Origin of the sequence: Marinobacter alexandrii, assembly GCF_005871205.1 — a bacterium.
In the GTDB taxonomy this organism is placed as follows: domain Bacteria; phylum Pseudomonadota; class Gammaproteobacteria; order Pseudomonadales; family Oleiphilaceae; genus Marinobacter; species Marinobacter alexandrii.
Genome location: NZ_SWKM01000011.1, coordinates 114,763 through 172,433 on the forward strand (window position 1 = coordinate 114,763; position 57,671 = coordinate 172,433).

The 57,671-nt window shown below is 59.3% G+C and carries 54 protein-coding genes (2 of these 54 only partly in view); 21 read left to right on the forward strand and 33 right to left on the reverse strand.

The genetic code is table 11. From position 1 onward, the window contains the following. Positions 1-235, reverse strand: the 5' portion of a protein-coding gene (locus FCS96_RS00740; RefSeq protein WP_138438341.1) for a ribonuclease R family protein. 1,754 nt of this gene lie to the left of the window's left edge; only the first 235 of its 1,989 coding nucleotides appear in the window; it begins with the start codon at positions 233-235; the stop codon falls past the left edge of the window. Positions 236-316: 81 nt separating this feature from the next. Beyond that, positions 317-991, reverse strand: coding sequence for a Fe2+-dependent dioxygenase (locus tag FCS96_RS00745; protein ID WP_138438342.1), 675 nt, complete (start codon positions 989-991; stop codon positions 317-319). A gap of 136 nt (positions 992-1,127) precedes the next feature. Here FCS96_RS00745 and FCS96_RS19995 point away from each other — a divergent pair, with 136 nt between their 5' ends. Then, entirely contained in the window at positions 1,128-2,168 is a 1,041-nt protein-coding gene (locus tag FCS96_RS19995) for a hypothetical protein (protein ID WP_171040634.1), read from the forward strand. A 90-nt stretch (positions 2,169-2,258) separates the two neighbouring features. Here FCS96_RS19995 and FCS96_RS00760 read toward each other — a convergent pair whose 3' ends face one another. From FCS96_RS00760 to folE, 8 genes are all read right to left on the reverse strand, one after another. Beyond that, a complete protein-coding gene (locus FCS96_RS00760; protein ID WP_138438344.1) occupies positions 2,259-2,711 on the reverse strand; it encodes a DUF411 domain-containing protein in 453 nt (150 codons plus the stop codon). Between the two features lie 141 nt (positions 2,712-2,852). Continuing rightward, entirely contained in the window at positions 2,853-5,459 is a 2,607-nt protein-coding gene (locus FCS96_RS00765; protein ID WP_138438345.1) for a heavy metal translocating P-type ATPase, read from the reverse strand. 6 nt (positions 5,460-5,465) lie between these two features. Beyond that, on the reverse strand, positions 5,466-5,912 hold the full coding sequence (locus FCS96_RS00770; RefSeq protein WP_138438346.1) for a MerR family transcriptional regulator: 447 nt from the start codon (positions 5,910-5,912) through the stop codon (positions 5,466-5,468). Positions 5,913-6,149: 237 nt separating this feature from the next. After that, positions 6,150-6,464: a hypothetical protein gene (locus FCS96_RS00775; RefSeq protein WP_138438347.1), complete on the reverse strand. Its 315-nt coding sequence runs from the start codon at positions 6,462-6,464 to the stop codon at positions 6,150-6,152. Positions 6,465-6,515: 51 nt separating this feature from the next. Continuing rightward, positions 6,516-8,795, reverse strand: a complete 2,280-nt coding sequence (locus tag FCS96_RS00780) for a bifunctional diguanylate cyclase/phosphodiesterase (protein ID WP_138439591.1) — start codon at positions 8,793-8,795, stop codon at positions 6,516-6,518. Positions 8,796-8,911: 116 nt separating this feature from the next. Next, positions 8,912-9,343, reverse strand: coding sequence for a CoA-binding protein (locus FCS96_RS00785; protein WP_138438348.1), 432 nt, complete (start codon positions 9,341-9,343; stop codon positions 8,912-8,914). 21 nt (positions 9,344-9,364) lie between these two features. Then, positions 9,365-9,739 carry a dihydroneopterin triphosphate 2'-epimerase gene (gene folX, locus FCS96_RS00790; protein WP_138438349.1) on the reverse strand — a complete coding sequence of 125 codons (375 nt, stop codon included), beginning with the start codon at positions 9,737-9,739 and terminating at the stop codon, positions 9,365-9,367. 24 nt (positions 9,740-9,763) lie between these two features. Next, positions 9,764-10,333, reverse strand: a complete 570-nt coding sequence (gene folE / locus FCS96_RS00795; RefSeq protein WP_138438350.1) for a GTP cyclohydrolase I FolE — start codon at positions 10,331-10,333, stop codon at positions 9,764-9,766. Between the two features lie 193 nt (positions 10,334-10,526). Between folE and FCS96_RS00800 the strand changes: the two genes are divergently transcribed. Next, positions 10,527-11,441, forward strand: a complete 915-nt coding sequence (locus FCS96_RS00800) for an alpha/beta fold hydrolase (protein ID WP_138438351.1) — start codon at positions 10,527-10,529, stop codon at positions 11,439-11,441. A 13-nt stretch (positions 11,442-11,454) separates the two neighbouring features. Here FCS96_RS00800 and FCS96_RS00805 read toward each other — a convergent pair whose 3' ends face one another. Then, positions 11,455-12,513, reverse strand: a complete 1,059-nt coding sequence (locus tag FCS96_RS00805) for a GGDEF domain-containing protein (protein WP_171040635.1) — start codon at positions 12,511-12,513, stop codon at positions 11,455-11,457. 181 nt (positions 12,514-12,694) lie between these two features. Between FCS96_RS00805 and FCS96_RS00810 the strand changes: the two genes are divergently transcribed. Continuing rightward, on the forward strand, positions 12,695-13,777 hold the full coding sequence (locus FCS96_RS00810; protein WP_138438352.1) for a patatin-like phospholipase family protein: 1,083 nt from the start codon (positions 12,695-12,697) through the stop codon (positions 13,775-13,777). A 3-nt stretch (positions 13,778-13,780) separates the two neighbouring features. Here the strand turns inward: FCS96_RS00810 and arsJ are convergent, their stop codons facing one another. Together arsJ and FCS96_RS00820 are read right to left on the reverse strand one after the other, a co-directional pair. Next, positions 13,781-14,974, reverse strand: coding sequence for an organoarsenical effux MFS transporter ArsJ (gene arsJ, locus FCS96_RS00815; RefSeq protein WP_138438353.1), 1,194 nt, complete (start codon positions 14,972-14,974; stop codon positions 13,781-13,783). A 1-nt stretch (position 14,975) separates the two neighbouring features. Continuing rightward, a complete protein-coding gene (locus tag FCS96_RS00820) occupies positions 14,976-15,980 on the reverse strand; it encodes an ArsJ-associated glyceraldehyde-3-phosphate dehydrogenase (protein WP_138438354.1) in 1,005 nt (334 codons plus the stop codon). Between the two features lie 275 nt (positions 15,981-16,255). On the opposite strand from FCS96_RS00820, the gene FCS96_RS00825 reads away from it, so the two are divergent. After that, on the forward strand, positions 16,256-16,504 hold the full coding sequence (locus FCS96_RS00825; RefSeq protein WP_138438355.1) for a CDGSH iron-sulfur domain-containing protein: 249 nt from the start codon (positions 16,256-16,258) through the stop codon (positions 16,502-16,504). A gap of 10 nt (positions 16,505-16,514) precedes the next feature. On the opposite strand, the gene FCS96_RS00830 is transcribed toward FCS96_RS00825, so the two are convergent. From FCS96_RS00830 to pilG, 12 genes are all read right to left on the reverse strand, one after another. Then, on the reverse strand, positions 16,515-17,519 hold the full coding sequence (locus tag FCS96_RS00830) for a PAS domain-containing protein (RefSeq protein ID WP_138438356.1): 1,005 nt from the start codon (positions 17,517-17,519) through the stop codon (positions 16,515-16,517). A gap of 90 nt (positions 17,520-17,609) precedes the next feature. Then, complete coding sequence (locus FCS96_RS00835; protein WP_407658072.1) at positions 17,610-18,401, reverse strand: metal ABC transporter permease; 792 nt, start codon at positions 18,399-18,401, stop codon at positions 17,610-17,612. Between the two features lie 7 nt (positions 18,402-18,408). Then, the gene (gene znuC / locus FCS96_RS00840) at positions 18,409-19,200 is read right to left on the reverse strand and encodes a zinc ABC transporter ATP-binding protein ZnuC (RefSeq protein WP_138438358.1); all 792 of its coding nucleotides are present in this window, start codon (positions 19,198-19,200) and stop codon (positions 18,409-18,411) included. Then, complete coding sequence (locus FCS96_RS00845; protein ID WP_138438359.1) at positions 19,193-19,711, reverse strand: Fur family transcriptional regulator; 519 nt, start codon at positions 19,709-19,711, stop codon at positions 19,193-19,195. Before FCS96_RS00845 ends, znuC begins: the two co-directional genes overlap by 8 nt. Before the next feature lie 67 nt (positions 19,712-19,778). Further along, positions 19,779-20,240, reverse strand: coding sequence for a chemotaxis protein CheW (locus FCS96_RS00850; RefSeq protein WP_138438360.1), 462 nt, complete (start codon positions 20,238-20,240; stop codon positions 19,779-19,781). A gap of 11 nt (positions 20,241-20,251) precedes the next feature. Continuing rightward, positions 20,252-21,304, reverse strand: coding sequence for a chemotaxis protein CheB (locus FCS96_RS00855; protein WP_138438361.1), 1,053 nt, complete (start codon positions 21,302-21,304; stop codon positions 20,252-20,254). Further along, positions 21,304-28,899: an Hpt domain-containing protein gene (locus FCS96_RS00860; RefSeq protein ID WP_138438362.1), complete on the reverse strand. Its 7,596-nt coding sequence runs from the start codon at positions 28,897-28,899 to the stop codon at positions 21,304-21,306. The genes FCS96_RS00855 and FCS96_RS00860 overlap by 1 nt, the downstream gene beginning before the upstream one ends. Positions 28,900-28,910: 11 nt before the next feature. Further along, positions 28,911-29,810 carry a CheR family methyltransferase gene (locus FCS96_RS00865; protein ID WP_138438363.1) on the reverse strand — a complete coding sequence of 300 codons (900 nt, stop codon included), beginning with the start codon at positions 29,808-29,810 and terminating at the stop codon, positions 28,911-28,913. Between the two features lie 27 nt (positions 29,811-29,837). Further along, positions 29,838-31,913 carry a methyl-accepting chemotaxis protein gene (locus FCS96_RS00870; RefSeq protein ID WP_171040636.1) on the reverse strand — a complete coding sequence of 692 codons (2,076 nt, stop codon included), beginning with the start codon at positions 31,911-31,913 and terminating at the stop codon, positions 29,838-29,840. A 91-nt stretch (positions 31,914-32,004) separates the two neighbouring features. Then, the gene (locus FCS96_RS00875; protein WP_138438364.1) at positions 32,005-32,550 is read right to left on the reverse strand and encodes a chemotaxis protein CheW; all 546 of its coding nucleotides are present in this window, start codon (positions 32,548-32,550) and stop codon (positions 32,005-32,007) included. A 20-nt stretch (positions 32,551-32,570) separates the two neighbouring features. Beyond that, positions 32,571-32,933: a twitching motility response regulator PilH gene (gene pilH, locus FCS96_RS00880; protein WP_138438365.1), complete on the reverse strand. Its 363-nt coding sequence runs from the start codon at positions 32,931-32,933 to the stop codon at positions 32,571-32,573. Positions 32,934-32,965: 32 nt separating this feature from the next. Next, a complete protein-coding gene (pilG, locus tag FCS96_RS00885; protein WP_041342172.1) occupies positions 32,966-33,358 on the reverse strand; it encodes a twitching motility response regulator PilG in 393 nt (130 codons plus the stop codon). Positions 33,359-33,652: 294 nt separating this feature from the next. On the opposite strand from pilG, the gene gshB reads away from it, so the two are divergent. The 8 genes from gshB to FCS96_RS00925 all read left to right on the forward strand — a co-directional run bounded on the left by gshB (position 33,653) and on the right by FCS96_RS00925 (position 40,669). After that, positions 33,653-34,615 carry a glutathione synthase gene (gene gshB / locus FCS96_RS00890; protein WP_138438366.1) on the forward strand — a complete coding sequence of 321 codons (963 nt, stop codon included), beginning with the start codon at positions 33,653-33,655 and terminating at the stop codon, positions 34,613-34,615. Between the two features lie 38 nt (positions 34,616-34,653). After that, positions 34,654-35,520, forward strand: a complete 867-nt coding sequence (locus FCS96_RS00895; RefSeq protein ID WP_138438367.1) for an energy transducer TonB — start codon at positions 34,654-34,656, stop codon at positions 35,518-35,520. Beyond that, complete coding sequence (locus tag FCS96_RS00900) at positions 35,517-36,083, forward strand: YqgE/AlgH family protein (protein ID WP_171040637.1); 567 nt, start codon at positions 35,517-35,519, stop codon at positions 36,081-36,083. Before FCS96_RS00895 ends, FCS96_RS00900 begins: the two co-directional genes overlap by 4 nt. Continuing rightward, a complete protein-coding gene (gene ruvX, locus FCS96_RS00905; protein WP_138438368.1) occupies positions 36,076-36,519 on the forward strand; it encodes a Holliday junction resolvase RuvX in 444 nt (147 codons plus the stop codon). Before FCS96_RS00900 ends, ruvX begins: the two co-directional genes overlap by 8 nt. Positions 36,520-36,551: 32 nt before the next feature. Beyond that, positions 36,552-37,061 carry a bifunctional pyr operon transcriptional regulator/uracil phosphoribosyltransferase PyrR gene (gene pyrR / locus FCS96_RS00910; protein ID WP_138438369.1) on the forward strand — a complete coding sequence of 170 codons (510 nt, stop codon included), beginning with the start codon at positions 36,552-36,554 and terminating at the stop codon, positions 37,059-37,061. Positions 37,062-37,120: 59 nt separating this feature from the next. Beyond that, positions 37,121-38,134, forward strand: a complete 1,014-nt coding sequence (locus FCS96_RS00915; RefSeq protein WP_138438370.1) for an aspartate carbamoyltransferase catalytic subunit — start codon at positions 37,121-37,123, stop codon at positions 38,132-38,134. Further along, entirely contained in the window at positions 38,131-39,438 is a 1,308-nt protein-coding gene (locus FCS96_RS00920) for a dihydroorotase (protein WP_138438371.1), read from the forward strand. Before FCS96_RS00915 ends, FCS96_RS00920 begins: the two co-directional genes overlap by 4 nt. Before the next feature lie 244 nt (positions 39,439-39,682). After that, entirely contained in the window at positions 39,683-40,669 is a 987-nt protein-coding gene (locus FCS96_RS00925) for a putative solute-binding protein (protein ID WP_138439597.1), read from the forward strand. A gap of 60 nt (positions 40,670-40,729) precedes the next feature. On the opposite strand, the gene FCS96_RS00930 is transcribed toward FCS96_RS00925, so the two are convergent. Further along, entirely contained in the window at positions 40,730-41,002 is a 273-nt protein-coding gene (locus tag FCS96_RS00930; RefSeq protein WP_138438372.1) for an HU family DNA-binding protein, read from the reverse strand. Between the two features lie 285 nt (positions 41,003-41,287). Here FCS96_RS00930 and FCS96_RS00935 point away from each other — a divergent pair, with 285 nt between their 5' ends. Continuing rightward, complete coding sequence (locus FCS96_RS00935; protein ID WP_228263993.1) at positions 41,288-42,352, forward strand: hypothetical protein; 1,065 nt, start codon at positions 41,288-41,290, stop codon at positions 42,350-42,352. A 7-nt stretch (positions 42,353-42,359) separates the two neighbouring features. Beyond that, positions 42,360-44,444, forward strand: coding sequence for a TRAP transporter large permease subunit (locus FCS96_RS00940; RefSeq protein WP_138438373.1), 2,085 nt, complete (start codon positions 42,360-42,362; stop codon positions 44,442-44,444). A gap of 62 nt (positions 44,445-44,506) precedes the next feature. On the opposite strand, the gene FCS96_RS00945 is transcribed toward FCS96_RS00940, so the two are convergent. From FCS96_RS00945 to mutM, 6 genes are all read right to left on the reverse strand, one after another. Continuing rightward, complete coding sequence (locus FCS96_RS00945) at positions 44,507-46,039, reverse strand: phosphoenolpyruvate carboxykinase (protein ID WP_138438374.1); 1,533 nt, start codon at positions 46,037-46,039, stop codon at positions 44,507-44,509. A 172-nt stretch (positions 46,040-46,211) separates the two neighbouring features. Beyond that, positions 46,212-47,066 carry an Hsp33 family molecular chaperone HslO gene (hslO, locus tag FCS96_RS00950; RefSeq protein ID WP_138438375.1) on the reverse strand — a complete coding sequence of 285 codons (855 nt, stop codon included), beginning with the start codon at positions 47,064-47,066 and terminating at the stop codon, positions 46,212-46,214. An 80-nt stretch (positions 47,067-47,146) separates the two neighbouring features. After that, positions 47,147-47,554 (reverse strand): ribosome-associated heat shock protein Hsp15, encoded by a 408-nt coding sequence (gene hslR / locus FCS96_RS00955; protein ID WP_138438376.1) that lies wholly within the window; start codon positions 47,552-47,554, stop codon positions 47,147-47,149. Positions 47,555-47,595: 41 nt separating this feature from the next. Beyond that, a complete protein-coding gene (yrfG, locus tag FCS96_RS00960; RefSeq protein WP_138438377.1) occupies positions 47,596-48,285 on the reverse strand; it encodes a GMP/IMP nucleotidase in 690 nt (229 codons plus the stop codon). An 86-nt stretch (positions 48,286-48,371) separates the two neighbouring features. Beyond that, on the reverse strand, positions 48,372-48,704 hold the full coding sequence (locus FCS96_RS00965; protein WP_138438378.1) for a hypothetical protein: 333 nt from the start codon (positions 48,702-48,704) through the stop codon (positions 48,372-48,374). 197 nt (positions 48,705-48,901) lie between these two features. Then, complete coding sequence (mutM, locus tag FCS96_RS00970; protein ID WP_138438379.1) at positions 48,902-49,714, reverse strand: bifunctional DNA-formamidopyrimidine glycosylase/DNA-(apurinic or apyrimidinic site) lyase; 813 nt, start codon at positions 49,712-49,714, stop codon at positions 48,902-48,904. A gap of 235 nt (positions 49,715-49,949) precedes the next feature. Between mutM and FCS96_RS00975 the strand changes: the two genes are divergently transcribed. Continuing rightward, positions 49,950-51,128 carry a DesA family fatty acid desaturase gene (locus FCS96_RS00975; RefSeq protein ID WP_138438380.1) on the forward strand — a complete coding sequence of 393 codons (1,179 nt, stop codon included), beginning with the start codon at positions 49,950-49,952 and terminating at the stop codon, positions 51,126-51,128. 58 nt (positions 51,129-51,186) lie between these two features. Here the strand turns inward: FCS96_RS00975 and rsmD are convergent, their stop codons facing one another. Further along, on the reverse strand, positions 51,187-51,834 hold the full coding sequence (gene rsmD / locus FCS96_RS00980; RefSeq protein ID WP_138438381.1) for a 16S rRNA (guanine(966)-N(2))-methyltransferase RsmD: 648 nt from the start codon (positions 51,832-51,834) through the stop codon (positions 51,187-51,189). Between the two features lie 159 nt (positions 51,835-51,993). Here rsmD and ftsY point away from each other — a divergent pair, with 159 nt between their 5' ends. From ftsY to hyi, 6 genes are all read left to right on the forward strand, one after another. Continuing rightward, complete coding sequence (gene ftsY / locus FCS96_RS00985) at positions 51,994-53,217, forward strand: signal recognition particle-docking protein FtsY (protein ID WP_138438382.1); 1,224 nt, start codon at positions 51,994-51,996, stop codon at positions 53,215-53,217. Positions 53,218-53,247: 30 nt separating this feature from the next. Continuing rightward, entirely contained in the window at positions 53,248-53,937 is a 690-nt protein-coding gene (ftsE, locus tag FCS96_RS00990) for a cell division ATP-binding protein FtsE (protein ID WP_138438383.1), read from the forward strand. Further along, a complete protein-coding gene (gene ftsX / locus FCS96_RS00995) occupies positions 53,927-54,931 on the forward strand; it encodes a permease-like cell division protein FtsX (protein WP_138438384.1) in 1,005 nt (334 codons plus the stop codon). The genes ftsE and ftsX overlap by 11 nt, the downstream gene beginning before the upstream one ends. A gap of 192 nt (positions 54,932-55,123) precedes the next feature. Beyond that, a complete protein-coding gene (gene rpoH / locus FCS96_RS01000; RefSeq protein ID WP_138438385.1) occupies positions 55,124-55,984 on the forward strand; it encodes an RNA polymerase sigma factor RpoH in 861 nt (286 codons plus the stop codon). Positions 55,985-56,105: 121 nt separating this feature from the next. Next, positions 56,106-57,017, forward strand: a complete 912-nt coding sequence (locus tag FCS96_RS01005; protein WP_138438386.1) for an NAD(P)-dependent oxidoreductase — start codon at positions 56,106-56,108, stop codon at positions 57,015-57,017. Between the two features lie 4 nt (positions 57,018-57,021). Continuing rightward, positions 57,022-57,671, forward strand: partial view of a hydroxypyruvate isomerase gene (gene hyi, locus FCS96_RS01010; protein WP_138438387.1) — the 5' portion only. 130 nt of this gene lie beyond the right edge of the window; only the first 650 of its 780 coding nucleotides appear in the window; its start codon is at positions 57,022-57,024; the stop codon falls past the right edge of the window.

Genomic DNA, 57,671 nt, shown 5'->3' on the forward strand with positions numbered 1-57,671 from the left:
CCACCGCGCCCTGGGTCTTGCCTTTCTCGACTTCCTGCTCGGTTACGTTGACGCGGTCGCCGGGCAGCACCTTCTGCATTTCTTCCGGGGGCAGAAAAACGTCCCGACCTTCATCCAGGGCAACGAACCCGAAGCGTCCATTGGTGGCTTTAACCGTGCCGGGGAAGACGATCTTGTTGTCGTGGATATCGGATTTCAGCTGGCGCAACTGGCTGATAGCGTCGGCATTGAGCATGAATGAACCTGGCTGTTAAAAAGAATGATGGGCGGAGTATAACGGTTATGGGTCCATGCGTCAGATAGCGGACTTCCCAAACTAGATCTCGGCCCAAAATCGCTGGAGATTGGCCAGGGACTTGGTGAGCAGATCAAATTCAGTGGTTTTGCCTTCGCGTTCAAACAGCTGGCGCCGCGCGGTGTCCAGATCGAACAGCACTTCACGCTGGGCCGGGTCGCGGATGGTGCTCTGAATCCAGCCGATGGCGACACGGCGCTGGCCCTCGCTGACCGGCTCAACCCGGTGCAGGGTGGAGGAGGGATAGACCACCGCCGAGCCTGCCGGCAGTTTGTATTGTTGTTCACCGGCCGTGGTGTCGGTTACCAGTTCGCCGCCCTCGTAGCTGTCCGGATCATCCAGGAACAGGGTAAAGGAAATGTCCGTGCGCAAGCGGCCGGGCCCCCGACCCATCACCGGGTCATCCACGTGGTTGCCGTAGGTCATGCCGTCGCGGTAACGGCTGAACATTGGTGGCGTCATCTTGGCGGGTCTGACTGCCATCTGGAACACCGGGTGTTCGGTCAGGGCTTTTTCCACCTCTGCTCGCAGGGCGCGGGCGGCGTCGTCGGCCATCTGCATCTGTTCGTTGTTCTTGACCAGGCGAGCATGCCAGCCGGCGGTCTTACGACCGTCATCGAAGCTGCCATTGTCGAGCGCGGCGCGAACGCGTTTGAGCTGATCAGCGTTCAGGATCTCGCCAATACACAGAATCATGGACGTACTCCAGTTAAGAATGCTAACAATTTGCAAATGAGACAAGGGATGATTCATCATGCATCACCATGAACGAGCCTTCAATAATACCGCCGTTGGCTAAGCGAAACGGCGGAGTTCAGACAGGAGCAAGTAAATGAAAAACCAGACTTTAAAACTGTGGACCGGGATCGGTATGGCCACGCTCATCGCGGGCTGTGGCACCTTGGGTGGTGAAGGCGGCGAAGGCGGCGAGCACCACGACGATCAGTTGCACGCTTCCGCCCACGGCGGCGAAGGCGGTGAAGGCGGTGAACACCATGGCGGTGAAGGCGGTGAAGGTGGCGAACACCATGGCGGTGAAGGTGGCGAACACCATGGTGGAGAAGGTGGAGAAGGTGGAGAAGGTGGTGAAGGTGGCGAAGGTGGAGAAGCCGGAGCTGCGTTTAGTTACTTTGCGGCCGGAGGCGAAGGTGGCGAAGGTGGTGAAGGTGGTGAAGGTGGTGAAGGTGGTGAAGGCGGAGAAGGCGGCGAGGCCGGCAGCTCTGTTTCGTCAGTCACCTCCGACGGTGCCTATGTGGCCATGCTGCAGATGATGCAGGGACACCTGCTGGCGGCCCGCGAGCTGATTAAATCCGGCGACGTGGCCGAAGGCCGTCCGCATCTTACTCACCCCTTTGTTGAGGTTTACCCGATGGCCGAGCCGGGCCTGGAACATCGCGGCCAGAACGCGCTGGGTGGACACCTGAAAGTACTGGCGGAAAAATCCGGTGGTATCCAGGACTGGAGTGACATCAATCAGCAGTTCCAGGCGGCCTGGATTGCCATTGAAAAAGCGGTGTCTAACGCCGATGAGCAAGGCCTGAGTAGCGCGACCGTATCCAAGGTAGTCCTGTCGCTGACCAAGCAGGCGGTGCTGGAGTATGACGAAGCACTGGATGAGGGTCAGTTCGTGGCCGTGCACGAATACCAGGACGGTCGCGGCTTTGTCCGTGCCGCCCGCGAATACCTGGACGGCCAGCAGGCGCTGTTGAAACGGGATAACAAAGAAGCGTGGCGTATGGCCAGCGAGGCTCTGGATGACCTGCAGAAAGCCTGGCCGACCGCCGTGCCGCCCGAGCAGCCGGTGGTGCCGGTGTCCAATCTCTATGCCGCGCAAGCGCGCCTGGAGCTTGCTCTGGCCCCCTACCTCTTCTGATCCGAGTTACAAGACCGGGGCCATTGTGGCCCCGGCTCTTTTACTGATATTCCAATCCTGTACTGCGCTTTCTAGGCTACTGTTTCCGGACTATTGATTGTGCTCGGAAAAGACCTTGGTCTGGCCCATCTCGTTGAACAGCAAAACCTTATAGTGATCCTTACGGTCACCCATTTCCATGCCAGGTGAGCCTACCGGCATACCCGGCACGGTTAACCCCCGGGCCTGCGGTGCTTCGGCGATCAAGCGTCTGACATCATCCGCGGGTACGTGGCCTTCGATTACGTAATCGCCAATAAACGCGGTATGACAGCTCGACAGTGACCGTGTAAGCCCTGCCTTTTGCTTGATCGGATTCAGGTCGTTGGTTTCGGTCACTTCCACGTCAAAGCCGTTACTCTCTAGGTGCTTGACCCAATCGGTGCAGCAGCCACAGGAGGGCGATTTGTAGACGTGAATACTCTGGGCAGCACCGGCGGCCAGCAGCGGCGTGCTGAATCCCAGTGCCGCTGTCAGGACAAGTCCAAGGGCTTGTGATTTCATGAGAATGTCCTTGTGCAATAGTGTGTTAGTGATGGTTGTGGTCGTGACTAGAGCTTTTCCCGGTTGAAGGAGAGAGCCAGAACCACCAGACAATTGCGGCCATGAGGACGATGCCACAAGCGTTGACTAGAAAGTTTTCCATCAGTTCCGCACCTCGTATGAATTCTGATCAAATTGCGCCGTTACCTGCTCTGGATGCTGGCTCGTTTTGAACAACCGCAACCGGTTCGCGTTGGAAACCACGGTGACCGACGACAGGGACATGGCGGCCCCGGCCAGGATCGGGCTCATCAGGATGCCCCACATTGGGTACAGCAGGCCGGCGGCGACAGGAATACCCAGGCTGTTGTAAACAAAGGCACCGAACAGGTTCTGGTGGATGTTTTTCACGGTCGCCCGGGAAATTTCAATGGCATCGGGTACCCCGTGCAAGGAGCCGCGCATCAGGGTGATGCCCGCGCTTTCAATGGCGACGTCGGTGCCGGTACCAATGGCAAAGCCGACATCGGCGGCGGCCAGGGCGGGGGCGTCGTTGATACCGTCACCCACCATGGCCACAGTATAGCCTTTGCCACGCATGGCACTGACTACTTCGGCCTTGTCCTCCGGGAGTACTTCCGCCCGGTAGTCGTCGATCCCGGCTTTGGCGGAGATGGCCTTGGCGGTGGCGTCGATATCTCCGGTCACCATCATCACTTTGATACCGGCGTCGTGCAGGCGTGCGATCGCGGCCGTGGAGTCGGCTTTGATGGCATCGGCGACACCGATAACTCCGATGACGTCGTCACCAAGAGCCACGAACAACGGTGTGCCCGCTTCCTCGGTTATGGCTCGGGCCACCTCATCCAGATCCGGGAACTCAACCCCTTCATTTTCCAGCCAGCGACGGTTGCCCAGACGCAGGGTCTGACCGTCGACAGTGCCCCGGACGCCTTTGCCATTCAGGGCTTCGAAGTCACGGACTTTCTCGATGGCAACGCTCTGTTCACTGGCCCGGGTGACAATCGCTTCCGCCAGCGGGTGCTCGGAATGTTGTTCCAGCCCGGCTGCCAGGCCCAGTAGCCGGCTATCATCGCCGCTCACCGAATACACCCGGGTTACGGTCGGGCGACCCTCGGTAATGGTGCCGGTCTTGTCCAGAATGACCAGATCGAGTTTGCCCGCGGTCTGCAGGGCATCGCCCTGACGAATCAGTGCACCGTACTCGGCGGCCTTGCCGACACCGACCATCACTGACATGGGTGTCGCAAGCCCCAGTGCACAGGGGCAGGCGATGATGAGTACGGTGGTAGCCGCTACCATCATATGCACCACCGCCGGCTCCGGCCCAACGTTGAACCACACCAGAGCGGCGACTACAGCAATCAGCATGACCGTGGGCACAAACACTGAGGAAATCCGGTCCGCCAGCCGGCCGATCGCCGGCTTGGAGCCCTGGGCTTTCTTTACCAGCTTGATGATCTGGGCCAGAGCGGTGTCACTGCCGACGCGGGTAGCTTCATAGATAATGGCACCGTGGGTGTTCAGGGTGCCGGCGGAGACACCGTCACCCTCGCCTTTGCTAACCGGCATGGGCTCACCGGTGAGCATGCTCTCATCGATCCGGGTGGCCCCCTCGGAGATCACCCCGTCTACTGGCAACTTTTCACCCGGACGAACACGGATGAAGTCGCCCTTGATCACCTCCTCCACTGGAAGGTCCCGCTCTTCCCCGTTGCGCAACACCCGGGCCGTTTTTGCCCTCAGATCCAATAGCCGTCGCACCGCTTCGGAAGTCTTGCCTTTGGCACGCAATTCCAGCGCCTGGCCCAGATTGATCAGGCCGATGATCATTGCCGAGGCCTCGAAATACACATGCCGCGCCATTTCTGGCAGTGCGTCCGGGACACTGGCAACCACAATGGAGTAGAGCCAGGCCGTGCCGGTGCCCAGAGCAATCAGGGTATCCATGTTGGCGTTATGGTGCAGGAACGCTTTCCAGGCACCGGTGTAGAAATGCCCGCCGGTGGTGGCCATGACCAGCAGGGTAAGCGCGCCGAGTCCAAGCCAGAGGCTCTGGTTGGCTTCGGTCACCATCATGGTGCCGAAGCCCATGCCCCAAACCATCAGGCCAACACCGAGCGTCAGACTCAGCGCCATCTTGATCAACAAGGTGCGGTAGAGCGTGCGATCTTCTTCCTGCCGGCGTTCGTCGGCTTCGTCTTCATTTTCGATGACCCGGGCGCCATAACCTGCGGTCTCCACGGCCCGTACCAGAGCCTGCGGGTCGGCTTTTCCCGAGGCGGTGGCGGTGTTATCGGCCAGGTTCATGTGTGCTCCGGTGACCCCCGGTACCGAATTCAGTGCCTTCTCAATGGTGCTTACGCAGGAGGCGCACGTGGCCCCGCTCACCGATAGGGCAACCTGATCATCGTTGTCAGTCGAAGGGGTAGCGCCGGCGCTGGAATCCTGGACCAGCGCAGTGTCGGCCGGCGGCGCTGATGCCTCCTGACCCGCACAGCAACTTGCCGGTTTTGGGTCGGCCGAGGATACCGGGTGCGCCGGGTACCCGGCCTCGGAGACCCGGAGCGCAGCCTCGTCACGGTCAATGTTATCCGGCAGCGCGACGGTCTGGTGCTCCAGATCCACCTCAATCAGGTTCTTATCGCCAGTGACCGGTTCCAGCGCCGCACGAATCCGGTTGGTGCAGCCCTGACAGGTGGCACCGGAAATGGACAATGCGGTCTGCAGTGTTTTTGTCTCAGCCACGGTTGCTTACTCCTTGTTTCCGTTCACGGCTGATGTGTTCACCGTGGGCGTGTCGTCCCAATGCTCAATCAGCCGGCAAATGGTGTGGCCGTCCGGCGTGCCGTCAGGCATGTGCTGCCAGGCTGTCAGGGCAGAGGTCATGCGCTTGCGCAGCGCCTGGAGTTCACTGATTTCCCGCTCAACTTCGGCCAGGCGCTGTTCAAAAACCTCGCGCACCATGGGGCAGGGCGAATGATGATCCTCGGCTTGATCCAGAATGGCCCGGATCTCTGGCAGCGAAAATCCAAGCTGCCTGGCCTTGCGTGCAAAACGCAGGCGCCGCAGGTCATCGGCGTCGAACTGCTGGTAGTTGTTGTCCGGATTCCGGCTTGGGTTTAACAGCCCTTCGCGGGTGTAGAACCGCACGGTATCCGGATTGACGGCAGCAGCGTTTGCTATGTCTTTGACTTTCATAGCTAAAACCCATCCAGAAGGTTGAGCAAGTGACTGGCTGTCTGCCCTTCCGAAACTGTGCGTAGCCATAGATGGCGGAGCTCAAGCGCCACAGGGATGTGCTTGAGCGGGTTTCGGAAGGGCAGACAGTCAGGCGCGGACAGTACCCAAGCGGGCACGTCATGCACGACAGTAAAGCGTATAGGAAACAATAAAACCTGTGAGCAACTCACAGGTCAATGGTTTTTTAGAAGGAGCTTACTGGCCTTTGGAACGCAGGAAGGTACCGCAGGTTTTACACTGGTCCGGCGCCATCAGCTTGGCTTGCCAACCGATCTTGTGGCCACAGGCAGGGCAGGTCAGCCGAAGTTGCAGCACGATGATGGGGGCAACGATCGCCGCAAGCAGCAGGCCGAGCGGGCCCCAGCTGGTGCCGCTGGACAGACCCAGCTGACTGCTGAACACCAGGATGATGATCAGGGCCAGAAAGGCGAGGATGAAATAATTGCGGTTCCAGCGCTCCCAGCGCCGGATATCACGATCCTGTTCTGGAGTCAGGTATTTCGACGTCATAACAACTTACCGGGGGAATGTGTCTCTAATGGTGGGGTTGGCGTGCCCTGATTACAATTCTGAAGTCACGGCAATACGCTTCAGCAGCGAGCCGTCGGCCATGGCGTGCTCAAGTTTTGCCGCAGGAATGGGCCGACTGATCAGATACCCTTGGGCAACATCGCAGTGATTGTTCTTCAGGAAAGTCAGCTGCGCCTCGGTTTCAACACCCTCGGCGACCACATCCATCCCCAGGTTATGGGCCAGATTGATCACTGCGCGAGTGATGACAGCGTCGTCATGACGATTGGTGACTTCATTGATGAACGACCGGTCAATCTTGAGCACGTCGACTGGGAAGTCCCGCAAATAACCGAGCGAAGAATAACCGACACCAAAATCATCAATCGCCAGATGCACGCCCAATTGTTGCAACCGGGACAGCTGATTGAGGTTGCGCTCTATGTTCTGGATGAACACCTCTTCCGTCAGTTCCACTTCCAGGCGGTCGGCAGGAACATTCTCGGACTCCAGGGCCTCGCGAATGTGGTTCACCAGCTCATCGTCGTCCAGTTCTCGCCCGGACAGGTTTACCGCAATCCGCAGGTGTTCGTAAGGCGTGCCTTGCCAGCGGGCGAGCTGGCGGCAGGCCGCCATCACCACCCAACGACCAATATCGGTAATGCGGCCGCTCTCCTCCGCCAAGGGAATAAAGTCGACCGGTGACAACAGGCCACGGCGTGGGTGCTGCCAGCGAATCAGCGCCTCAACACTGTTGATTTCACTCCGATCCAGATCCAGTTGTGGCTGGTAGAACAGAACAAATTCATCATTGCGAAGGGCCTGGCTCAAATCCTTGTCCAGTTCCAGGCGCATGACTTCCCGGTCCTGCATGCCCTCAGTGTAGAACTGATAGGTGTTGCGGCCCTGATCCTTGGCACGGTATAGGGCGATGTCCGCATTTCGCAACAGCGTATCGGCGTCGAGGCCACTGTGTGGATAGACTGCGATGCCCATGGTGGCGGTCACATTGAAGCCTTGCCCCTGGATTTCGTAGGGAGCCTCGAAGCATTGTTTGACCTGCCCCAGCAGGTGAATGACATCATCGACGCTATCTACCTGCTGCTGACACAGCATGAATTCATCTCCGCCGGAATAGGCCACCAGAATGCGCTCGTTGCTTAAACCGTTAAGCCGCTCCGAGACCTTGATAAGAAGCTCATCACCGAACTGGTGGCCCAGGGAATCATTGAGCATCTGAAATCTGTCCAGGTCCAGCAAGACCAAGGCAACCTGACGCATTTGCCGGTCGGCAATGCTCAGAGTGTGTGCCAGATCCTCCATAAAAAATCGTCGGTTAGCGAGCCCGGTGAGGGTGTCCGTTGATTCCAGGCGGGCCACATCCAGTTGGATCGTCTTTCGCTGATCGATTTCCCGCTCTAACTCTCTCCGGGTTTTCAGCAATGCCTGATTGCGCTTCAGGATCACTTGAACCAGTAAGGTGGTCAGGCTGGTCAGCAGCCCGAGCAAGGACAAGGAACCGAACGTCATGGCTGGCCAGTCACTACGCTGACTCTGGACCCAATCTTTTGTCGGGCGCAGAGTGAACGACCAGTTCAGCGTGGGCAGGTTCACCGGCTCGGTATGGGAAAAAACTTCACTGGTATCATCCGATGGCTTCAACTGGTAGGTTGGCGCGCCGTCGCTGAGAAGTTCGATACTGAATGATTCAAGAACACGGCTGCTGAGCATCTGCTGGGTCAGAACTCGCATTCGAAAGACACCGGCCACGAATCCATTGTTGGCTTTTCCGGTGTCAACAGGTGCGTAAATAACCAAGCCCTGGCCGCCCTGTTTCAGGTTGATGACGCCGGAGATATCGAAAGTGCCGGAGGCTCTGGATGATTCGAGGGCTCGTCTGCGTTCCTCGGAGAACGCAACGTTGAATCCGATGACATCCTGGTTGCCTGCAATGGGCTCAAGCCAACGAATGATGAAATCGCGATCAATCCACTCAATGGCTTGATAAACGCCAAAGTCTTCGAGGTAATGGCGCGCATCCTCACGCCATGCTGCCTGCGAAGTCTCGGGCGAGGCCGCCAAACGTTGAGCCATACGCTGTATGGCTTGGGCGTGGATGATGAACTCGCGCTCAAGGCCATTGGCCATGGCGTGGGCCTCGTTCATCAGGTTAGCGTTGATCTGCCGATCGTCCTGTTGTTCAAGACCGTGGCGCAGAACGGCCGCCAGCGTAAGAAATAGCAGAAGTATCAGCACCGGAAAGAAGGGACTCAACAGACCTCGCACGAGGATTCTGGTGGCTGATGCCGGTTTGCTCACACGATACTCCATCACTGAAACGTTCCGAACCCGGACATTGGCTCGGGGAACGATTATGGCAGAGCTGTGCAGTGTGTCACAGCCCGGAAAAGAAAGTGTGAACTGGTTCTCACTTATTGATGGTTAAATCAGGCCAATACCGGGGGCAGGCCCAGGCGGGGAATTTCCTGTTTGGGGCAGCGATCCATTACCGTGACCAGGCCGGCAACTTCGGCCCGGGCAACGCCGGCTTCGTTGATCACGCCAATCTGCAGCCAGAGCACGGGAATCCTGAGGGCAATGGCCTGATCAATGATGGCATCGGTGCGCTCCGGAGCCAGGAACACATCCACCATGTCGACCGGCTCCGGCAGAGACGGCAGATCGGCCACCACGGTTTCGCCCAGCAACTGGCGCCCGGCGATCCGGGGATTTACCGGAAGCACCCGGTAACCCTGTTGCTGCAGAAAGACCATGACCTCGTGGGACGGGCGGTTGGTCTTTTCGCTGGCGCCGACCAGGGCAATGGTCCGGACGTTTTCCAGAATGGCCCGGAGCTGGGCCGGTGAGCTGTGTGGCATGGCTGTTTGCTACCCGCGTTGTTAGCGATGGGCCTCGAGACAGACCGAGACGGATTCGGCGTAACGCAGCGCGTGGGGCTTATCAATTTCGACCTGTGCCCACTGCACCGCCGCGTGCTCCATGACAATGCTTAGCACCTCGTGAGTCAAGCGCTCAAGCAGGGCGAACCGATTGCCGTCCACATGGTGAATGACCTGCTTGGTGATCGTTCGGTAATTCAGGGCCGCTGAGATTTCGTTCTCGTTGATGGCGTCAGTCGCATCGTAGGTCAGACAGACATTGATCAGTACATCCTGCTGGTTGTTGATCTCCTCTTCCTTGATGCCGATGTAGGCTCGGAGCAGCAGGTCTTTAATACGGACCCGGGCCTGATGGTTGCCGGTTACGTCTGTCATAGCGCCTCCGTTATCCGGTTGGGATCAGCGGTTGTTACCAATGAGATTCAGGAACTCGGTACGAGTAGCCTGGGATTTCCGGAACTGGCCCAGCATCATCGAGGTCTTCATGCGCGAGTTCTGCTTCTCTACGCCACGCATCATCATGCACATGTGCTGAGCCTCAATGACCACGGCGACGCCCTTGGCATTGGTGACTTCCTCGATAGCTTCCGCGATCTGTCGCGTCAGGTTTTCCTGAATCTGCAGCCGCCTGGCATACATGTCGACAATACGAGCAAACTTGGACAGTCCAAGCACCCGCCCTTGGGGTAAATAAGCGATGTGGCACTTGCCGATGAATGGCAGCATATGGTGTTCACACATGCTGTACAGCTCAATGTCCTGGACCATTACCATCTCATCCATGGCGGATTCGAACACGGCGTTGTTGACCAGGTCGGACAGGCTCTGCTGATAACCCTGGGTGAGAAACTGCATGGCCTTGGCGGCGCGCATGGGGGTGTCTTGCAGACCTTCGCGGTCGGTGTCTTCACCGAGCCCATTGATGATGGCGCTATAGTGACCTGCGAGGTCGTCAAGGAGTTTGGTCATAGTTAAGTCCGATCTGCTGTGTCTTACGAGGGCCAAAGCTTAAGGTAATTTGTCTGTCATCTCTACGCTTTACGAGGCGAGTAAGGGAAAAGACCACTTTCAGTTCACTGCAATCAGAAACGGGACAGCGGCTATGGCAGCCAGCGCGTGATTGTTTTACAGTTTGGGGCTGGAAAATCGCCGGGGATAAAGGATGGAACAGGTGATCGCCAACGACCGTAAGGCCGTGCCCAGGCACGAAGAGGGCACCCTGGAAGGGTGGCAGCAGGGAGGCAAGTGGTTCAAGTACGAAGGCCATGCCATATTCAGCCGTATGGCCGGCCAGGGCGAACCCTTGGTACTGATACATGGCTTCCCCACCGCCAGTTGGGACTGGAGCCGGATCTGGCCCATGCTGACTCAGCAATACAATGTACTGACACTCGATATGCTCGGGTTTGGGTTCTCTGACAAGCCGATCAGCTACCCCTACAGCATTGAAGATCAGGCGGACCTTTTACAGGGCTGGATTGAGGGTTTGGGGCTCACATCGGTGCATCTGTTTGCCCACGACTATGGCTGCAGTGTGACGCAGGAACTGCTGGCCCGTGAGCAGGAGGGCGGGCTGCCGTTTTGTATTGCGAGTATCTGTTTCCTGAATGGAGCGCTTTTCCCGGAGGTCCACCAACCCCTGCTCATTCAGAAGCTCTTGCGCAGCCCGTTTGGCGGATTGATCAGCCGTGGCTTGACCCGCCGAACCTTTGAGCGCAATTTTCGCCGCTTGTTTGGTAGCCAAAATCCGCCTGATCAGGTCGATATGGAGGATTTCTGGCACCTGCTGACCTACAACAACGGCCGAGGCATTCTGCATCACCTGATTCAGTTCATGGAGGAGCGGCGCTGTCACCGCAATCGCTGGGTGGGGGCGCTGCAAAACGCCAGCCAGCCGATGCGCCTGATTTCCGGTGCCGCGGATCCGGTTTCGGGCGCCGCCATGGCGCGGCGTTACCGCGAACTGATCGCCAATCCCGATGTTGTCAGCCTGAGGAGCATCGGGCACTACCCCCATTTTGAATGCCCATGGGATGTCTTTGGGGCCTATCGGGAATTCCGCAAGCGGGTCGGCTGAGGACTAATCTCGGTCAGGTCGCCGCCGCGTCCGGAGGGGGTTCGGTAACGGATGGGACCGGCCGACGGGCGTTGACCACCTGGTTACGGCCATGAGCCTTGGCTTGGTACAGCGCCTGATCTGCACGGTTCAGCCACACCGACCAGGTTTCACCGTGGCTTACCTCTGCCACGCTAGCGCTGGCGGTGAGCTTGATATTGTTCAGGAATGGACGCGCGCTGATGCTGGCCAGGAGTTGGTGGGCAAGGGTGTCGGCGTCCCGCTGACGGGTCTCGGGCAGTACGATCATGAATTCCTCACCGCCGATTCGGAACAGCTGGTCGATTTCCCTAAGCCGTTTGCGGAGTCGCGTTGCCATTTCTCTCAGCACCTGGTCACCGGCTTGGTGCCCCCACTCGTCATTGATGGCCTTGAAAAAATCCAGATCCAGTAATATCAGGCTCGACACCCGTTCGTAACGCTCCCGCATCTGGATTTGCGTATTCAGGACGTCGGCCAACTGGGATCGGTTCAGGCAGCCGGTAAGGGGATCGGTGGTGGCAAGCCAGATCAGCTCCTGCTGCAGCTTGCCGACCAGCCACGCAAAGACCATCGCGAAGACGCAGGTCAGGCCAAGGGACACGACAATCCGCCAGAACTCGGTCTCCGGCAGGTACAGGAAGGAAATAACGGCCATCACGGAGATGAACACGATGTTGCTGGCGATGGCTTCGCGCAGGGGCAGCAGGAAGAACAGAGCGGTGGCGGCCGGATAGGCCCAGTACAGGCCGGAGTGGCCGTTGAGCACGGTGGAGTAGCCGGCGGCAACCACGGCCAGGAACGGAAAAAGGCGCCCGTTCAGAAAGTAACTATTGCGAAACTTTAGAAAGGCGATCACCAGAAGCGCGTTCAAACAGAACAGAATCAGAAGGGCGGACAGCAGATAATGCTTCTGCTGCCACTGCACCAGGATCAGCGGAGCGATTGCAACAAATGCCCAGAAGTGAAGGTGGTACATCAGTTGCCGTCGGAAGCCCAGAACGGCAAGGGTAGGGTTGCGGGCGATTTGGTCACCTGGGGAAAACAGATTCACAGCTTACTCCCGCTGCCTGGGAAACACCGACGGCTGCCAGTGTAGAACGATTCAAATAGTAGCATGCGCTTTCTGACAAAGAAGCACTAACTGTCGCCATTTGCGACATTTTGTCGGCCTGTGCTTGGCTGTGTTTGCGTTGCTTCGTTAAACTTCGCGCCTTGACGAGAGGGACTGCCACATGACCGCAATTCATACCCGGCCGCCAGCACTGACGATCCGCGCCGGCCGGCGCGCTATGCAGCGGCTGAAAGACAAGCCACTGGGCCCGGAAGATGTCCATGTTATTCCCGGTGCCGCTGGAGGCCCCAAAGCCCTCGGGCTTAGTGGCCTGGACAAGGCCATTTTCGGCGACTGGTTGCCGGCGGTGCCGCAGGAGCGTTCGCTGATCGGCTCGTCCATTGGCAGCTGGCGCTTTGCTGCGGTGGCTTCCTCCGACGATCCCAAGGCTCAGCTCACCAAGCTGGCGGAGCTGTATACCTGCCAGCGCTTCGCCAAGGGTGTCAGTGCGGCGGAAGTCAGTCGCAAGAGTGTGTTGTTCCTGGAAACGCTGCTGTCTGGCTGTGAGGACTACATCCTCAACCACCCCTGGTACCGGTTGAATGTGGTGGTGGTGCGCAGTCTGGGCATGCTCGAACACGATACCCGGGGCCGGCTCAGTCTGGGTCTGATGAATGCCATCAGTGCCAACATGGTCAGTCGCCGACACCTGGGCCGATTCATGGAACGGGGCATTCTGCACGACGCCCGGCTCAAGGCACCGGTCTCCAAGCTGATTGATTTCCCCAGCCACGAAGTCGCCCTGACCCGTGACAACCTATTGCCGGCGTTATTGGCGTCCGCCTCCATTCCCATGGTGATGTCCGGGGTCCGGAATATTCCGGGTGCGCCCGAGGGCGTGTACCGGGACGGCGGGCTGCTGGACTATCACCTGGACTTGCCCTACGAGCAGCCCGGGGTGATTCTGTACCCGCACTTCACCGACAAGGTGGTGCCAGGCTGGTTTGACAAGACCCTGCCCTGGCGTCGCGGCGATGCCACCCGGCTGCAGGACGTGGTATTGGTGGCGCCGTCGAAGGAATACCTGGAGACCCTCCCGGACCGCAAGCTGCCGGACCGGAAGGATTTCGAGACTTACGTGAACAATGATCAGGGCCGGGAACGGGCCTGGCGCAAGGCGATTGCCGAAAGCGACCGCCTGGGTGATGAGTTCATGGAACTGACCGAAACCGGCAAGCTGACCGAGGTGCTGCGCCCGCTCTGAGCCTCAGGCCGAGACCGGGCGCCGTTCCGGCAGTCCGGTTGCGATCAGCGCGGCCAGGGCGATCAGCCCGGAAGACAGCCACAGGCACGCTTCGAGACCGTAAACCTGGTAGACCCAGCCCGACAGCACCGTACCCAGCAGGCGGCCGGCGGCGTTGGACATGTAATAGAAGCCAACGTCCAGAGACACACCGTCGCCGCGGGCATAGCTGACGATCAGGTAGCTGTGCAGGGACGAATTGATGGCGAACAGCACACCGAACAGCAGCAGCCCGCCAACCACCGCCACCTGCGGTGATACCCCGGTGATCAGCCCCAGGGCAATGGCCGCCGGAACCACCGCCAGTAGCGCGGCCCAGAGCACCGCCGGCAGGCGCCCGGCCTGATCGCCCGTTATGCGTGGAGCCACAGTCTGCACGATACCGTAGCCAATGACCCAGCTGGCCATGAAGCCACCCACCTGCCAGAAATCCCAGCCGAACACCGTGTGCAGGTAAACCGGCAGGGCCACCACGAACCAGACGTCGCGGGCGCCGAACAGGAATAGCCGGGCACCGGAGAGCAGGTTGATCGGACGGCTCTTGGACAGGATGTCGGTGAACTTTGGCTTGGCCTTGCTCTTGCCAAGGTCCTGCTGCAACAGCACCAGGCTGGACAGCCAAATCAGCACCAGCACCGAGGCCATGGCAATGACCGCGCCCCGGAACCCGATCGTCATCAACAGCACGCCGCCCAGGAAGAAGCCCACGCCCTTGAGGGTGTTCTTGGAGCCGGTCAGCAGCGCCACCCAGCGATAGAGCTTGCCCTGTTCGGCATCCGAGACCAGCAGTTTGATACCACTCTTCGCCGACATCTTGTTCAGGTCCTTGGCAATGCCGGACAGTGCCTGGGCCGCCATGACCCAGGGTACTGTCAAGGCGGCGGCGGGCACGGCCAGCATCGCCAGCGCCACGATCTGCAGCAACAGGCCCACATTCATGGTGCGATTAAGGCCCATACGCGCGCCCAGGTAGCCACCGAGCAGATTGGTGACCACCCCAAAGAACTCGTAGAAAACAAAGAGCAGGGCAATTTCCAGCGGCGAATAGCCGAGCTGGTGGAAATGCAGCACCACCAGCATCCTCAGGGCGCCGTCGGTCAGGGTAAAGGTCCAGTAATTGCCGGTAATGACCAGGTATTGTCGGATGGCGGCGGTCATGTCAGGCAGCGCCCACCTTGCGCATCAGTTCCGCGGTCCGGTTGGCATAGCCCCATTCGTTGTCGTACCAGGCGTAGAGTTTGACCTGGGTGTCGTTGACCACCATGGTCGACAGCGCGTCAATGATCGAGGAGCGGGGGTCGGTCCGGTAGTCGATGGACACCAGCGGCCGTTCCTCGTAGCCCAGAATCCCGTTCAGTTCGCCTTCGGCGGCTTCTTTCAGAAACTGGTTCACGGTGTCCCGGTCTGTTGGCGTGTCGACTTCAAACACGCAGTCGGTCAGGGAGGCATTGGTGAGGGGGACACGGACCGCATGCCCGTCCAGCCGGCCCTTCAGCTCCGGAAAGATCTCAATGATGGCCGTGGCAGAGCCGGTGGTGGTTGGAATCAGCGAGCTGCCGCAGGCCCGGGCCCGGCGCAGGTCCTTGTGTGGGGCGTCGATGATGGTCTGGGTGTTGGTCAGGCTATGGATGGTGGTGATGGAGCCGTGCTTGATGCCCAGTTTTTCGTGAATCACTTTGACCACCGGCGCCAGGCAGTTGGTGGTGCAGGACGCCGCGGTGACGATCCGGTCCGTGGCCGGATCGAACAGATGATCATTCACCCCCACGACCAGGTTCTTGGCACCGGCCTCTTTCACCGGAGCTGTGACCACCACCCGTTTGACGCCCTGATTCAGGTAATCCTGCAGCACGTCGACCTTCTTCATCACACCACTGGCTTCGATGACCACGTCACAACCGGACCAGTCGGTCTCCGCGATCGTGCGGTTGTGAGTCACCCGGATACGGCGTTCGTCGACCACTATATGAGTACCGTCGACGCCGGCATCACGGTTCCAGCGCCCGTGAATACTGTCGAAGGTGAGCAGGTGGGCCAGTGTGCCGGCATCCGCACCCGGGTCGTTGATGGCAACAAACTCAACCTCTGGCCAGTCCCAGGCGGCACGCAACGCCAGTCTGCCAATTCGGCCAAAGCCATTAATGCCTACTTTGATGGTGCTCATGTTCAGTGCCTCCTAATAGCGCTGGGCCAGGGTTTTAGTTTTTGGCTGTGGAAACCAGTGTCGGGTCCGGTTAGCGAGGATCACAGCCGCCAGAAACCCGGCACGGTGGGGGGGCGGGTTCTCTGATTGTTGGCGCCAGCGCTCATGTATATTACTAACTTCGTATATGCTTAAAAGTGCATATACGATAACCGGCAATGAGTGGCCAGGCAAGTGTCTTTGGGGAATTGTCTATACTGCCTCTACCTGAGGGCAAGATTGTTACCGGAGGTGGTATGAGTGATGACAGAGCGCTGGTTGCCAGCAAGACACCCTATTCCGTGCTGGTCGAGGCGGGAAAGAACTACCTGTGGTGCGCCTGTGGCCGCAGCCAGAACCAGCCGTTTTGCGATGGCTCCCACAAGGGCACCGGATTCACCCCGGTAAAATTCACCGCGGAAAAAAAGGAGTGGGTCTGGTTCTGTGGTTGCAAGCAGACGGGTTCAGCGCCTTTGTGCGATGGCACCCACAAAACCCTGACTTAAAGGTTCAGGGCTAAGGGTGGGGCACGGCGCTGAGGCGAAAGCCGCTCAGGCCATGCACGGGGTCGGTCAGTGCCAGGATCCTGAGCGTGACCTCGACAATGCTTTCGCCGTCGCCGTGATGCAGCGGCACGTCAATGCGTTCAATGGAATGGTCGGCGCGGGCAGCGTTCAGCGCCCGCCGGAAATTCTCACGGCAGTTCGCCGCTATCAGTTTTTCAAAGGGTTGGCCGCCGAGATCGGACGGTGCCCGTTCCAGCAATTCAGCGAGTTGCGGGGAAATAAAGCCAATGTGGCCGGTTTCGTCGAGTTCACCAATGATCGCTCCGGACAGGGCCACCAGATCTCGGCTGCGTTGCTCACTGTCATCAAGGGCCTGGCGCAGAATGGTTTTCTCGACCTGCAGATTGGTGACTTGCTGGTCGAAGCCCGCTTCCCGAAGCTCCATTCCCCAGATCTGTTTCTCCTTGGCGTGTAACCGGCGGCACTGAACCAGCGCCAGCGCGGTTGCCACGAGGGTCAGGCAGCCGCCAGCCAGCCAGACGTTTCTGAGTGCAGTGTCGGAGGCCTGCTCCAGCAGTGCCCGCGCCGGCACCGTGGTCAGCATCCAGCTGAAATTCTCCGAGCTGACCTCGGTCCTCAGGGCCAGGGTAGGGTCGATGGGGCCCTGGGTCCGAATCTGGAACAGCGGGCGCTTGGTGTGCCTGGCCAGGGTATCAACCCGAACACCGAGGCTCGGTGGTAACGCATCATTGAATACGGCTTGTAGCCAGTCCTGGGCAGCAGGCTGCGCCGAGGCCTCGTCGCTTACCTGACTAGGTGCCCTCGCCAGCAACAGATGAACCAGGGCCTGATGTTCGGCTTGGTAACGGGCCTCCGCCAATTGGCGGGCCCGGTTTGATTCCTGATGGGCGGTGAACGCTGTCGACGCCACACCGACGATCAGAATAACCAGCGGCACCCAGAGGCCCGGCCAACGGCGGGCCCGACCGGTTGGGTAAGTCGATGTGATGTCCATGCGCTTCTTCCCGAGTTATGGCGGTCGAGTGCCACACTCCTTCAGTGATGTTCCTTCACTTTAGACCAGTCAGTGTTGGCTGGGAAATTCTCAGATCCGGGCTTTGCCAGCGGTGCCATAGACCAGCACAAAGGTCAGGAACGCCGTCACCACTGCGGAAGGACCGGCCGGCGTATCAAGGTACCAGGACAGGCTCAAGCCGCCTGTCACCGCGATAAAACCAAACACCATTGCCAGCCCAACCATGTGCTCCGGGTCGTTGGCAAGGCGTCGGGCGGTGGCGGCCGGAATGATCAGCAGGGCGGTAATCAGCAACACGCCAACGATTTTCATCGCCACCGCAATGACCACGGAAAACATCAGCACCAGGACCAGTCGCAGACGCTCGACCGGCAGGCCTTCCACCCGGGCCAGCTCGGGGTGAATAGTGCTCATCAGCAGGCCATGCCAGAGAGTGCCTAGCAATGTCAGAATGACGGCGGCACCACCATAGATCCAGAACAGGTCGGCCCGGCTCATGGCCAGCAGGTCGCCGAACAGTAGGCCGGTGAGATCCACTCGCACGTCGGGCATGAAGCTGAGTGTGACCAGGCCAATGGCCAGGGCACTGTGGGAAAGAATTCCCAGAAGGGTGTCGGTGGCCAGGGCACGGGTACGGGAAAACAGCACCAGTGCGATGGCAAGGACCATGCAAGTCAGTACCACGCCGACATGCAGCGGTACACTGATCAGGAAGCTCAGGGCAATCCCAAGCAAGGCCGAGTGTGCCAGGGTATCGCCGAAGTAGGCCATACGGCGCCAGACCACGAAGCAGCCCAGGGGGCCGGCAACCAGGGCGACGCCCAGGCCGCCGATTAGCGCCCGCCAGAAAAAATCGTTCAGCACGGCATCAATGATGGGCATGGCCGGAGCACTCCTGATGGTCGGTAACGGACGAACCCGCATCGCTTTCCACCACGTCGCCGTGGAGATCATGGCGGTGGTTGTGGTGATGATGGTAAACCGCGAGGGATTCGGCTACTCGAGGACCGAAGGTTTCGATGAAGGCTGGATCGTGGGAGATATCGGCCGGGTGGCCACTGCAACAGATGTGTTGGTTCAGGCAAATAACCTTGTCGGTGGCCGCCATGACCAGGTGCAGGTCGTGGGAGATCATGATGATGCCGCAGTTGAGCTCGTCACGAAGCTGGCGGATCAGTTCGTACAGCGCGGCCTGGCCATTAATGTCGACGCCCTGGGCCGGTTCATCCAGTACCAGTAGATCAGGCTGACGGACCAGGGCCCGGGCCAGCAACAGGCGCTGCTTCTCGCCACCGGACAGGTGATGCACGGAGGCATCCAGCAGGTGGCCAACGCCGGTTTTCTGCAACGCCGCCTGGCATTCCGCGAGTCCTCGTCCGGTCAGCATCATGAAGCGTTTGACGCTCAGCGGCAGGGTCGATTCCAGGGCAAGATGCTGGGGAACGTAGCCGATCACCAGCTTGCGCGACAGGGTGACCTCACCGCTGGAGGCTTTCTGCAGGCCCAGGATGGCCCGTATCAAGGTGGTTTTTCCGGCGCCGTTGGGACCAATGATGGTGATGATGTCGCCCCGGTGCACGGTCAAATTGACGCGATCGACCACCAGCCGGTCGTCAAATTCCACCGTGACCTGGTTCAGGGTTGCCAGTAATTCACTCATTGCCCGGCGCTCCCGTTTCGTTATGGTCGTCCTGCTCGCTCTGGCATCGGGGACAGAGGCCAGAGATCTCCAGGGTGACGTCATCCAGCGCGAAAGACTCAGCCTCAGCGGCGGCCTTGATGGCTCCGGAGACGGATGGCGCGGTGAGTTCCAGGACATTGCCACAGCACCTGCAGATCAGAAACATACCGGTGTGGTGTTCACCGGCGTGGGTACAGCCAATAAAGGCATTGAGTGAGGCAATGCGATGCACCAGGCCATTCTGCTGCAGAAAGTCCAGCGCCCGGTAAACCGTCGGAGGCGCTGCGTTGTGGCCGTCATCGGAGAGCTGGGCCAGGACATCGTAGGCTCCCAGTGGCTTGTGGGATTGCCAGATCAGCTCCAGGACCCGCTCCCGGGTGGGTGTCAGGCGGGCGTTACGAACCTGGCAGATGGTGCGGGCGTCAGTAAGCGCCTGGGTGACACAGGTATCGTGATTGTGCGGGCGATAGGGCAGTGCGCGGGCAGACATAGCGGGAATCCGGAAAATTTTGAAACATTATAACATTTCCGAAAATCCCCGCCATGGCACAGCAGGCTCAGGGGCGAGATTCGTTGGCCAGGCCTTCGAGGTATTCCAGGTTGGGGATCCAGGCGTTGTCGCCGTCGACCTCGACCTGCATCAGATCGGCCGGTCCGGCTTCGCCGTCCAGTTGTTTGATCTGGCTTTCAGTGAGGCGGGCCTGGCTGGGAATGCCCTGGGTGACCAGGGCAATGAACGGAAGCCGCTGGTGGTGTTCGCCGATGGTGTTCAGCACCACGATGCGTCCCCGATTGGCGCCGGGAACACTGAGGCTGCCGCCATTGGCGGCGTCGTAGGAAATCACCGGCAGTTGCAAACCGCGCCAGTCCAGAAAGCCTACCAGCCATTCCGGCGTGTCGGTCCCTGCTGAGGAACTGGCGTAATCCACCACCTCGGCAATGGAGACGTTCGGAAGTAACAGTTGCCGCTCGCCCATGGGGATCATAACGCAGGAGAGTGTCTGGCTGTTGTCATTCATTGCTTGTGTCCTCAGGCGGAGTCCCGTTTGTGCCGGCCTTTGAGCAGGCACGATTCTTCAATGGTTTTGACCAGCTCCCGGGCCAGTTCTTCCGGTGTGCCACTGAGGGTGGAGCACCCGGTGGCGGCAACCGAATCCGGCATTGAGCTGTTACCGCAGCTGGTGTGTTCCTGCACCCAGATTCGGCTGCCGTAGGCTCTCAGCATGGGCGCAGCGATGGCGCCATCGTTGCCCATGCCGGAGAACAGGATAGCATGGCAGCGTGCACCGTAATGGTCGGCGACGTTCAGCAGAACCTGATCGATGGAGGGCCCATAAGGGCCGGGCCAAGGACTGCTTAATTCGGTCAGCGCCCCGGCCGCGTCCACTCGCCACTCGTGGTCCACTGGCATCAGCACCACGTCGCCATTCTGAACGCGGTAGCCCTCCTCTGCCCGCTTCAGGGCGTAATGAGAGTGGCGGCCAAGAACCCGGGTCAGTACTTCGGTGAAGTTGTTGTCGATGTGCTGGGCATAAATAAAGCCAACGGGCAGGCCCGGTGGCAGGTGATCAAGAAACGACTTGATCGCCGAAGGACCGCCCAGCGAGGCACCAAGAATCCAGACTTCCTCGGCAACCGAGTCGGGGGCGGCGGGTGTTATCCAGTGCGGCAGGGTCGGCGGCGTGGCTGTTGCCGGTACCTGGACATCCAGCTGCTCGATGCTGGCTTCGGAATCCAGCTCTTCAAGATCGCCGAGCAGATCTTCCAGCTTGCTCAGCAACCGGCGTTCCCACCGGAAGTAATCGGTGCCGCCGGGCTTGGGGGCCGGATCCAGGCCAAACAGCACCGGTGCTTCGGTGTTTTCCAGCAGGTGATCGAACAGCGCCGGGTGATCGGCCTCGTCTTCCAGTGTGACCAGCCAGAGATCGGCCGCCGGAAATTCGGGATAACCTAGCAGGCGCTCCGGATCCCCGGAGAAGCAGACATCGAGACCTACCTTGGCCGTCGCTGCCTGCAGCCGATGTCGCTGCAGCACAATATCCGAGATAATCCCGACTCTGGGCCGGCCACACTGGCCGGCCATCACTGGTTACCGGTCAGCCGTTTGATGGTCTCTAGCAGCTCGATTTCTTGGAACGGCTTGCCCAGGTATTCGTTGACACCGATGGCCATAGCCCGCTCCCGGTGTTTTTCACCGGTCCGAGAGGTGATCATGCAGATCGGTGTCTCCCGCAGGTTGTCATCGTGGCGGACAAAGCTGGCTACCTCGAAACCATCCATGCGCGGCATCTCGATATCCAAGAGGATCACATCGGGCTTGTGGTCCTGCAATTGGGCCACCGCATCCAGACCGTCTTTGGCCAGTACCACTTCCATGCCGTTACGTTCGAGCAGGCGGGATGTGACCTTACGTACCGTGACCGAGTCGTCCACCACCATAACGGTAGTGACTTGCTCCTCGTAGCGCGCGGCTTCGCGCGCTTTCTCAAGGCTGGCCAGGCGTTGACGCTCGGACAGGATGTCAGAACGGATCATCGCCGGTAGGTCGAGAATCACCACCACGTTGCCGTCACCAAGAATGGTCGCACCGGATACGCCCCTCACCGAACTGAACTGAGGGCCGAGGGACTTAACGACAATCTCCCGGCTACCCATCAGGTTGTCTACCTGCAGGGCCATCGGCTGTTCTGCGCCGCGTACCAGAATCACCGGCAACGGCAGGGCCTGACCCTGGAGTTTCGGCTGGTGATCACTGTTCAGCAGGTTGCCCAGGTACTGCAGCCGGTATTCCTGACCGGCGTACTCGTACATCGGCGCGTCCGGCTTGTAGTATTCCTCCAGCTCGTAGGTGCTGACCCGCACGATACCCTCGATGGTGTTGAGAGGGATGGCGTAGAAGTCTTCACCAGTCGATACCATCAGGGCGCGGTTGACCGAGACTGTGAACGGCAGGCGCACGGTAAAGGTGGTGCCTCGGCCGAGCGCGGAATCGATGTCCAGGCTGCCACCCAGCTGTTTGATTTCGCTGGCAACAACGTCCATGCCGACGCCACGACCTGAGATCTGGGTTACCTGCTGGGCGGTGGAGAAGCCGGGTTGCAGGATGAACTGCAGGATTTCCCTTTCGGTCAGGTCTTCGTCCGGGCGCATCATGTTCTGGCGAATGGCCTTGTCACGGATGACGTCGGACGGAATACCCTTACCATCGTCCATCATGCGCAGCACCACGTCGCCGCCTTCGCGGGTCAGTGACAACACCACTTCGCCGGTTTCCGGCTTTCCGCTGACCTTACGATCCGCCGGCGCTTCGATGCCGTGGTCGAGGGCATTCCGGAGCATGTGCTCCAGCGGAGCAATCATCCGTTCAAGGATGTTGCGGTCCATCTCGCCTTCGGCGTTACGAACATCGAAGTCCACCTTCTTGCCAAGCTCACCGCTAATCTGGCGAACGATACGGCGCAGACGGGGCACCATAGAGGCAAAAGGAATCATTCGGGTCTTCATCAGACCTTCCTGCAATTCCGTATTGATGCGCGACTGCTGCACCAACAGGGTTTCGGTATCCCGGACCCGGTCAGAGAGGGTCTCACGGAGATCAGCAAGGTCCGATGAGGATTCGGTCAGGGCTCGTGACAGCTGCTGGATGGAGGAATAGCGGTCCATCTCCAGCGGGTCGAAATCGTCGCCGTAGTCCGGACCGTGTTCTTTCTCGGCACTGAACAGGATCTGTGCCTCGGTCTCGATTTCCATGCGGCGCAGCTGCTCGCGCAGACGCTCGATCGTGGCCGCCATTTCATCCAGCGTGTGGCCGAAGTCACTGGTCTGGGTTTCCAAGCGGCCACGGGTAATACTGGTTTCACCCGCCAGGTTGACCAGCTCGTCCAGAAGAGGCGCCGAAACCCGGATTGTTTCCTGGGCTGCGCGCTGACTATCGGCTGCCCTTTTGCGGGCTTTTGCCCGTGGCTTCGCCTGTGGTTTGGCGGGCTTGGGCAGGTTCGAATCCGATACCTTGGCTTCCTCTGCCTTCGCCACCGGTTGCGAGGTCGCAGGCAATGTCTGGGGCGATTCCGGGATTGGCTCGGGTTCCGGTGCCGTGTCACCGGATTCGAAGCTTTTCCGGATGCCAGCCACCATGGCGATGATGGCGTCGTGATCTTGGGTAATGCTCTGCCACTGGCTTTCGTCCGGCGGATTGCCACCCAGATCAATCAGCCGGGTCTCCAGGCCATGGGCCTTATCCCCCAACTGGGCCAGTTGTGACAAGCGGGCACCACCTTTCAACGTGTGCAGCGCGCGCTGAGCTTCCTGATTGAAGGTATGGTTGGACGGCTCTTTGTGCCAGTCGTCCAGCAGCTGTTCGAGCTGGTCCATGATTTCGCCGGCTTCTTCCAGGAAGATTTCGAGAACTTCCGGATCCACCTGCTGAGCGGCCGCAGCCGGCTCCGGCTGTGCTGATCCTGTTTCGGCTGCAGCCACATCGTGGGCGCTTTGCAGGGCTTCGATCAGTACGCTGTCGGCTTCGGGCTGCTTGCCATCCTCCAGGGTGGTGAGCATGGTTTTTAGCGAATCCAGAGCGCGACCGCTCAATGCCAGCAGGGCCTGCTGGTTATTGGAACCGGCAATCAGCGGATCCAGTGCGTCGGCCCAGGCCTCGGCCAGGTCAGCGATCGGATCGACGTCTGAAAGCCGGGCACCACCTTTCAGGGTATGCAGTTCCTGCTGCAGCTGAGTTACACCGGATAGCTCATCCGGCTCGTCGCGCCACTGGGCAAGACACTCGCCGATGGCGCTGTGGATCTCCAGGCCTTCGTCCAGGAAGATGCCAATCAGGTCGTCGTCATTGGCGTTGGCCAGAGGTTCAGTAATGCCGGTCAGTTCTTCCGCTTCGGCCTCTGGCTCGGGTTCCGTCGGGGTCTGCTCGGCTTCGATTTCGTGCTCATCGGTGTCGTACTCGGACACCTCGGACTCAGGCTCCGCGGGTGCTGGCTCTATGGCCAGCGGCTCGCCACGCAGGATGGCCTGAACCTTGGCCACCAGCTCATCCGCTGGCGGGCAGGGCTTCTGGGTGGCAACCTGCTCAACCATCTGCGCCAGCCGGTCGTGGCAGGCAAACAGCAGGTCATTCATGTCGTCGCTGGCATCCAGCTGGCCTTCGGCCACTTTTTCGAACAGGTCTTCGAGAACGTGGGTCAGGTCGCCAATAGCCTCGACGCCAGCCATGCGTGCACCGCCCTTCAGGGTATGCACATCGCGCTGCAGTTCTGCGGCTACGGTTCGGTTGGACGGGTCTTCGCTCCAGGTATGCAGCGCACTGCCGGTGGAGTTGATCAGGTCGTAGGCTTCTTCCAGGAAGATGCCCACCAATTCTGGGTCCAGGTGGGAGAGATCGGTAACGCCGTCTTCGGACGCGAGGTCCTCGTTTGGTGCCGGTTCCTCTTCAAGGTCCGGGACCGGCAGCGCCTCGTCTTCCGCTGGCGTGTCGGCCGCTACGTTGACGTCGGTAACCGGACGGGAGCCGTCCGCATTGTCCATGTAGGCCTGGATTTCACCAATCAGATCCGGTGCCGGACGTGGTGTTTCTGACGTTTCCAACGCCTCGACCATACCGGCGAGACGATCGTGTGCTCGGAACAACAGGTCAGACAAGTCGTCATTGACCGACAGCCGCTGGTCGGTCAGGCCTTCAAACAGGGTTTCCAGTTCGTGGGACAAATCGCCGATGGATGGGATGTCCGCCAGGCGTGCGCCGCCCTTCAGGGTATGCAAGTCCCGCTGCAGGAGTCGCAGCAGGTCGAGGTTGTGGGTGCTTTCGCTCCAGTTTTGTAGCGCGTCCGCCGTGCTGTCGATGAGGTCGCGGGCCTCTTCGAGGAAAATCTCCGCAAGCTCCTGATCCATTTCGTCGTCGGATTCATTGGCGCCTGTCGTTGCGGGCGTTTCGCTGGCTTCCTGAGGCTCATCAGTTTCACGGGCTGCCGGCTCGATCTCTTCCAGGTCCAGGCCAAGATCGATGGCTTCAAGGTCTTCGGTAAATTCCTGGTTGATGGCTTCGGCCTGTTCACTGGCCTGATCGGTGTCGGCCTGCTCAGGCGCCAGGGTTTCCAGGCGGGCCAGGATGCTGTCACTGGATTCGGTCGAAAGTCCCGCCGCGACCTGGTCCATGGTGTTGATCAGCTGTTCATGGGCATCGCGCACGGTCTCAATGAAGGCTTCATCGGGTATGTACTGCTCGGAGGCTGCAGCCTTGTCATAGGCTTCTTTGAGTGCGCCGGATAGTGAGGATACGTCGTGCAGGCCGGCGTCAGCGGCACCCTCAGTCAGTTGTTCCAGTTCCGTCCGTAGGGTGTTGAGCGATTCAGTTTGCTGGGGGTTGCTGGCCCACTGATCGAGAATCTGGTCGGCATCCAGGACGATGTCCAGACCCTCGTTGAGGAACAACTGCACGAGTTGCGACGGCGTCTCTTGTGCTGGCACTTCGCTACTGATATCACGGGGGCGGTGCAAGGTCTCCTGGGACAGCCGATCCAGTTTCGCGAGGAACGCGTCGGTGCCCGGCAGTGGCATCTGGGGATTGATACGGATTTGTGCCAGCCCTTCAGTCAGGAAACCGCAGGCATCGGCGATGCAGGACACCACTTCGCGATCAGCGCGTTTGTTCTGAGCCCTGGATTCCTTGACGAAGCGCTCTAGCGGCGTGATCACTGCCGCAATGGGTGCGATGCCTGCCGTATGGGCGCTGCCTTTCAGAGTGTGCAGGGCCCGGGAGAGGTCGTCGGTGTAGGAAACTGAAATCTTATCACCGGCAGCTGCGAGGTAATCCTTGAGCGTCTGAAGGTGGCTCTCGGTTTCGCTCTCGAAGATATCGAGCAGCACCGGATCGACCTCGGCGTCATTGAGACCGGCTTCAGCGGTGTCAGGAATGTCAACCGATTCAGCCTCACTCTCGGAGGTGGGCATGCTGCTGGCATCGGGGATTTCGCCGTTGGCCAAGGCATTGGCGCGGGCCTGGAGCACGCTGGTGTCGCTGCTTGGCGCCTGGCGTTTCTCGAAATCTTCGACCAGTGCCGGCAAGGCCGCAGTCACTTCTTCCAAAAGGCTAGCGACGTCATCGTTCATGAATATGCTGCCGTCGATCACGCGATTCAGCATGTTCTCTACCGACCAGGCCAGCTCACCCACCACCGCCGCACCGACCATGCGGCCGCTGCCTTTGAGGGTGTGGAACGCCCGGCGAACTTCCGACAGCGCAGTGCGGTCATCGCGCTGGCGCAACAGCATTGGCAGGTATTCTCGAACGGTGTCCAGAACTTCGCCGGCTTCTTCGATGAAAATCTCGAGAATTTCATCGTCGATCAGATCGTCGTCGGCAAAACCTGCTGCCACTGGCGTTTGGGCGGTAGGCTCGGATGCCTTGGTTTCGGTTTCAGCTGGTTGCTCCGGCTCAACCGGGGCCGTCACTTCGGTGCTTTCTTCGGTGCCTTGCTCGGAACGGCGGGTGGTGGCCATCGCCTCGGCACGCTGAATCAGTTCATCGACGTCGCCGGTGGCCTGGCCTTCTCGGAATTCACCAATCAGCGACGGAATTCGAGTGTTGACCTCATCGATGAGGGAAAACATTTCGTCCGTGGGTTTGATGGTTCGATCGATGACCCGATTCAGCAGATTTTCCACCGACCAGGCCAGTTCACCGAGGCTGGTTGCACCAACCAGGCGGCCACTGCCCTTGAGGGTATGAAAGGCACGCCGCACTTCTGTCAGGGCAGCGTGGTCGTCATGGTGCTGGCGCAGCTGCGGGTAGTATTCGTGAATGGTTTCGAGGACTTCTTCGGCTTCTTCGATAAAGATGCCCAGGATCTCGTCATCCAGTAGCTCGTGATCAGAAGCTTTCGCCGTCTCGGGCGTGGCCGAGGCAACGTCTTCCTCTGACTCGATGACCGGAATTGCCTCTTCAGCGCTGGTCTGGGACCAGGTTGGTTCGGCACCGACTGGGAAGCCGAGCGAAGCCAGACTGTCTTCGGCAACTTTCAGAATGGTTTCGTTCTCACCAATGCCTTCGGCCAGACGCTCCAGATAGTATTCGATGCTGGTGACGGCGTCGGCCAGAGTGTCGAGTTCTTTCCAGTCAGGTACCTGTTTGCCACTGAGCAGCACGTCGGTGAGGTAGCGTTGGGCTGAGGCTAGCATGTCGGCAACACGGTTGAGCGGAATCAGACCAAGACCGCCCCGAATGCTGTGCAGCAGACCAGGCACGTGCTCAATTTCGCGGGTATCCCACTGGGAGGCAATGAAATTGACGATGGCAGTCTTGACTTGCTCAAGGGTGTTCCGGGACTCGCGTAGTAGGGCGCTGTTGGCTTCGCCAAGCTCGCGGGAGCCCAGATTAACTGTCTGGTCTTCGTCGCCGGTCCTGTCGTCGTCAGACTGGCCGTCACTGTCGAGGCCAGCCAGGCTGGCTTCGATGTAGAGCAGGGCGCCGGCAATGTCCATCATGGTGCCGTCGTCGACCGGCTCACTCTGGTTGCTCAGTTTGTTGATCAGTTCGATCTGTTCGGTGACGACTTTGCGGGGAATACCCAGGCCCAGTACTGCCAGGGTGTTGGCCACCTGACGCAGGCCAGGGAGCAGATCCTCCAATTCAGTGTTTTGACGCTGTTCTGCGCGAACAAACAGGTCGAGCTGGTCCTTGAGCTTGGTCAGTTCTTCATTGAGCGCGCTGACCACTGAGTGAATTGCTTCTCGGCCCGGGCCGGAGACCCGACTGCGGGCAGCGTCCACGTCGTTATCGGAGGGCAGGGCCTGGTCCAACTGGTAATCAGATCGCAGACTCTGGACCTGGGGGGCTTCCAGATCCCGGGCACGGGCGACGTAATAAAGAAGGTGTTTCAGCAGCGCCTCAGGCGCCGGCTGTTGAAGGATGTCAGCGTGTTCATCGGTGAGCCGACGAATCTCACTGTCCAGTTCACGCAGCAGTGATTTTACCGCAGCATTGACCGGGTTCACGTGTGCCTGCAGGGTCTCAACAAAGGCACTGGCTGCTTTCCAGAGTTCGCCCCGGGGCGTTTTCTGGCACAGACGAATCAGGCGCTGGATGACTTTCTGCATGTAATCGAAATGGGCCACCAGATCCTCTTCGCGGATCACGGCTGCCAAGGCAAACTGGTACATCTGGCGCAGTTTGCGGATATGGCCCAAAACCTTCGGGTCCTGCAGGCGCTGGGACACCTTGCCGGTGACCCGCATGTGCGAACGGCTCAGGTCAGGTTTGAACAGGGATGTGTCGGACAGCAGGGCTTCGCCACGAGCAGCCCGCAGGTCGTTCAGCAGGGGCAGCAGCACCATCGGGAAATCGTCCCGGCTACTGGCCAGGTGATCCAGGTACTGGGGCAGCTGCAGGATCGCCTCCATCAAAACTTCGACGGCCTCGTCGACATTAGCGACGGTGTCATTCAGCACGGCCTGGGTCAGCTTCTCCATCTCTTCGGTCAGCAGTGCTGCTCCAAAGAGCTCAACCATCTGCAGGGTGCCATGCACCTGATGAAGATAATTCAGGCAGAAGCGCAGGCGCGCGGTGTCGTCTCGATTTTCGACATACGCTTCCAGTGCATGCTGACCCTGGGTCAGCGTGTCCTGTATCTCGCCCCGAACCCAGTCGAGGGCGATGCTGTCATGGTGATTGCCCATAACCACTCCGGTTATTCTTCGTCAGTCTGGCGCTTGATCCACGCCAGCACATGTTCCGAGGGTAGTCTCTGCAAGCCCGGTGGCTGCCAATCGGTCAGCTCTCCCTGGCCCAGCACCAGCAACCCCCCGGGCGCCAGCCGCTCTGCAAGTCGCCTGACAATTTCTCGCCGGCGCCAGCGGCGGAAATAGATCAGCAGATTCTGGCAGAAGATAATGTTCATTCCGTGCATGGGAGCCTGGTCGAGGTCCAGCACATTGAGTCTGGTAAAACACACCCGCTCACGGATGCTTTTCACAATCTCTACGGTGTTCCGCTCGGCCGGGCGGAAATACCGGGTTTTCAATTCTTCGTCCATCCCCATCAGTTTGCGGGGGTTGAACAGGCCATCCCGGGCTTTGTCGATCGCGGGCTTGCTGATGTCGGACCCGGTAATCCCGAACAGGGGCTGCAGCTCCAGCTGGCTCATGCATTCGTTCAGCACCATGGCCAGGGTGTAGGGCTCTTCACCGCTTGAGCACCCAACACTCCAGCCCTCCAGTGGCCGCTTGCGCAACTGCTCCCTTGGTCGGGTCAGCACGTAATCCGCCACCAGGCGAAAAGCATCCGGATCCCGGAAGAACCGGGTTTCCTGGACCGTCAGTCGGTCCACCAGAGTTGACCACTCCCTGATCGCATCGGGCCCGGATACGATTTTCTCGTAGTAGGCCTGATAGCTGTTGCAGCCGATTTCCCGCATCCGGATACCAAGATTGGTTTCCAGAAAGGAGCGCCGTTCTGCCGACAGGGTTATGCCGGTACGATGTTCCAGCAGAGTCTGCCACTGGCTGAACTGCGCCTCATCCATATGCGGGAGTCGGCGCAGGGACCAGATACCTTCGGCGGGTGACAGGTTGTTATGCATTTGCGCCATAAACCGTCAGCAGCCCCGGGCCGAAAATCAGCCCACCACCGGAACGTCGCTGTCTTCCTCTTCGTCCTGCTCAACCGCGTCTTCTTCCGGCAGGGTAAAGCCGGCAACGGAGGACCGCAGCTCAGAAGCCATCTCTGCCAGGTTACCGATAGACTTCGCGGTCGCGTTGGTACCGGACGAGGTCTGGGACGTGATTTCCTGGATAACGTTCATGGTGTTGGAAATGTGCGCAGCGGATGACGACTGCTGTCGAGCGGCGTTGGAGATGTTCTGGATCAGCTCCGCCAGAGACATGGATACGTTCTCGATTTCCTCGAGCGCGATACCCGCGTCCTGGGCCAGCCGGGCACCACGGACCACCTCGGCGGTGGTGTGTTCCATGGAGATAACCGCCTCGTTGGTGTCAGACTGGATCGTCTTAACCAGGGCTTCAATCTGCTTGGTTGCTGCAGAAGAACGTTCCGCCAGTCGCTGAACTTCGTCGGCAACGACCGCGAAGCCACGACCTGCGTCACCGGCCATGGAGGCCTGGATCGCTGCGTTCAGGGACAGGATGTTGGTTTGGTCGGCGATGTCGTTGATCAACGATACGATGTCACCGATTTCCTGGGAGGACTCACCCAGGCGCTTGATCCGTTTGGAGGTTTCCTGGATCTGCTCACGGATGTTGTCCATGCCGCGGATGGTGTTCTGTACCACCTCGGCACCTTTCTTCGCGATCGCAACCGACCGCTCAGCAACCGCGGAGGATTCGGCAGCGTTCGAAGATACCTGGTCGATAGAGACCGCCATCTCGTTGACCGCAGCGGAGGCGCCGGCAATTTCCTGAGCCTGGTGCTCGGAGGCGTCGGCCAGGTGCATGGCTGTGGCCTGGGTTTCCTGGGCGGCTGACGCTACCCGTACTGCAGTGCCCCGAATTGCCTGTACCAGTCCGCGCATCTGGTCGATCGCGTAGTTGATGGAGTCGGCGATGGCACCGGTGAAGTCTTCGGTTACCGTGGCCTCTGTGGTCAAGTCACCGTCCGCCAGATCGGCGAGTTCGTCCAGCAGTCGCAGGATCGCGTTCTGGTTCTGTTCGTTCTGTTCCTGGGTAGTCGACAGGCGCGCCTGGGCTTCCCGGTACAGGGCCAGACCGATGACGACGACGATAGCAACCATGGCTGCAAGGATAATGAAGGCCAGGGTCGGGCTGACAACACGGGAACCGGACTGGTTCCGGAAGCCTTCGGCCAGTACGGAGAGTTCGGAGAGCAGGATCTCGGAATTCTGGAAGATGTCGCTGGCGGCAGTACGTACCTTGAAGAGGTCGGGAGAGGCTTCAAGGATGGCGTCTACGTTCTGGGAGACGAACTCGAACAATTCATCGACGGCTTCGAGGCCGTAGATGGCGTCTTCATCGTCCACTTTCGAGATGCCCATGGCCGGGTTGCCGTTGAGCTGTCCTTCCAGTACTCGTCCGAACAGGCTGGCGTCGCGTCCGAAACGGTCAGCGGCGATAACCGCGTCCTCGTCGCCGGACAGGACGTTGTTGACCGAGCGTACGATCCGTTCCGCCAGCAGCGACTGACGCTGTGCCAGCGCGATCTGCTCGGCCGGTGCGTCGTTGTCGAGCAGAATCTGAACGATGTCGTCGTACTCAACCTGCAGCTGCGGAATGGTTTCGTTCAGTGTGCGCGCTACTTCGTGCAGGCCGAGAACTGCGTCCTGGGTAGACAGGATGCTGTCGGCATTTTCGCGCACGGTATTCCAGTTGTCCCTGACCCCGCTCTGGTTTGCCAGTTCACTGGGTGGGAGGCTGGTTTCCGGGTTGCCCTCAGAGACGTTGTTCCAGAGTGTCTGGAACTCATCCCGTGAACGCCGGAGCTGGTTAAAGGCTTCGGCGGTACCGCCCGCGGCTTCCGTCGCGTTCTTCGCAATGGCCTGGGAAAGCACCCTCAGCTCAGCGGTGTTGGCGATGTACTCCTGATCGTTCTGGCTGTCACTGTTAATGATAAACAGGACCACAACGAGCAGGACGGTGAGTGCAATCAGTGCGGCAATCAGACCGGCAACCAGCTTGTTGCCTCCCTGTCCCATACTGAGTCTTCCGGCTCTGTTTTTCATTTTCTGGCTCCCGGCCTCTTCTTAAAGATTGGCAAGTTTGTTGTTGCGGGTATCAGGCGGTCAGGGTGATGTTCCTGCCAGTATCAACACCCTACCACTGTGCGACGTCGAGAAAGCGTTCATCGTCGAGCAGATCGACGGCTGAAAAGACTTTCCAGACTTCTTCGTTACGCTCGTAGCCGCCTGTTACAAACGGCCGAACGTTTTCAGGCACACCTTTAGGTGCGGCCTTGAAACTGTCAGATGCGAAGTACTGCATACCCAACACACTGTCGACCACCAGTCCGCTGAAGATGTCCCCTTCCTCGACAACCAACACCCTTCGTTCGCGCAGGCTGCGCGAGGAGCGCGGGATATCAAAGAAACCGGCAAGATCTACCAGGGGAAGGAGGCGGCCACGGACGTTGGCGGCGCCCAGAAGAAATGGGCGAACTCCCGGGATATGGGTGAACCTCGGGACATGGAGGATTTCAGTGACTTCGCCCATGGGGGCCACGTAGCGCTCACCGGCAAGAATAAAACCGATACCGTTCCACAGCTCAACGGCTTCCTGTTGCTCCGGCAAGCCGGCCGCCATGGACCGACTGCGCTGGGCGATATCCGTCAGAACGGCAAAGGGGGCGGTCTGGGCGGACATGCTTACTCCACGGTTGGGGATCAGGCAATCAGGCTATTGATTGTTTTGATCAGATCGTCTTCGTTAACCGGCTTGACCAGATAACCTTTGGCGCCCTGACGGGTACCCCAAACACGGTCCGTTTCCTGATCCTTGGTGGTCACGATAACCACTGGGATGGACGCGGTTTCAGGAGCGCGGGTCAGCTGGCGGGTAGCCTGAAATCCATTCAGGCCGGGCATGACAACGTCCATCAGCACCAGATCGGGCGTTTCTGCGCGGGCTTTGGCAACACCGTCTGCGCCGTTGTCGGCGGTCAGAACGTCGTGCTGGTGCTTTTCCAGGATGGAAGAGATCTTCTTAACCTCGGTGGGGGAGTCGTCAACAATGAGAATGCGAGCCATGGGTTCCTCGATGGTTCTGGGTTTCAGCAGGTTTACTGGGCCGCCTGGGGGATATACTGGCGGATAGTATTGAGCAGCTCGTCCTTGCTGAACGGTTTGGTCAGGTATTGGTCAGAGCCGACGATGCGGCCCTTCGCCTTGTCGAACAGGCCGTCCTTGCTGGAGAGCATTATTACCGGCGTCTTTTTGAAGGAGGAATTGTTCTTGATGAGTGCGCAGGTCTGGTAGCCATCCAGTCGCGGCATCATGATATCGACAAAAATGATGTCCGGCTGGGAATCGGCAATCTTGGCCAGAGCGTCAAAGCCGTCAGTTGCGGTGATTACCTCACAGCCGACTTTTTTCAGAAGGGTTTCTGCGGTGCGACGGATGGTTTTACTGTCGTCGATCACCATGATCTTCAAATTCTCGAAGTTGTCATCCATTGTCCAACTGCCTTGCGCTCAGCGACTGTCATTATTTTACAACGGGTTTTAGCACAAACCTTACGGCTGTTCTATAAACCCCGCATATTTATAGAGTATCAATGGCTGGATAAAAAGTATTACTTTGTGACCAAATGTACTTCCGCCTGCAACGTCACGTAATCGGCTGAGGATATCTGCGGATGCATTCAAGGCTCGGGTACAATACCATTCGATGTCTCAGCATAGCACTTATTCCCCGGTCCACTCTGCTGACCGGTTCGTGTTTTCAACCCTTGGATTTCAAGAGGCACTATGACAGTCCGACTCGGGATCGTGATGGATCCAATAGAGGATATCCATTTCAAGAAAGACAGTTCACTGGCAATGTTGCTGGCGGCGCAAAAACGCGGCTGGGAAATCGAATACATGGAACTGCCGGACATGTACCTGGATGGTGGCAAGGCTATGGCCCACACCCGGGATCTGACTGTGCACAATGATCCGGAAAACTGGTACAGCTTTGGCCCCAGCCAGGATCGTGCCCTGGGGGATCTGGACGTCATCCTGATGCGCAAGGATCCACCCGTTGATCGTGAGTTCCTGATGGCGACCTACATCCTTGAATCGGCCGAGCAGCAGGGTGCCCTGGTGGTGAACCCGGCGGCCACCCTGAGGGATTGCAATGAGAAACTGTTTGCTACCCAGTTCGAGGATCTGACCCCACCGCTGCTGGTGAGCCGGTCCGCGACCCGGTTCAAGGAATTCTACGCCCGCCACGGCGATGTCATCATGAAGCCGGTTGATGGCATGGGTGGGCACTCGATTTTCCGGATCCGGGAAAACGACTTTAACCTGGGCGTCATCATTGAGACGCTGACCAGTTACGGTGAGCACCAGGCCATGGCCCAGAAGTACATTCCGGAGATCACCGACGGCGACAAGCGCATCCTTTTGATTGAGGGCGAACCCGTACCTTACGCCCTTGCACGCATTCCGTCGCAGGGCGAGAATCGTGGCAATCTGGCTGCAGGTGGCCGAGGGGAGGGGCGTGAATTGACGGCAAGGGACCGCGAGATCTGCGACCGTGTTGCCCCGGTTATCAAGGAAAAAGGCCTGATGTTTGTCGGCCTTGATGTCATCGGCGATTACCTCACCGAAATCAATGTAACCAGTCCCACTTGTATCCGCGAACTCGACACGGCGTTCGGTATCGACATTGCCGGCCTGTTGATGGAAGCGGTTGCCAAGCGTCTGGAGGCGCGTAAACGGGCTTAATGCCCGGCCCGGGACTAACGATGTAACCAGGATCTGGAATGGCAGTTCAGGTAAGCGACTTCGACCGGTTTTCCTTTACCCTTTTTATGGCGCTCGCGGTGCATGCCATGATTGTGCTGGGGATCACCTTTGCCCCGGAGCCGCCCCGGTCCTCGGCGCAGACCATGGAAATTACCCTGTCGCAGTTCGAGGACGAACAGGCGCCGGAGGAAGCGGATTTTCTGGCCCAGACCAATCAGCAGGGCAGTGGCAGTGAGGAGCAGGCCGAGGAAATGACCACGCCGAACCCGGCACAGGTGAGTCAGCCGGAAGTGGCCCAGGTGCAGCCCGAGCCGCCCTCGAAAACCGAGCCGCAGCCGGTGCGTGAAAAACAGGTGGTGCAAACCGAGGCCCAGTCCAGTCGTAAGGTTGAGCAGCCGAAGGAACGCACCAAGCCGGTTGAGGAGCCGGTTCCGGTTCGCGAGAAGAAGAGCCTGATGGAGCGGAGCCTGGAAATTGCCAGCCTGGAAGCACGCCTCGATGCCCAGCAACAGGCCTACGCACGCAAGCCGCGAGTGATGCGGGTGACGGCCGCCTCGACCCTGAAATCGACTAACGCCTGGTACGTCCAGAACTGGATCAGCAAGGTCACCCGGGTTGGCAACATCAATTACCCCACCGAAGCACGACGCGCCGGAATCTACGGCACACTTCGAATGCTGGTATCCCTCAAGAAAGATGGCACAATCAAAGAAGTGGCGGTGCTTCAGTCTTCCGGCAGTACGGTGCTGGATGACGCCGCCATCCGAATCGTCCGAATGGCAGCGCCGTTTGCGCCATTCCCAGACTCGATGGGAGAGAAGGTGGACGAATTGGAAATCATACGAACCTGGTCTTTCCAGCGGCGGGGGCTGACTTCCGGATGACAGCATCAAAGCATTCTCCTAACAGCCTGAGGCACCACTTCCTGGTGGCGTCACCCTATCTTGCGGACCCGCGTTTCCATGGCGCGGTGATCTACTTGTGCGAGCATTCCGACGACGGCGCTCTTGGCCTGATGATCAACCAGCCCCTGGATATCCACCTTGGTGAAATCCTGGAACAACTGGATATGCACGGCGGCGAACTGGATCTCCCGGTGTTCAGCGGCGGTCCGGTAGAGCCCGAGCGGGGCTTTGTCCTGCACCCGCCGGGAACCAGCTGGCAAAATACCGCCGAGGTGACGGATGACGTGCTGTTGACCACGTCCCGGGACATTCTGGCCGGCATCGGTCAGAACCAGGGGCCGGAGGAATTCCTGGTTGCTCTGGGCTATGCCGGCTGGAGCGAGGGCCAGCTTGAACAGGAACTGGGCAGCAACTCCTGGCTCACCTGTCCCGCCTCCACCGACATCATCTTCCGAACCCCTTGGGAAGAGCGTTACAAGGCAGTGTTGAACCTGATCGGCATTGATCTGAACCAGCTCAGCGAGTCCATTGGCCATGCCTGAACCGGGTAACCGCAGCGTCCTGGCATTTGATTATGGTACTCGCCGTATTGGGGTGGCCTCGGGCCAGGAAATGCTGGGTACCGGACAGCCGGTGGCGATGATTCCGGCCCGGGATGGCATTCCCGATTGGTCCAGGGTGGAGGCAATTCTTCAGGAATGGCAGCCAGACCTGGTCGTGGTGGGGTTGCCGCTGAACATGGACGACACCGAGAATGAGATGTGTGCCCGGGCCCGGAAATTCGGCAAGCGAATTCACGGCCGCTACCATGTGACGGTCGAGATGGTCGATGAGCGTCTCACCAGTTTCGAAGCCAAGGGTGAGGTGATGGCTGCCGGGGGTAGCCGTGATTTTGGCCGCCACGGTGTCGATGACCGTGCCGCAGTACTGATTCTGGAAACCTGGTTTGGCCTTCAGCGTGACCGGGTCGACCACTGACCGATCAAGGCCTCTACAACAGCGAGGAAGTAATGACCGCACTGCTTGATATCGACCAGTTGCTGAATGAGCTGGAATCCGGCCTGCGCCAAGTGTTGGCAGACCGGGGCGTGGACCAGCCGGCATTGATAGGAATCCGGACCGGCGGTGTCTGGCTCGCCGACGTGCTCAGCAAGCGCCTGGGCCTGGATGAGCCCTTCGGTGAACTGGATATCTCCTTCTACCGCGACGATTTCAGCCGCATTGGCCTGAACCCGAGGGTAAAGCCCTCGAGCCTGCCGTTCGACACCGAAGGCCGTGACGTTATTCTGATCGACGACGTGATTATGAGTGGCCGGACCATCCGTGCCGCCATGAACGAGATCTTCGATTATGGCCGTCCTGCCAGTATTATACTGGCTACCCTGATTGATCTGGGTGCCCGGGAACTGCCAGTTCAGCCTGACGTTGTTGGCCGGACCCTGGCCCTGGAGGAACATCAGCGGGTGAAGTTGCGGGGCCCGGAGCCCTTACACATTGAGCTTCAGGAAGCCGGACACTGATTCGGCTTTTTTTGGCCACACGCTAACGACAAGAAACCAGAACCGCACACAGGCGAACCATGACCGCAAACGATCCCTTCCCGCACCACTTGCAGCTGACCCGGGATGGTCAGTTGCGCCATTTCCTGACCCTCGACGGCCTAAGCCGTGACCTGTTGACCGACATTCTGGATACCGCTGATTCCTTTATTGAAGTCGGGGAGCGCACCATCAAGAAGGTCCCGCTGTTGCGGGGACGCACGGTGGTGAACCTGTTCTTTGAATCCAGCACCCGAACCCGGAGTACCTTCGAGTTGGCGGCGAAGCGATTGTCCGCCGACGTGCTCAACCTTGATATCAGTACCTCCGCCACCTCCAAGGGTGAATCCCTGTCCGATACCCTGCTGAATCTCGAGGCGATGGCCAGCGACATGTTCGTGGTGCGTCACTCCCAGAGTGGCGCACCCCACTTTATCGCCGAGAGCGTTACCCCCGGGGTGGCCATCATCAATGCCGGCGATGGTCGCCATGCCCATCCGACCCAGGCAATGCTGGATATGCTTACCATTCGCCAGCACAAGGGTGGATTTGAGGGCCTGAAAGTCGCCATTGTTGGAGATGTCCTGCACTCGCGGGTGGCGCGTTCCCAGATCCGCGCCCTCAATGTCCTGGGTGTTGCCGAGGTGCGGGTGATTGCGCCGGGCACGCTGTTGCCCAAGGATGTCGAAAGGCTGGGCTGTACTGTGCACTACGACATGGCCGAAGGCATGAAGGATCTTGATGTGGTGATCATGCTCCGGCTCCAGAACGAGCGGATGGAGGGCGCCCTGTTGCCCAGTGAGCGGGAGTTCTATCGATTGTACGGACTGAGCCGGGACAAATTGGCGTTGGCGCATCCGGATTGCATTGTGATGCACCCGGGCCCCATTAACCGTGGGGTGGAGATTGAATCGGCGGTGGCCGATGGGCCCCAGTCGGTGATTCTGAATCAGGTGACCAACGGCATCGCGATCCGCATGGCGGTGATGTCCATGGCCATGGGCGGGCAGCTTGCTGAACGCCAGCGCACGCAGGCTCAGGGAGGACAGGTATGAGTGGTTCAGTTCAAGATAGCGGCGCGAGCCTGAAGATCGTTGGTGGGCGCCTGCTGGACAGTCAGGGCACCGACGCCGAGAACACTGCTCTGCTCATCAAAGGCGGCCACATTGTCGCCATGGGCGACGCCGCGGCACGGGCCGTAGCCGACAAAACCGTGAATGCGGAGGGTTGTATCATCAGCCCGGGCTTTGTCGATCTGCACTGCAACCTCAGAGAACCGGGCAACGGCCAAAAAGGCAATATCGAGTCGGAAACCCGGGCGGCCGCCCACGGCGGCTTCACCACGGTGTGCGCCTCGCCGGAGACATCGCCGGTTAATGACTCGGGTGCGGTGACCAATCTGATCCGGGATCTGGCCAGTAACCGGGCCTCTGTTCACGTTCTGCCGGTGGGTGCCATCACCCGGGGTCTGGAAGGTGAATTGCTCAGTGATATGGCGGGCCTGGCCGCTGCCGGCTGTGTCGCAGTCGGCAACGGCGGTCGGGGTGTACGCAACGCCCGGGTTCTGCGCCGGTGTATGGCCTACGCCCAGACTTTTGGCCTGACTGTCATGTTCCGGCCAGAAAACCAGGCCCTGGCTGCGGATGGTTATGCCCACGATGGGCTGGTGACCTCCCGGCTGGGGCTGCTGGGCATCCCCGAAGTGGCCGAAACCACGGCGGTAATGGAAATGATCCTGCTGGCCGAAGAAACCGGGGCACGGCTGCACCTGAGCCAGCTATCCTGTGCCCGCAGTGTTGAGATGCTTGCCGAGGCGCGCAGGCGTGGCATTGCGGTGACTGCTGACGTGGCTATTCACCAGTTGCTGTTCACCGAGGACGCGCTGGCCGGATTCGACAGCCGCTTTCATGTTCGCCCGCCCCTGCGCAGCGAGCGCGACCGGAAGGCGTTGCTTGCCGGTGTCCGTGATGGCGTCATCGATGCCATCGCCAGCCAGCACCAACCCCACGACACTGCGGCCAAGCAAGCGCCCCTGGCGGCTACCGAACCTGGCCTGTCCACCATTGAAAGCGTCCTCTCCCTGGGCCTGGAGCTCGTGGAGTTGAATGAGCTGGGTTTGCCGGAGCTGATTCGGGCCCTGACCTCCGGGCCGGCCTCGGTCCTGGGGCGCAGCGCCCGATTGGCCGAAGGTGAAGTTGCGGACCTGTGCGTGTTCGATCCTCAGCACTACTGGACGCCCGCCGACGATACCCTGGTCTCGGTGGGGCGGCACGCGCCGGTCACCGGTCGCGAAGTTCCGGGTGTGGTGCGCCTGACCCTGGCCCGAGGCAAAGTGGCCTGGCAGCACCCGGCGAGCTGAGCGCAGATCCTGGTCAAAATGCGGCAGAGGTAGTGATATCTCTGTCGACACCATCACAGAATCTCCTGTTGTTGCTGAAAAGCCCTTGATGACAGCCACCGGTGCCAACGTATTCTTACGAAGGCCGGCCTACTGTCAGCCAAGGAAAGCGGGCCAGTTGGTACACTTGGACGTACTGACGCCCGACAATAAAAACATCAGGAGTCCTCCCGTGACATCAGCAACCTTCCCGCATCGGGTGGCCATGGCTGCCGCCCTGTGTGTCAGTCTTTTTTTTCCTACCCTGAGCCATGGCCAGGGTGAACCGCTGGAGCGCAGTTTTTGCGTATTCGATCCGGTGGGTGCCAATGGCCCTCTGTTCGCCATCACCAAAACCTTCCAGCCGGTAGCCCTGAAGCAGGGTATCAAGCTGAATCTTCGGGCCTATACCGATGAAAAGGTCGCCGCCGAGGACTTCAAGGCGGGCCAGTGCGATGCCGTGCTGCTCACCGGTACCCGGGCCCGGGAGTTCAACAAGTTCACCGGCAGCCTGGAAGCCATGGGTGCCGTTCCCGGGGAGCAGGAGATGCGTCTTCTGTACAACACCCTCAGCCAGGCCAAGGCGCGACCATTCCTGATTGACGGCCCCTATGAAGTCGCCGGTGTGTTCCCGGGTGGGGCGATTTATCTTCACACTCGTGACCGCGGTATTGATTCTGTGGAAAAACTCCAGGGCAAGCGCATTGCTACTCTGGATTATGATCAGGCCTCCGTGCGCATGGTCCGGCATGTCGGGGCCTCGGTGGTGGGCTCTAACTCGGCCAATTTTGCCGGCAAATTCAATAATGGCAGCGTCGACCTCGCCTACGCCCCGGCGGTTGCCTACACACCGCTTGAGCTCTACAAGGGCGTTGAGCCCAACGGTGCCGTGGTGAAATACGCGATTGGCTACATGAATTTCCAGGTGATTATTCACCGTGACCGTTTCCCGGATGAGGCGGCTCAGATGGTGCGTAATGAATCGATCAAACGCATTGATCAGGCCTACGACGTCATCGCCCAGGCTGAAGCGGAAATCCCCAAGACGGTGTGGATGAACCTGCCCCAGGAAGACACCGCCGAGTACGACAAAATGCTGCGCAAGGTGCGGCTGTCGCTGCTGGATGATGGGGTTTTTGATGAGCGGGCCATCAAGTTGATGAAGGCGATTCGGTGCCGGGTGGACGCAACCCGCGCAGAGTGTGCTTCCTGACAGTGATTTGCGATGTTGTTCGCGATATAACGGGGCCTGCCAGCGCAGGCCCCTTCTTAGTCAGCTGATTTTATCCTTAAGTCCCTTGCCGGCCTTGAAGCCAACAGTCTTGCTGGCCGGAATGCGAATGCTGGCTCCGGTTTGCGGGTTCCTGCCATCCCGCGCTTCCCGGGAGCGAATATTGAAGGTACCAAAACCGATCAGGGTGACGTCCTCACCCCTCGCAGCGGCCGCAGAGACCTGATCGGTAAACGCGGTAATCACCTCGCTGGCCTTGTCGCGGGTCAGGCCGGTTTGATCAGCAATAGCGGCAGCTAGTTCGGGTTTGCGCATCGGATACTCCTTTTTTATTTCTGTTTTGGTCTGGGGGCTGGCCACAGGCTTGATGGCCTGCGGTTGGTCTCATCTATAGTGGGTTGGCGTTCATTGTGCAAATGCCGGCACCAGGATTTACCGCGGCGTTTGGTGTCATTTGCGGCGTCGGTCTCATAAAAACAGGATCTTGTGAGCCATAATGTGGCCTCGGTTACAGTCTGTAACACGGCGGGTTGGGGTCGGATCGGCGACAGCACGCCCATGCAAAACGCTGAGAATAATAACGCCATAGGTAAACCCGCGATGACAGATTCCCTGACTCACTCACTGGAACGATCACTGGTCTGGCCCCGGCTAAAGGGATGGTGTGCGGCGTTGATGGCCAGTGCGCTGCTCAGTGGCTGTGGCGCGGTCAACAACATGCTCTACAAGACCACTGGCGACGTTATGCAAGGCTTCTCCCGGGATCACACGGTGCCTTACCTGCTGGAAAGCAGTGATCTGGCCATGGGGTGTGCCATGAGTGAGGCCACTGCGCCCCTGCTGATGTCCTTTGGTCGGGTCACCTCTGAGCCGGATCAACTGGCCGTCATGCTGTATCTTTCTGCCGGTGGCTGCGCTGAGGAGAAGGCCCGGGAGTTCGAGCTGGATGGTCTGGCGGCCATGCACGCCATGAATGCCAACGAAGCCGAAGATGCCCTGATCCGCCAGAAACGCGCTTATGTCCTGGCTTCCGAGCGCTATTTCAAGGGCTGGAAACACCATAATGCCTATTACGGTGCGCCCGGGACCGGCGAATGCCCGGACTTTGCCGATGACAAGGATGAGTTCATTTACTTGGCGGGTCTACTGTCCGGCCTGCAGGCGCTGAATGCCCAGATTCAGTCGACATCGTCTATCGGCGTACCCGCCAATGTCGGCTCAATCGTCGCTCGGGCAACGGCATGTCTTGAGAACGACAAGTGGTGGGGAGCCCCCATGGCGCTTCGGGCAACCGTCTGGGCCATGATTCCGGGCGCGCAGCCTGAAGGTGAAGACGCCTTCGAGCGCCTGGGCATTGCTGACGGGCAGGGCGAGGCAGCGGGGGTTCGCCTGCCGCACGTATTCCACGCCATTGCCGCCATCAACAAGGGTGACCAGGATCTCGTTAAGTACGTTATTCGGGAGCACGCCCGGTCGCTGGAGCAAACTCCAGCCAACGCCGACTGGCGATTTGTGGATGCCATGGCTACCAACATGATCGTCGCCATTTCCGATCGGCTCTGGGTGGAAAATACCGGTCATCGCACTCCTCTGGGCCAGCTGGGCACCTTTTGGGATGACCAGCCGGAAGAGGTAGAAACCATGAACCTGGACGACCTGTTGTAATTTCACCATGTCCCAGAATTTAGCGCTTTCCAAGGTTGGAGTCCGTCGCACCGGGTTGGAGTGGTTCTCTTCTCTGCCCGCCTGTCTGTTGCTGTTGGCGGTGGTGGTATTCTCGACCAGCAGTGATATCCACAACCAGATGTTGCGAGGGGGCGAACAGCTCTGGAGCGGTTACTACAAGCTGCGGATGGATCCAGTTCAACCTACCTGTAACGCCAACCGGGATGTTGATGCAGCGGTCGCGGCGGAATTGGCGGAAACGCCCGCCAGTGATGATCCCATGGCGGCGCTTCTTGGCGCCGTGGAAAAGAACCCGGCCGAAGTCCGGCTTGCCATCGAACGGTCACTGGCCGATTGTCGGGAAGCCTATCAGAGCTACGAGAGCCTGCAGGGGCAGCTGACGCCGGGTCTGAAAGCTTACCGGGCGGTTGAGCTGTTCATTGCCGACCTGATTGCCTTCGGGCTGTCGTCCCAGCGCTATATCCTGGTCCTCTTGGTCATGCTGTGTGCGGTCACTGCTACGCTGACCCGCCACCACATCGCCATGCGTGCCATGGAGACCCGGCTGGACTACACCGTGTCTCATACCCTGCAAACCATCGCCAACGCCATGTTGCTGGGGTCCAGTGTCATTTTTCGCCAGTCTACCTTGGGGGCCGAAACCTCAATCTCATCGGAAGAGTTGCTGCTGCATAACTTCTGGATTGCGGGCTTTGGCTGCCTGACCCTGGCCTGCCTGTACCGCTTATTCCAGGTACCTGAAGAGCTGGAAGAGGGTGGCAATCTGAACAAGGCGTTCCTCGCCGTACCGCTCTACACCGGGATGTGTTTGATCTCTGGCAGCTATTTCGCCCTGATTGGTCATGCCTCGGGTATTGGCATCTACCTGGGCAAGATGATGGAACTGTCCGACATGTTCCTGAATGTGGGCTTGTATGTTTGGGTCGGGATGATGCTGAAGCAGACCCGTTTGGCCACGCTGGTGTTCGATGTTTTTCGGCCCTGGCGTATGCCGCCGGAATTGCTGGCGGTGGTGGCGGTATTAGTCGCAGCTATTCCGACCGCTTACACCGGTGCTTCGGGTATCTTTGTGATCGCCGCCGGTGCGGTCATCTACAGTGAGTTACGGGCTGCGGGCGCCCGGCGCCAGCTGGCGCTGGCTGCCACGGCCATGTCCGGCTCACTGGGTGTCGTGTTGCGGCCCTGCCTTCTGGTGGTTGTGATTGCGTATCTGAACCGGGAAGTCACCACTGACGAGTTGTTTGGATGGGGCATTTGGGTGTTTGTCCTGACCGCCACCCTGTTTCTGCTGGTGGCACTGACGGTGAATCGCCAGAGCAAGTTCGAGCTGGCACCCTCCTCGGTAGCGTTCCCGGCCATGCTGCAGGCAATGAAACCGCTGGTTCCCTACGTGCTGGTCATTATTGCAGTGGTGCTGCTGTACCGAATCGCGCTGGATGTGAGCATGGATGAATTCTCCGCGCCGCGCCTGCTGCCGGTCATCATGCTGGCGATCCTGGCGTATGAACACTTCGCTCTGAAGCCTCGCCGGATCCGATCCCCGGACGAAGTTGGCCATCCTGGCCTGGAGCGCTGCTTAAGAAGGGCCACCAACGACACCACTGCGGAAATCGGTGCGCTACTGCTGCTGTTGGGGCTGTCCGTGAGCATCGGTGGCGTCATCGAGCGCTCCCATATCATGCAAAGTTTTCCACAGGCATTCGACAGTGCCTGGTCGGCCATGCTTCTGATGGTCGTCATCCTGGTGATACTGGGCATGATCATGGACGCCTTCGGCGCGGTCATCCTGGTCACGGCGACCGTGGCGACCATTGCCTACGCCAGTGGCATCCATCCGATCCATTTCTGGATGGTTACCCTGGTGGCCTTTGAACTGGGATACCTAAGCCCGCCGGTGGCGCTGAACCATTTGCTGACACGGCAAGTGGTGGGTGAAGCGGAAGTGCTGGCGGCCCAGCAGGAGTCCGGCACCTTCTACCAGCGTCATGAGCGCATCATTATGCCACTCATCGCCATGGGGATTTCTCTGGTGCTCGTCGCGTTCGTGCCGCTGTTGTTTTATGCGGTTTAGGGGGCAGCCACAAAAAAAGCGCCGTGCTTTCGCAAGGCGCTTTTTTATTTGGGCTGGTGGGCTTAGAGCTTCGGCCCGGCCTCAACAATCGCGTCAGAGACATCGAACTTTTTGAAGTTCTCGACGAACTGGGCGATCAGCTCGGCAGCTTTGCCGTCGTAGTACTCTGGGCTCGTCCAGGTGTTACGTGGATTCAACAGCGAGGAGTCCACCTCTGGGACGTACTTGGGTACGTGCAGGTTCAGGGTCGGAAGGTGCTCCGTTTCCACGTCGTCCAGATCGCCGTTCTGAATGGCGGCAATAATGGCGCGGGTGGTCGGAATACTAAAACGCTGGCCCTCACCGTAAGGACCGCCGGTCCAGCCGGTGTTCACCAGGAATACCTTGCTACCGAACTCGTCCATCCGCTTCATCAGCAGCTCGGCGTAAACGCCGGCCGGGCGCGGGAAGAACGGCGCACCAAAGCAGGTGGAGAACGTGGACTTCAGCTTGGACGAAGAGCCCATCTCGGTAGAACCAACCAGTGCGGTGTAACCGCTCAGGAAGTGGTAGGCCGCCGCTTCCTTGGTCAGGATCGACACCGGCGGTAATACACCGGTCATGTCGCAGGTCAGGAAGACAATGTGCGAAGGCTCGCCGGCGCGATTTTCGAGGACACGCTTTTCCACATGCTCGAGCGGGTAGGCGCAACGGGAGTTCTCGGTGAGCGAGACGTCGGTGTAGTCCGGTTCGCGGGTTTCCGGGTCGATGGTGACGTTTTCGACGATGGCACCAAAGCGGATTGCATCCCAGATGATGGGCTCGTTCTTCTGGGACAGGTCGATGCACTTGGCATAGCAACCGCCCTCGATATTAAAGACCGTTCCAGGGCCCCAGCCGTGCTCGTCATCGCCGATCAGGAAGCGGTTCGGATCGGCCGAGAGGGTCGTCTTGCCGGTGCCTGACAGGCCGAAGAACAGGCAGGTCTGGCCGTCTTCTCCGACGTTGGCTGAGCAGTGCATTGGCAGAACGTCTTTTTCCGGCAGCAGGAAGTTCTGCACCGAGAACATGGCCTTCTTCATCTCGCCGGCGTAGTGCATGCCAGCCAGCAGGACCTTGCGCTTGGCAAAGTTGATCATCACGCAGCCGTTGCTGTTGGTGCCATCGCGCTCGGGATCGCACTCAAAATTGGCGGCGTTCAGGATCTGCCATTCCTGCTTGTCGGCCGGGTTGTAGCTGTCCGGGCGAATAAACAGGTTGCGACCGAACAGGTTCTGCCACGCGGTTTCAGTGGTCATCTTGACCGGAAGATAGTGCTCGGGATCGGAGCCGACGTGAACGTGAGAGACAAACTGGTCTTTCTCGGCGATGTAGGCTTCAACTCGATCCCAGAGGGCGTCGAACTTTTCGGCGTCAAACGGGCGGTTGATCGGACCCCAGTGGATATCATCAGCGGTGCTCGGCTCTTCGATGATAAAACGGTCCATGGGAGACCGGCCTGTGCGCTCACCGGTTTTCACAACCAGTGAACCGTTAGCAGCTAGCTGGCCTTCGTTGCGTGCCAGTGCCTGCTCGACCAGTTGTGCTGTACTCAGATCATTATAAGTGTTGCTCACTTCGACCTCGCCCTTGGGATGTCTTCGTGACTGCTCAGGCCGCCCCCCAAATTTGACGGAAATCTGAACAATCGGGTCAATTCAGGCGCGCTATTATGCCAGAGGCGCCGGCAAAAAACGACTGCCCAGGAAGCCGCGCCATACGCGGCTTCCGGGCAATTACATAGTGGTGTTAGTGTAACGTATGGCCGGTGAAAAGATGATCAATGTCGTTCCTATCGAAGCGATAGTGTGCGTGACAGAATTGGCAGTCCATATCGATCTGGCCCTGCTCATCCAGGATGCTGTAGCACTCGTCTTTGCCAATCGCTTCCAAGGCGCCCAGGGTCCGTTCCCGCGAACAGCTGCACCGGAAGGCAACGGTCTCGGGTTCGAACAGGCGCACGGTTTCCTCGTGGAACAGCCGGTGCAGAACGGTTTCACTGTCGAGTTCCAACAGCTCTGAGGCCTCCACGGTGCGGGCCAGGTGGTTCACCCGGTCCCATAAATCGTCGTCCTGCTCTGTGGTGCCCGGCATGCGCTGAAGCAAAAGCCCGGCTGCGCAGTGCTCGTCGGCGAACAGGATCAGGCTGGTGGCAATCTGCTCAGAGCGCTCGAAGTATTCTTCAAGGCAGCCTGCCAGGCTGTTCTCTTCCCGAGGTACAACACCTTGATAGCGATTGCCTTTGTTCGGAGTGATGGTAATAGCCATTCGGCCTTCGCCTAGCATATCGTGCAGGTTTTCCTCGCTCACGGCGTGCTCATCGAAGCGAGCCAGGCCGCGGATGTAGCGGTCATGACTGCATTCTGCCATCAGGGTACGGAGCGGCCCTTCGCCCTGGGCCTGCAGTGACAGGGTGCCTTCAAACTTGAGGGTGCTGCTCATCAGAACGCTGGCCACCAGTGCCTCACCCAGTAGGCTGCGAACGGAATCAGGGTAGGGGGCCTGGCTGCCGATTTCCTGGAAACTTTCCCCCAGTTGGACCCAGGCGCCCCGGACTTGGCTGTCCTCAAAGATAAAGCGCTGGAATTGGTCACGGGATGCCATGGTGTATCTCCTGAAAAAACTGAGTTGGGCTCTGAGGCGAGCCCAGTTTTGGTCGTTCGGCGCACTGCACTGAAAAAGAGTCAGATGTTGTTCTGCTCGCGGAAGCGCTGAATATCGCGGCGGTCTTTCTTGGACGGCCGTCGCGCCGGTGGTAATTGGGCGGCCTGCATGGTTTTACGCTGCCACGCGAGGTCTTCCCGTTTTTTAATGCTGTCGTCGGTCTCGTGGTAAAGCTTCTGGGCTTCCGGGGCGCCTCGGCGACGGTCGCTGATGTCGTCAACGATGATGACTTTTTCCTGCCAGCCCAATCGCAGGGTCAATTTTGCGCCGGCTTCCACCATCCTGCCGGGCTTGCAGCGCTGGCCGTTGTAGTGGACCTTGCCGCCTTCAATGGCCTCCTTGGCCAAGGAGCGGGTTTTGTAGAAACGCGCCGCCCAGAGCCATTTGTCGAGTCTTACGCGGTTGTCGTCAGTGGTGGGTGCCGCCATGTCTCCTCGCCTGATGAACGCCTGAAATGATTATAACCTGCTCACCGACCGGATGGCAGAGACTGGCGTTGGCGCAACGCTGGCAGCACTTCATCGAAATGATGAATGCCGGGGATCTCCGGATGCTGCTTATGCGCCGCTTGCTGACTGTCGGGCGCCAGGACCGCCAGACACTGGCCGATGCCGGCATCCCGGGCACTCTCAAGAACCGGGAAGCTGTCGTCCACCATCAGTGTTGAGCTGGCCTGGTAGGGCGCCAGTTGATGCAGGTCCTGCCAGAACTGCCGGTCTTCCTTGGCGCGTCCGAGCTGGTGACTGGATACGATGGCATCGACCCGCTGATCCAGTCCGGTTCGTTCCAGTTTCAGTTTCAGGGGATCTGGATGGCAGTTGGTGACGATCACCGTGCGCAGGCCAGACTCGCGCAGGGCGTCGAGAAAATCGATGACGTGGGGGCGGTAACCAATCTTGTCGCCCACTTCTGATTTCAGCTCGGTGATGTCCAGGGCTAGCCGGTTGCTCCAGTAATCGGTGCAGTACCAGTTCAGGGTGCCGCGTTCGGCCATGATCATCGGAATGATATGGTCTTTGGCGTCCTGATGGGCCAGGTTGTGCCGCTCTGCGTAGCGCAGGGGCAGGTGTTCCAGCCAGAAATGGGAGTCAAAATGCAGATCGAGAAGGGTTCCATCCATATCGAGGAACACCGTCTCCAGCGAGGACCAATTCACCATAAACAAAAACAGCCTGAAGATTTTTCTTCAGGCTGCCGCAGAAGCTCGGCCTTGGCAAGCCGGGATAGTACGGATTTGTCACGGGATCAGTTGGCGCTTTGTTGGACCGGTTCAGGCTTGCGACCAACCCGGGTGCAGCCCAGGCAACGAACAAACGTCGCTTTAGCCGGACCCACGACCAGGACTTCGCCGGCTTCTCCGGCATTCCCGCCCAACAAGGAGAACGGCAGTGACACCAGGTAGACAGCGCTGCCAATGACAGTTGTGGCCAGTAGGACCGGGCGGGCGAAAATGGCATCACCGGTCATCGCAAGCGCAGATGGGCTTTCGTCCACCGCCTTGGCATGCCCGACAGAAGAAAACGCCAACAGGCAGGCGGCCAGCGTGGCCATCAGTGTGCGGGAAATCTTTCGAGTCATCGTACTGTCTCCTGAACTTGTCGCCCCTGTGGTTTCTGTCTCGCCCCAGGGTATCGATCACACCCTTTTGAACGCTGAGTGGACGCTGAATACGCCCCTCAGTGTAGACGAAGGGCATTATATCTCTGTTAACTATGAATCATATTTGCGTATTTTCAAAAGATTTTTCGTTGCAAATTGTGCATTTGTATTGGTGGCTATCGCTGGCATCGGGGGCAATAGACGGTGGAGCGATTGTTCATACGGACCTCCTTTAAAACGGTCTCACACTCGGGGCACGGGGCGCCTGCGCGGCCGTAGACCAACAGTGACTGGGCGAAATAACCCGGTTTGCCATCGCTATTTACAAAGTCCCGCAGGGTGGTTCCGCCCATCAGTATGGCTGCGCTAAGGGTTTCCCGGATCGCCTCGGCGAGCAGGTGGTAGCGGTCCAGGCTGATCCGTCCTGCCTGCCGTCTGGGGTGAATGCCGGCCTTGAACAGGGCCTCGTTGGCGTAGATGTTGCCCACGCCCACCACCACGTGGTTATCCATGATGAAGGATTTGACCGGCGTCTTCCGGGATCGGGACAGCCGATACAGCATGGGACCGTTGAACTCCGCCGACAGGGGTTCGGGCCCCAGGTTGGCAATCAGCGGATGGCTGTCGGCGGCGTCTGACCACAGCCAGCAACCAAACCGTCGCGGGTCATTAAAGCGCAGGGCGACACCGCTCTGTAGCCTCAGCTCGACATGATCATGGGTCATAGGCGGGGCCTGGTCGGAAATGATGCGCAGGCTGCCGGACATACCCAGGTGAACAATCACCGTGCCGCCGTCCAGATTCAAAAACAGATACTTGGCGCGCCGGTCCACGGTGCGGATGGTCTGGCCTTTGAGGCGTTCAGCCAGGTCATCCGGCACCGGCCAGCGCAGGTTGGCATTGCGGACTGTGACCTGAGTGATGCGCTGGCCTTCACAGTGGGGGGCAATGCCGCGCCGGGTGGTTTCAACTTCGGGTAATTCGGGCACGCGGTGACACTCCGGGCGGTTAGGGGTTGTCGGCTGGCTGGTAGGCCAAGGCTAATTTGGAAACACACTAAGTGTAATCAGTAACAAAATTGCAGCCAAATACGGTTGTGACAGCGAACACCTGTACGCTAAAGTGGCATCATTGGCTTGCTGTCCCCCTACGAAGGTCTGATACTCTCCTGTTCTCTCTCCTTCCGGAACGGCGCAAGTCGCTGAATTGATTTGAGGATTTTTTATGTGGTTTAACGGTCTTCTTGACCTGTCGGTGATGCAGTTGATTCTGGTTGCGCTGGGTATGACCCACATCACCATTGTGAGTGTGACGCTCTACCTGCATCGCCATTCGGCCCACAATTCGCTGGACCTGCACCCCGTTCTGAAGCACTTCTTCCGCTTCTGGTTGTGGATGACCACTGCCCAGAACACCAAGGAGTGGACTGCCATCCATCGGAAACATCACGCCAAGTGCGAAACCGAGGATGATCCTCACAGCCCGGTGGTACTGGGCATCAAGAAGGTGCTGTTCGAGGGTGCTGAGCTTTACGCCACTGCAGCCACGCCGGAAACCCTGGAGCGTTATGGCCAGCGCACCCCGGAAGACTGGATTGAACGAAATGTATACAGCCGCTACAAGATGCTGGGTGTTTCGTTGCTGGCAGTGATTAACCTGGCACTGTTCGGCGTGCACGGCATCTGGATCTGGGCCCTGCAGATGATGTGGATTCCAGTCTGGGCCGCAGGCGTCGTGAACGGCCTTGGCCACTGGTTTGGCTACCGCAACTTCGAGTGCACCGACAATGCCCACAACATCTCTCCCTGGGGGATTTTGATTGGCGGTGAAGAACTGCACAACAACCACCACACCTATCCGAATTCGTCCAAGCTTTCGCGGCGGTGGTACGAAGTGGACATTGGCTGGGGTTATATTCGTCTGTTCCAGCTGTTTGGCATGGCCAAGCCGAAGGGATACCGGCCGATTGCCCATCATGTGCCGGGCAAGCAGGAAGTGGATGTTGAAACCGTACAGGCCATCGCCAACAACCGGTTCGACATCATGCGCCAGTACCGCAAGCGCGTCATGGAGCCAGCATTGCGCCAGCAACGGGCGCTCATGGATGACGAAATCCGGCCCCGCTATCGCAAGCTCAAGCAGCTGTTGTCACGTGAAATCACGCTGATTCAGCCGAAAGAAAAGGAAACCCTGGAATCTGTTCTGGAGCGGAACGCCATGCTGCGTCAGATCTACGACAAGAGCCACGAACTGCAGGCGCTGTGGCGCCAGCGTGGCCTCAAACCCCAGGAAAAGCTGAACGCGCTGATGGAATGGTGTAAAGAGGCGGAAGCCAGTGGCATTCGCTATCTGGAAGAGTTCGCCGAGCACCTGCGAGCCTATTCGCTCAAGCCCGCAGCCTGAACTGAGAACCCCGCTTCGGCGGGGTTTTTTGTGTTCGAATGCCAGCCCAGTGACGCCGTCAGGCGGTGTGTTCCTGCTCAGGGCTCACCCGAAACAGACAATAGGTGACCTGGCCTGCGGTCTTCTGGCGATGCAGTTGCCAGTGGTTGGGTACGGTTGGGGGCGCCCTTTCGCTTTCATGCTCCAGATAGACCCATCCCCCCGGTTTTACCCAGCCCTGGTCGTCGAGCACGGGCAGGATGGCTTCAAGCCAGCCCTGTCGAAAAGGCGGGTCCATGAAGATGATGTCGAACGGTTCCCGGGTGCGGTGCGCCAGATAGCTGTCGACGCTGGCGCACTCCACCGTGCCCCGGTCTGATTTCAGCAGCCGGAGGTTATCCCGAAGCGCCCGTGCCAGGCTCGGCGTGTGGTCTACCAGCGTGACGGCGCCGGCGCCGCGGGACAAGGCTTCCAGGCCCAGGGCGCCGGAGCCGGCAAACAAGTCCAGGCAGTCGTTGCCAGCGGTGTGAAACGAGAGCCAGTTGAACAGGGTTTCACGGGTCCGGGCCGGCGTAGGGCGCACCCCGCCGGCGTCGGGAAAGCGCAGTTTGCGGCTGCGCCAGTCGCCGCCGATGATGCGGAGTTCACCCATGCCGACTCCGGCGCCTTGGGAGCCGCGGCCAGGCGAATTCACTGAACCCCGGCCGGCGGGTTTCTTGCGTGCCATGTAGTTAACTCCAGCAACCTGTCTGTGTCAGTGCGTAGCCCGTATGGTAGCGGAAACCGGGGCGGGCGGGATAATTCCGGCAACCCTCACTTCGGCAGGACAGTCTGCTAGAATGTCGGCCTTGTTTCTCCCGCCCATTCGGATTGATGGTATGACTTTATGACGGCAGAGTGGATTTCAATTGGCCTATTGGCCCTTCTGGTACTCATTTTCGTGTTGGATATTGCCGGCAATCGCAGTCGGGCCCCGCGTCCAAAGCCGGTGCCTCAGCGGAAGCCGGAGGTGGCCAAAGGCCCAGCGCCAGCCGAGCCTGCGGAAAAAACCAGTACAGAAGAGGCGAGTGTAGAAGGCCCTGCCGCAGAATCGGCTCCGGCCGAAACCAAGCCTGAAGCAGTCGAGGCCCCAGAGCCTGTCGCTACCCCTGAGCTGGCAGCAGAACCCGAGCCAGCTCCAGAGCCGGAACCCCAGCTCAGTGTTTTTGAGCGCATCAAGCAGGGACTGGGTAAAACCCGGGCCAGCCTGACCGGTGGAATGGCCGATCTGTTCTCGGTGGGCAAGAAGATCGACGAAGACCTGCTTGAGGAAATTGAGACCACCCTGCTGATGGCGGATGTGGGTGTTACCGCCACCTCGGAAATCATTGAATCGCTGACCGACAAGCTTGAGCGTAACCAGCTCAAGGACGGCGAAGCCCTGCGTAAAGCCCTGCGGGACGAACTTCATGGACTGTTGAAAGACGTGTCCAAACCTCTGTCGGTGGATACCGGCAAGCAGCCGTATGTCATCCTGATGGTTGGTGTGAATGGCGTTGGCAAGACCACCACCATTGGCAAGCTGACCAAGAAGTTCCAGAACGATGGCAAGTCGGTCATGCTGGCCGCCGGTGACACCTTCCGTGCTGCGGCCGTTGAACAGCTGCAAGTGTGGGGCGAGCGTAACAATGTTCCGGTGGTGGCACAGCACAATGGTGCTGACAGTGCGTCGGTGATTTTTGATGCGATCCAGTCGGCCCAATCCCGTGAGGTGGATGTTGTGATTGCTGACACCGCTGGCCGTCTCCAGAACAAAGACAACCTGATGAACGAGCTTGAGAAAGTCGTTCGGGTCATGAAGAAGCTGGACGACACTGCTCCCCATGAAGTGATGCTGGTGTTGGATGCCGGAACCGGCCAGAACGCCCTGAGCCAGGCCCAGGTGTTCCAGCAGGCGGTCGGTGTCAGTGGTATTACCCTGACCAAACTCGACGGCACTGCGAAGGGCGGCATCGTGTTCGCCATCGCTCGCCAGTTGCAGCTGCCCATTCGTTTTATAGGCGTGGGTGAGCAGGTGGACGACTTGCGCAGTTTCGACGCCGAAACGTTTGTGGATGCCCTGTTTGACTAAACCTCGGCACGACCGGAGCTGCAGCCTGCCATGATTGAATTCCGCCAGGTGACCAAGCGCTACGACAGTGACCACACCGCCCTGCGCCAAGTGAATTTTGGCCTGGATCGGGGTGAGCTGGCTTTTCTTACCGGCCACTCCGGTGCCGGGAAAAGCACGCTGTTGAAGCTGATCATGGTGATGGAGCGACCGAGTGCGGGCGAGTTGATCGTCGGCGGGCAGGTTCTGAACCGGTTGCCTCGCCGTCAGATTCCCTATATTCGACGTCATATCGGCGTGGTCTTTCAGAACCACCAGTTGCTGTTTGACCGCACCGTTTACGACAACGTCGCCATGCCGCTGGAAGTGATGGGATCGTCACCGCGGGATACTGGCCGGCGGGTGCGGGCGGCGCTTGATAAGGTCGGGCTGCTGAGCAAGGAAAAGATGAATCCGATGCAGCTCTCTGGCGGTGAGCAGCAGCGCGTGGGCATTGCCCGGGCGGTGGTGAACAAGCCGCCGGTGCTGCTGGCCGATGAGCCTACCGGTAATCTGGATCCGGCCTTGTCGGCCGATATCATGAACCTGTTTGGCCAGTTCAGTCAGGTGGGGGTGACCGTGTTGATCGCCACCCACGACATTGCCCTGATTAACGAGATGGGGCGTCGCACCCTGACCCTCGACCACGGCCGCCTGATTGCCGGTGGCCAGCCATTCGCAGGGGGTGCAAGTGGCCACTGATCCACGCCGAAAACCGGAAGCGGCCCGTGGCGCGGCGGCTTCCCGCTCGCCCTGGCGCCAGCAGGCGGAAAGCTACCTCAATCACCACCGGAAAGTGGCTCGGGACAGTGCAGCGCGGCTTTGGCGCAACCCCGTGGCAAGCTCCATGACCTGGGCAGTGATGGGTGTGGCATTGGCGCTGCCGGTGGCCTTATTGTTGCTGCTGACCAGCCTGGAAGGGGTGAGTGCCGGTTGGGAAAGCAGTGCCCGTGTGACCGCCTACCTGGAGCTGGAATTGCCGGAAGATCGCGCCCGCGAGCTGCGGGAGGAAATCGCATCTGACGGCCGGGTTACCGAGGTGGAGCTGGTCAGTCGCGACCAGGCGTTGGCCGAGTTCCGGACATCTTCCGGTCTCAAGGAGGCGTTGGACTATTTGGACGACAATCCGCTCCCGCACACGTTGCTGATTACGCCGGAACAAGGCGCCCGCTCCCAGGCGGGCGTTGAAGGTCTGGTGAGCTTTATCCAGGCCATGAACGGCGTGGAGCGAGTGCAGGTTGATCTGGGCTGGTTGCAGCGCCTGAATGCCATGACGGATCTTCTGGCGCGCGCGGTCTGGGCGCTGTCTCTGTTACTGGCGGCTGCGGTCGTGCTGGTCATCGGGAACACTGTGCGGCTGTCGATCGAAAGTCGTCGGGATGAAATCCTGGTCGCTAAGCTGGTAGGCGGCACCGACGCTTTTGTGCGGCGGCCGTTCCTTTATACCGGCGCCTGGTTTGGTCTTGGCGGTGGAGTTGTTGCGTTCATCCTGTTGCAGCTGTCCCTTTGGTGGCTCAGCGGGCCGATTGAGCGTCTGGCGGGACTGTATCGCAGCGAGTTTATGTTGAATGGCCTTAATGTGGATGGCGCGCTGGCGTTGATAATCGTCGCGATGCTGTTAGGCTGGCTAGGCGCCTGGGTGGCCGTAAAGCGGCATCTTGACGATATTGAGCCGGGAGAAATTGCCGGCGGATGATCCGGATTGCGGAAAAACCGTATTGAAAGAGCAAGGTGTTCTGGCGTAGTTTTTTGGAGCTAGGACACCACGGAGAATTTCCCAGGGAGTTGATTATTAACGGGTTACTGGGAATTTTGGAATTTATCGGAGTCTTGGCGGTCCAAGCATCAGTTGCTATATTTATTGACCGTCAAGTTCGGAGGTTAAGGCATGGGTACGAGTTTACAGCTCATTGACAGACTGGTTCCGGGTGGAAATCTTGAGTCGTACATCCAGGCAGCGGGGCGCATTCCGGTGCTCACCGCGGAAGAAGAGCGGGATTTGGCTGAGAAACTCCATTATGACGGGGATGTTGAGGCTGCTCGTCAGTTGGTGCTGTCACATTTGCGCTTCGTCATTCATATTGCCCGGAGTTACTCCGGTTATGGGCTGGCCCAGGCCGACCTGATTCAGGAAGGCAACGTCGGCCTGATGAAAGCGGTTAAACGTTTCAATCCCGAATACGGTGTTCGTCTGGTGTCGTTTGCCGTGCACTGGATCAAGGCTGAGATTCACGAGTTTATCCTGCGCAACTGGCGCATCGTGAAAGTGGCCACCACCAAGGCTCAGCGTAAGCTGTTCTTCAACCTGCGCAGCCAGAAGAAAAAACTGGCGTGGTTGAACCATGAAGAGCTAAAAGCAGTTGCTGCCGATCTTGGCGTAGAGCCCCGGGTTGTGCGCGAGATGGAAGGCCGGCTGTCATCCCATGACACCGCCTTTGATGGCCCGATGGACGATGACGAGGACAACGCGTATCAGGCCCCGGCTTACTACCTTGAGGATCGTCGCAGTGACCCGGCGACCCAACTGGAAAACGCGAACTGGACCGAAGATTCCAACGGCCGCCTGATGGAGGCGATGAAGAATCTGGATGAGCGCAGCCAGGACATCCTTCGGGAGCGCTGGCTCTCGGATAGCAAATCCACGCTGCACGAGTTGGCCGACAAGTACGGCGTGTCGGCTGAGCGTATTCGCCAGCTGGAGAAAAACGCCATGAAGAAGATTCGAAATCAGATGGCCGAAGTCGCCTGACCCCGGCCCGTCTGAACTCGAATCCCTGCAAACGCCACCACCGTTCCGGTTGGTGGCGTTTTTGTTTGTATAATCGGTGTCCGCAAAAAACACTTGAGACGCCTGCAGGGGACTATGGATTATGACCGCCGCACGACCGCACATCGCTTTTCTGGGTATTGGTCTGATGGGCTCGCCGATGACCCGAAACCTGCTGGACAGCGGTTTTCCCATGACCTTGTGGAATCGCACGGCCAGCAAATGCGCACCGTTTGACGGCGAGGCTACCATCGCTGACACGCCCGCTCAGGCCGTTGCCAACGCCGATATTGTCGTTACCATGTTGGAGAACAGTGAGGTGGTCGATCAGGTTCTGGTCGCCCAGGGCGCCCTAGGCGCGCTGAAGCCCGGCGCCCTGCTGATTGATATGAGTTCCGTGCAACCGTCTGTTGCCCGCCAACACGCCGCCCTCGCTGCGGAGCGGAACGTAGGTTATGTGGATGCCCCGGTGTCAGGGGGTACGGTGGGTGCGGAAGAGGGTTGCCTGAGCATCATGGCCGGGGGGGCTGAAGAAGACATCGCCCGGGCACAGACGGTGTTTTCGGCTCTGGGTCGTTGTACGAGGATTGGGCCCGTTGGAGCAGGTCAGCTCGCCAAATTGGCCAACCAGGCGATCGTGGGCATCACCATTGGCGCGGTCTCGGAAGCCTTGCTGCTGGCGGCCAAGGGTGGCGCCGATCCGGCTGCCGTGCGTGAGGCCTTGATGGGTGGCTTCGCAGGCTCCCGAATTCTGGATTTGCACGGGCAGCGCATGCTGGAGCGGAATTTTTCGCCCGGGGCTCCGGCCCGCATCCAGCTCAAAGACATGCGCATGATTCTGGATGAGGCCCGCGATGAGGGACTCACCCTGCCGTTGTCGCAGCAGGTGCATAATGAATACCTGTCACTGGTTGCCAACGGCCACAGTGATGTCGACCACAGCGGTTTGCTGCTGGAACTGGAACATCTGAACGGAGCGCTGTTGGGATCCCTTGGCCGCGGACCGAAGGAGTAACGCCATGCCACGCTTCGCTGCCAATCTGTCCCTGCTGTTTACCGAGGTGGATTTCACTGAACGCTTTGCCAGCGCTCGTGCTGCCGGGTTCGAGGGTGTCGAATACCTGTTTCCCTACGCCTACCCAAAGGACCTGCTGAGCCGGGCGCTCAGTGACAATGAGTTGACCCAGGTGCTGTTCAATCTGCCCCCGGGCGACTGGGCCGCGGGTGAACGGGGGATTGCCTGCCTGCCGGACCGGGTTGGCGAATTCCGGGCCGGGGTCGATCAAGCCATCGACTACGCCAAGGCGCTGGGCTGCCGGCAATTAAATTGTCTGGCCGGGCTGCGGCCGGAATCGGTGTCCGAGGCGCTGGCCTGGCAAACACTGGTGGAAAGCGTCGCCTACGCTGCGGAGAAGCTCGCCGCCGAGGACATTGTCCTGTGTCTGGAAGCTATTAATTCCCGGGTGGATATGCCCGGCTTTATGCTGGATACCACCGGCAAGGTGCTGGCGCTGATTGAGCAAGTGGATGGCGATAACGTAAGGTTGCAGTACGACCTGTACCACATGCAGATTATGGAAGGCGACCTGATCAGGTCCATGGAATGCCTACTGCCGTGGATAGGACACATCCAGTTTGCCGATAACCCTGGACGACACGAGCCCGGCAC

Coding starts and splice junctions, on each gene's coding strand:
- FCS96_RS00745 (WP_138438342.1), bottom strand. CDS start 991: ATGATTCTGTGTATTGGCGAGATCCTGAACGCTGATCAGCTCAAACGC.
- FCS96_RS19995 (WP_171040634.1), top strand. CDS start 1,128: ATGAAAAACCAGACTTTAAAACTGTGGACCGGGATCGGTATGGCCACG.
- FCS96_RS00760 (WP_138438344.1), bottom strand. CDS start 2,711: ATGAAATCACAAGCCCTTGGACTTGTCCTGACAGCGGCACTGGGATTC.
- FCS96_RS00770 (WP_138438346.1), bottom strand. CDS start 5,912: ATGAAAGTCAAAGACATAGCAAACGCTGCTGCCGTCAATCCGGATACC.
- FCS96_RS00775 (WP_138438347.1), bottom strand. CDS start 6,464: ATGACGTCGAAATACCTGACTCCAGAACAGGATCGTGATATCCGGCGC.
- FCS96_RS00780 (WP_138439591.1), bottom strand. CDS start 8,795: ATGGAGTATCGTGTGAGCAAACCGGCATCAGCCACCAGAATCCTCGTG.
- FCS96_RS00785 (WP_138438348.1), bottom strand. CDS start 9,343: ATGCCACACAGCTCACCGGCCCAGCTCCGGGCCATTCTGGAAAACGTC.
- folX (WP_138438349.1), bottom strand. CDS start 9,739: ATGACAGACGTAACCGGCAACCATCAGGCCCGGGTCCGTATTAAAGAC.
- folE (WP_138438350.1), bottom strand. CDS start 10,333: ATGACCAAACTCCTTGACGACCTCGCAGGTCACTATAGCGCCATCATC.
- FCS96_RS00800 (WP_138438351.1), top strand. CDS start 10,527: ATGGAACAGGTGATCGCCAACGACCGTAAGGCCGTGCCCAGGCACGAA.
- FCS96_RS00810 (WP_138438352.1), top strand. CDS start 12,695: ATGACCGCAATTCATACCCGGCCGCCAGCACTGACGATCCGCGCCGGC.
- arsJ (WP_138438353.1), bottom strand. CDS start 14,974: ATGACCGCCGCCATCCGACAATACCTGGTCATTACCGGCAATTACTGG.
- FCS96_RS00820 (WP_138438354.1), bottom strand. CDS start 15,980: ATGAGCACCATCAAAGTAGGCATTAATGGCTTTGGCCGAATTGGCAGA.
- FCS96_RS00825 (WP_138438355.1), top strand. CDS start 16,256: ATGAGTGATGACAGAGCGCTGGTTGCCAGCAAGACACCCTATTCCGTG.
- FCS96_RS00830 (WP_138438356.1), bottom strand. CDS start 17,519: ATGGACATCACATCGACTTACCCAACCGGTCGGGCCCGCCGTTGGCCG.
- znuC (WP_138438358.1), bottom strand. CDS start 19,200: ATGAGTGAATTACTGGCAACCCTGAACCAGGTCACGGTGGAATTTGAC.
- FCS96_RS00845 (WP_138438359.1), bottom strand. CDS start 19,711: ATGTCTGCCCGCGCACTGCCCTATCGCCCGCACAATCACGATACCTGT.
- FCS96_RS00850 (WP_138438360.1), bottom strand. CDS start 20,240: ATGAATGACAACAGCCAGACACTCTCCTGCGTTATGATCCCCATGGGC.
- FCS96_RS00855 (WP_138438361.1), bottom strand. CDS start 21,304: ATGGCCGGCCAGTGTGGCCGGCCCAGAGTCGGGATTATCTCGGATATT.
- FCS96_RS00860 (WP_138438362.1), bottom strand. CDS start 28,899: ATGGGCAATCACCATGACAGCATCGCCCTCGACTGGGTTCGGGGCGAG.
- FCS96_RS00865 (WP_138438363.1), bottom strand. CDS start 29,810: ATGGCGCAAATGCATAACAACCTGTCACCCGCCGAAGGTATCTGGTCC.
- FCS96_RS00870 (WP_171040636.1), bottom strand. CDS start 31,913: ATGAAAAACAGAGCCGGAAGACTCAGTATGGGACAGGGAGGCAACAAG.
- FCS96_RS00875 (WP_138438364.1), bottom strand. CDS start 32,550: ATGTCCGCCCAGACCGCCCCCTTTGCCGTTCTGACGGATATCGCCCAG.
- pilH (WP_138438365.1), bottom strand. CDS start 32,933: ATGGCTCGCATTCTCATTGTTGACGACTCCCCCACCGAGGTTAAGAAG.
- pilG (WP_041342172.1), bottom strand. CDS start 33,358: ATGGATGACAACTTCGAGAATTTGAAGATCATGGTGATCGACGACAGT.
- gshB (WP_138438366.1), top strand. CDS start 33,653: ATGACAGTCCGACTCGGGATCGTGATGGATCCAATAGAGGATATCCAT.
- FCS96_RS00895 (WP_138438367.1), top strand. CDS start 34,654: ATGGCAGTTCAGGTAAGCGACTTCGACCGGTTTTCCTTTACCCTTTTT.
- FCS96_RS00900 (WP_171040637.1), top strand. CDS start 35,517: ATGACAGCATCAAAGCATTCTCCTAACAGCCTGAGGCACCACTTCCTG.
- ruvX (WP_138438368.1), top strand. CDS start 36,076: ATGCCTGAACCGGGTAACCGCAGCGTCCTGGCATTTGATTATGGTACT.
- pyrR (WP_138438369.1), top strand. CDS start 36,552: ATGACCGCACTGCTTGATATCGACCAGTTGCTGAATGAGCTGGAATCC.
- FCS96_RS00915 (WP_138438370.1), top strand. CDS start 37,121: ATGACCGCAAACGATCCCTTCCCGCACCACTTGCAGCTGACCCGGGAT.
- FCS96_RS00920 (WP_138438371.1), top strand. CDS start 38,131: ATGAGTGGTTCAGTTCAAGATAGCGGCGCGAGCCTGAAGATCGTTGGT.
- FCS96_RS00925 (WP_138439597.1), top strand. CDS start 39,683: ATGGCTGCCGCCCTGTGTGTCAGTCTTTTTTTTCCTACCCTGAGCCAT.
- FCS96_RS00930 (WP_138438372.1), bottom strand. CDS start 41,002: ATGCGCAAACCCGAACTAGCTGCCGCTATTGCTGATCAAACCGGCCTG.
- FCS96_RS00935 (WP_228263993.1), top strand. CDS start 41,288: ATGACAGATTCCCTGACTCACTCACTGGAACGATCACTGGTCTGGCCC.
- FCS96_RS00940 (WP_138438373.1), top strand. CDS start 42,360: ATGTCCCAGAATTTAGCGCTTTCCAAGGTTGGAGTCCGTCGCACCGGG.
- hslO (WP_138438375.1), bottom strand. CDS start 47,066: ATGGCATCCCGTGACCAATTCCAGCGCTTTATCTTTGAGGACAGCCAA.
- hslR (WP_138438376.1), bottom strand. CDS start 47,554: ATGGCGGCACCCACCACTGACGACAACCGCGTAAGACTCGACAAATGG.
- yrfG (WP_138438377.1), bottom strand. CDS start 48,285: ATGGTGAATTGGTCCTCGCTGGAGACGGTGTTCCTCGATATGGATGGA.
- FCS96_RS00965 (WP_138438378.1), bottom strand. CDS start 48,704: ATGACTCGAAAGATTTCCCGCACACTGATGGCCACGCTGGCCGCCTGC.
- FCS96_RS00975 (WP_138438380.1), top strand. CDS start 49,950: ATGTGGTTTAACGGTCTTCTTGACCTGTCGGTGATGCAGTTGATTCTG.
- rsmD (WP_138438381.1), bottom strand. CDS start 51,834: ATGGCACGCAAGAAACCCGCCGGCCGGGGTTCAGTGAATTCGCCTGGC.
- ftsY (WP_138438382.1), top strand. CDS start 51,994: ATGACGGCAGAGTGGATTTCAATTGGCCTATTGGCCCTTCTGGTACTC.
- ftsE (WP_138438383.1), top strand. CDS start 53,248: ATGATTGAATTCCGCCAGGTGACCAAGCGCTACGACAGTGACCACACC.
- rpoH (WP_138438385.1), top strand. CDS start 55,124: ATGGGTACGAGTTTACAGCTCATTGACAGACTGGTTCCGGGTGGAAAT.
- FCS96_RS01005 (WP_138438386.1), top strand. CDS start 56,106: ATGACCGCCGCACGACCGCACATCGCTTTTCTGGGTATTGGTCTGATG.